Below are 57,671 nucleotides of genomic sequence, written 5' to 3'. Positions count from 1 at the left end.
TGCGGCTGCTGCGAATTGCCCTGCTCGATCGCGGCCGGACCGGAGGACGGGCCCCCCAGCTCGGCCTTCATCCGGGCCAGCTCCAGCTCGACGTCGGTGCCGCCGGCCACCCGCTCCAGCTCGGCCTCGATGTCGTCCTTGCGGCCGAGACCGCTGGAGTCGTCGAGCGCACCGGACGCCAGCAGCTCGTCGATCGCACCGGCCCGGGCCTGCATCTGGGCCGTCTTGTCCTCGGCCCGCTGGATGGCCAGGCCGACGTCGCCCATCTCCTCCGAGATCCCGGAGAAGGACTCGGCGATGCGGGTCTGCGCCTGAGCGGCGGTGTAGGTGGCCTTGATGGTCTCCTTCTTGGTGCGGAAGGCGTCCACCTTGGCCTGCAGCCGCTGGGAGGCGAGCGTGAGCTTCTCCTCCTCGCCCTGGAGGGCCTGGTACTGCGTCTCCAGGTCGGTGATCTGGGACTGCATGTTGGCCCGGCGGGTCAGCGCCTCGCGCGCGAGGTCCTCGCGGCCCAGGGACAGCGCCTTGCGGCCCTGGTCCTCGTACTTCGCCGACTGCTGCTGGAGCTGGGTCAGCTGGAGTTCCAGGCGCTTGCGCGAGGTCGCGACGTCCGCGACGCCACGCCGTACCTTCTGCAGCAGTTCGAGCTGCTTCTGGTAGGAGTAGTCGAGCGTCTCTCGGGGATCCTCCGCCCGGTCCAAGGCCTTGTTCGCCTTGGAGCGGAAGATCAACCCCATACGCTTCATGATTCCGTCGCTCATGGGCCTCGGGTGCCCCCTTCTCCGGCCTGCGGTCTCTATCTCGATACCAGACACGACGAGTGTATGTGCAGCGAGCCCGTCGCCGCAGTGCACCTGCCTGCTACAAGACTGCTACAGCGACCAGCGGAGTTCCTCCTCCCCCGGGTGGATCCGCCTCTCATCCCCTCCATAGTCCATCCGATTGATCCCCTACGGGAAGGGGCCGGGAAACCCCGGCGGGCGCCGACCTCGCGGATTGATACGCGTTTGGGTCCGAGGGGACCCCGAGAAGCCGCCCGGCACCCCGTACGCTGGTGGTGTGTTCCGACGCCGTTCAGATGATGCAGCCGCCTCCGCCACCGTGCTGGAGAAGCCGGACGAGACCCGCCACCCCCAGGCCAAGAAGGGTCGGCCAACGCCCAAGCGCAGTGAGGCCGAGGCCAACCGGCGCACCCGGGTGACGGTGCCCAAGGACCGCAAGGAGGCCGCCCGCCAGGCCCGCGAGCGGATGCGCTCCGAGCGCGAGAAGCAGCGCACCGCGCTGCTGGAGGGCGACGAGCGCCACCTGCCGGCCCGTGACAAGGGCCCGGTGCGCAAGTTCGCCCGCGACTACGTGGACGCCCGCTGGTCGCTCGCCGAGTTCTTCCTGCCCGCCGCCGTGGTCATCCTGGTGCTGAGCATCATCAAGGTGCCCGCCATCCAGCTGCTGTCCACGCTGCTGTTCCTGCTGTTCTTCGTGCTGGTGATCCTGGACTTCGTCCGCCTCGGCTTCGGTCTGCGCAAGCAGTTCGCCGAGCGCTTCGCCGGCCAGAACACCCGCGGCGCGGTCGCCTACGGCCTGATGCGCATCCTGCAGATGCGCCGGCTGCGACTGCCCAAGCCGCAGGTGCGGCGCGGGGAGAAGCCCTGACCGCCGAACCGGTGGACTCCGGCTGGGCCCCCCCTTCCTGGGAGGGGCCCGGCCTGTACGCGTTGCCGGGGCAGGGGGACGGCGGCCACGACCGGATCGGCCAGGAGCGGCGGCTGCCCTCGCGCAGCGGCTCCTTCGCCGGCGGTACCGGCGCCTGGCTGGACCGGCTCGGCGGACTGCGCGACTTCGTCCGCCAGGAGCTGGTCTCCCGGCAGCTCGCCGAGCAGCTGGCCGGCCGCACCGCGCAGCGCGTCCTCGACATCGGCTGCGGCCAGGGCACCCAGGCGCTGCGCCTGGCCCGGGCCGGCCACTACGTCACCGGCATCGACTCCGACCCGGTCGCGCTCGGCGTCGCCCAGGGGGCGCTCGCCGAGGAACCGCCGGAGGTTGCCGGCCGGCTGCAACTGCTCAGCGGCGACGCCCACCAGTGCGGGCGCTGGTTCGGCCCGCGCAGCTTCGACGTGGTGCTCTGCCACGGCGTCCTGATGTACCTGCCCGCCCCCGACCCGATGATCGCCTCGCTGGCCCGGCTGCTGGCCCCGGGCGGGCTGCTCTCGCTGCTGGTCCGCAACCGCGACGCGCTCGCCCTGCGGCCCGCCGCCGCCGGGGACTGGCGGGCCGCCCTGCACGCCTTCGAGAGCGACCGGTACTACAACCGTCTCGGGCTGGCCGCCCGCGCCGACCGCCTCGCCGACCTCACCGTCACCCTCTCCGAGGTGTCGGTGCCGCTGAAGCACTGGTACGGCGTACGGGTCTTCACCGACAACGCGCCCGACGACGCGACCCCGCCGGTGGACGGGCGGCAACTCGCCCAGCTGCTGGAGGCCGAGGACCGGGCCGGCCGCACCGACCCGTACCGGCGGGTCGCCGCGCTGCTGCACGTGGTCGGCGCCAAGTAGCGGCCCCGCGACGGCGGTTACGCCTCGTGCAGGCTCATCGAGTAGATCACCCGGTCGTCGTCCAGCAGGACCGCCGTGTCGATGCCGTCCTCGGCGAGCTGCTTCCAGGACTCCCCGATCCAGGTCTCGGCGTCCCCCTGACCGGCGAACTCCTCCTGAGCGCCCTCCGGCACCACCGCGGTGCCGTCCGCCTTCTCGTACCGCCACGTCCAGACCATGCCCGGCTCCTCCCACCGACGACGCTGCCTGCGTGCTGCGCACCTTAGCCTGCCCGGCCCGATCTTCCGTATGCCTGGCCGGACGGTCCGGATGACCGGTCGGGCAGGATGGGCGGCATGGCGATCCACCACCCGCTCCCCCGCACGTTGCTGCTCGGCGGCGCCCGCTCCGGCAAGTCCACCCGGGCCGAGCAGCTGCTCGCCGACCACCCGGACGTCCTGTACGTGGCCACCGGCGGCACCCGGGACGGCGACGCCGAGTGGGCCCAGCGGGTCGCGCTGCACCGCGAGCGGCGGCCGGCGAGCTGGCGCACCGCCGAGACCTGCGACCTGGAGGCCGTGCTGGCCGACCGGACCGACCCGGCGCCGGTGCTGGTCGACTGCCTGGCGCTGTGGCTGACCGCCGTGATGGACGAGTGCGGCGCCTGGGACGACGCGGTCTGGGCTGCGGGTGGGGAGGCCGCCGTCCAGCGGCGCTGCGAGGCCCTGGCGCGGGCCTGGGCGGCCACCGGGCGCACGGCCGTCGCGGTCAGCAACGAGGTCGGGATGGGCGTCGTCCCGGCGACCGCCGCCGGCCGGCGCTTCCGCGACACCCTGGGCCGGCTGAACATGGCCGTGGCGGACGCCTCCGAGCGTGTGCTGCTGGTCGTGGCCGGGCAGGTTCTGACCGTCAAGCCAGCCGCCGCCTGAACATCTGCGGCGTGTAGCCTTCCGGACGATGGACACGACCGTGGATCTCGATACGTTCTCCTCGCTCGTCGAGCGCCCCGACGAGAGCGCCCGACGGGCCGCCGAGGAACGCTGGCAGGAGGCCGGCCGGCCGCGCGGCGGGCTCGGCAAGCTGGAGGAGCTGGGCAGCTGGCTGTCGTCCGTACAGGGGCGATCCCCCGTGCGGCCGGTGTCGGCCCCCAAGGTGCTGCTGTTCGCCGCCGACCACGGCGTGGCCGCGCTCGGGGTGTCCCGGCTGCCCGCCAAGGGCGGCACCGCCGCGCGGGTGCGCGCCGTCCTGGACGGCACCGCGCCGGTCACCCGGCTGGCCCGGCGCTACGGCGCCGAGGTGCGGGTCGTCGACGTCGCGGTGGACGCCGACCCCGCCGACTTCCCGGACGACGTGGTCACCCACCGGATCCGGCGCGGCTCCGGCCGGATCGACGTCGAGGACGCGCTCACCCCCGAGGAGACCGCGCGGGCCTTCCGGGCCGGCATGGCCGTCGCCGACGAGGAGGCCGACGCCGGCACCGACCTGGTGCTGCTCGGCGACCTCGGCGTCGGCGCCACCACCGTCGCCGCCGTCCTGGTCGGCGCGCTGTGCGGAACGGACGCGGCCGCCGTCACCGGGCGCGGCTCCGGCGTCGACGACCGGGTCTGGATGGTCAAGTGCGCCACCATCCGCGACTCCCTGCGGCGGGCCCGGCCCGTCCTCGGCGACCAGCTGGCGCTGCTCGGCGCCACCGGCGGGGCCGACTTCGCGGCGATCACCGGCTTCCTGCTCCAGGCCGCGGTGCGACGGCTCCCGGTGGTGCTGGACGGCGTCGTCTCGGCGGCCTGCGCGCTGGTCGCGCAGCGGATCGCCTTCCGGGCGCCGGAGTGGTGGCGGGCCGGGCAGTCGAGCGGCGAGCCCGCCCAGGCCAAGGCCTACGACCGCCTCACCCTGACGCCGTTGCAGGACCAGGGGATCACCATGGGCGAGGGCCTCGGCGCGCTGCTGGCCCTGCCGCTGCTCCAGGCCGCGGGCGACGCGCTCGCGGACGAGGCCCCGCGGCCGTTCGTGCCGTCGGCGCCGAAGGAGCAGCCGAAGCTGCCGTCGGCGGCGGACCTGCTGCGGCGGCTGTAGGAACCCGCAGCAACCCGTGGCACCAGGATCATGGGCGCCCCGTCCGGCACATCGGACGGGGCGCTTCCGTTCGGAGGGAAACACGTCGTGCAGCGCGCCAGTTGGGCCGAGGGGCTCCGCTTCGGGTTCGGGACGCTGTCCGTGCTGCGGGTGCGGGTGGATCGGTGGGACCGGGCCGCGGCGGCGCGGGCGATGACGGCGGCCCCGGTGGTGGGGCTGGTGCTCGGCGCGGCGGGCGCCGGGGCGGGGGCGCTGGTGGCCTGGCGGGCCGGCGGGCTGCTCGGGGCGGTGGCGGCGGTGGGGGTGCTGGCCGCGCTCACCCGGGGGCTGCACCTGGACGGTCTGGCGGACGTGGCCGACGGCCTGGGCAGCGGGAAGCCGGCCGAGGACGCGCTGCGCATCATGAAGCAGTCCGACATCGGCCCGTTCGGCGTCCTGACCCTCGTTCTCGTGCTGCTGGCCCAGATCGCGGCGCTGGCCGGACAGTTCGCCGAGTCGACCACGCGCGGCGCGCTCGCGGTGCTGGCGTCGGCGGTGACCGCGCGGTGCGCGCTCGCCTGGGGCTGCCTGCGGTCGGTGCCGGCCGCCCGGCCGGGCGGCCTGGGCGCGATGGTGGCGGGCACCGTGGCACCCGCCGGAGCGGTCGCGGGGACGGCCGCCGCGGCGCTCGCCCTGGCCGCACTCGGACTGTTTGACGGATCGTCAATCCTCCGCCTCCCCCTGTCCGTTGCGCTCGGCATCGGCTGCGCCCAGCTCCTGCTCCGGCGCTGTGTACGGCGGTTCGACGGAATCACCGGGGACGTGCTCGGCGCGATGGCGGAAACCGCCGCGACCGCCTCGCTGTTCGCCCTGGCGTTGCTCGGCTGATACCGGGCGGCGCGTGATCCCACCATGCGGACTACCATGCGGGGAGCACCGCAGCCCTGCACCGTCGCAGGTCCTGCCCGCCCGGCGTGACCCGAGGAGCCGGGGCCTCTGGTGTGCGTGGCCGCGACCTGCGCGGGTGCGCGCGCCAGGGGGCCCGGACCCGGGTCACGCCGGGCGGTCCGGCCTGCGACGGCGGGTTGCGCCGGTGCGGCAGCCTCGCCGCAACCGGCCGTGGACCGCGAAAGAACAGGACGCATTACGTGACTGCATTGTCTGTGAGCACCTCCTCCGCCGCCTCGCTGCGCGCGGACGCCCTGGTGGTCGGTGTCGCCAAGGGCCCCAAGGGCATCGTGCTGGCCCCCGGCTCCGAGGCCGTGAACGAGGCGTTCGAGGGCAAGCTGACCGAGGTCCTCAGCACCCTGGGCGCGACCGGCGCCGAGGGCGAGGCCGTCAAGGTGCCCTCCCCCGCCGGCCTGAAGGCCGCGCTCGTGCTCGCGGTCGGCCTCGGCGAGGCCGCCGAGGCCGGCTACCAGCTGGAGGCGCTGCGCCGCGCCGCTGGTGTCGCCGCCCGCACCCTGGCCGGCGCCAAGAAGGCCGCGCTGGCCCTGCCGACCGAGTCCGCGGACGAGGTCGAGGCCGTCGCGCTGGGCGGCCTGCTCGGCTCGTACGCCTTCGGCACCTACAAGGCCGACGGCAGTGGCAAGGAGCCGGTCGGCGAGCTGGTCGTGCTGGCCCCCCGCAAGGGCAGCAAGGACTCCAAGGCGGCCGTGGAGCGCGCCGCCGCGGTCGGCGAGGAGATGAACCGGGCCCGTGACCTGGTCAACACCGCGCCGAACGACCTGAACCCGAAGAGCTTCGCCGCGATCGCCCAGGCGGCCGGCAAGGAGCACGGCCTCAAGGTCGAGGTGCTGGACGAGAAGGCGCTGCTCAAGGGCGGCTTCGGCGGCCTGCTGGGCGTCGGCAACGGCTCGGCCAACCCGCCGCGGCTGGTGAAGGTGGCCTACACCCACCCGAAGGCGAAGGCCACGCTGGCCTTCATCGGCAAGGGCATCACCTACGACTCGGGCGGCATCTCGCTGAAGCCGGCCGGCCACAACGAGACCATGAAGTGCGACATGGCCGGCGCCGCCGCCGTGTTCGCCGCCGTGGTGGCCGCCAAGCGCCTGGGCCTGGCCGTCAACGTGACCGGCTGGCTGGCGCTGGCCGAGAACATGCCGTCCGGCTCCGCCACCCGCCCCGGCGACGTGCTGCGCATGTACGGCGGCAAGACCGTCGAGGTGCTGAACACCGACGCCGAGGGCCGTCTGGTGCTGGCCGACGCGATCGTGCGCGCCGGCGAGGAGAACCCGGACGTCATCGTCGACGTGGCGACCCTGACCGGCGCCATGGTGCTGGCCCTGGGCAACCGCACCTTCGGTGTGATGTCCAACAACGACGAGCTGCGCGAGACCCTGCACACCGTCTCGGGCGAGGTCGGCGAGCAGTCCTGGCCGATGCCGCTGCCGGCCGAGCTGCGCAAGGGCATGACCGAGTCGACCATCGCCGACCTGGCGAACATGGGCGAGCGGATGGGCGGCGGTCTGGTGGCCGGCCTGTTCCTGAAGGAGTTCGTGGCCGAGGGCATCGACTGGGCGCACCTGGACATCGCCGGCCCGGCGTTCCACGAGAGCGCGCCGTTCGGCTACACCCCGAAGGGCGGCACCGCGAGCGCGGTGCGCACCCTGGTCCGGTTCGCCGAGCAGACCGCGGCGGGCAACAAGGCCTGATCAGGCACCGAGTCGACGGGGGTCCGGCGCGCGTGCGCCGGGCCCCCGTCGGCGTTCGCGCGCCGGCGCCGGTTACCCGCGAGTAGGCCGGGACCCCGCCCCGCACCCCTGTTCGCTGCGGGCGAAACTTTGTTCCACCCTGCGGAAGAGGTGGCGCCGCAGGGCCGCGCCGACGCCCGTCCGGCGGCTGTCAACCCCGCGTTGAGCTGCAATGATGCCCTTCCGTCGGGGGTATTCCCGCCCCGGTGACCGCTCTGTGGGACACCCCTGGGGTGGACCCGGACATCAGCCACCGCGAACAAGTGCGAAGATGTATTTCCGGCACGACTGGGCGCCTCACAAAGGCTTCCGACCCACCGGACCGCGACCGGCCCGGCGACCCACCCCATTGCATGGAGGACGTGACGTGGCGAACGACGCCAGCACCGTTTTCGACGTAGTCATTCTCGGAGGCGGAAGCGGCGGTTACGCCGCGGCGCTCCGCGCCGCTCAGCTGGGCCTGAGCGTCGCCCTGGTCGAGAAGGGGGAGCTGGGCGGCACCTGCCTGCACCGCGGCTGCATCCCGACCAAGGCTCTGCTGCACGCCGCCGAGATCGCGGACGAGACGAAGGAGGCCGCCGAGTTCGGCGTTCTGGCCACCTTCCAGGGCATCGACATCAACGGCGTCCACAAGTACAAGGACGACGTCATCGCCGGCCTGTACAAGGGCCTCCAGGGCCTGGTCGCCTCCCGCAAGGTCACCTTCATCCAGGGCGCGGGCAAGCTCTCCTCGCAGACCTCGGTGGACGTCAACGGCCAGCGCATCGAGGGCCGCCACATCGTCCTGGCCACCGGCTCCGTGCCGCGCTCGATCCCGGGCCTGGAGATCGACGGCAACCGCGTGATCTCCTCGGACCACGCCCTCAAGCTCGACCGCATCCCGAAGTCGGCCGTCATCCTCGGCGGCGGCGTGATCGGCGTCGAGTTCGCCTCGGTCTGGAAGTCCTTCGGCGTCGAGGTCACCATCGTCGAGGCGCTGCCGCACCTCGTCCCGCTGGAGGACGAGAACTCCTCCAAGCTGCTGGAGCGCGCGTTCCGCAAGCGCGGCATCAAGTTCGAGCTGAAGGCCCGCTTCTCGGGCGTCGAGTACACCGAGGCCGGTGTCCGCGTCTCCACCGAGAACGGCAAGCAGATCGACGCCGACCTGCTGCTCGTCGCCATCGGCCGCGGCCCGGTCTCGTCCGGCCTCGGCTACGAGGAGAACGGCGTCGCGATGGACCGCGGCTACGTCCTGGTCGACGAGTACATGCGCACCAACGTGCCCACCATCTCGGCCGTCGGCGACCTCGCCCCGACCCTGCAGCTGGCCCACGTCGGCTTCGCCGAGGGCATCCTGGTCGCCGAGCGCCTGGCCGGCCTCAAGCCGGTGCCGATCGACTACGACGGCGTCCCGCGCGTGACCTACTCCAACCCCGAGGTGGCCTCCGTCGGCATCTCCGAGGCCAAGGCCGTCGAGCTGTACGGCAAGGAGAAGGTCGTCACCCTCAAGTACAACCTGGCCGGCAACGGCAAGAGCAAGATCCTGAAGACCGCCGGCGAGATCAAGCTCGTCCAGGTCAAGGACGGCGCCGTGGTCGGCGTCCACATGGTCGGCGCCCGCATGGGCGAGCAGGTCGGCGAAGCTCAGCTGATCTACAACTGGGAGGCCCTGCCGGCCGAGGTCGCGCAGCTCATCCACGCGCACCCGACCCAGTCCGAGGCCCTGGGCGAGGCGCACCTGGCGCTGGCCGGCAAGCCGCTGCACGCGCACGACTGATCACGCCACCACCCCCCATTTCCAGTACGCAAGACTTGATAGGAGTCGCTGAAACCATGGCGGTCTCAGTAACACTGCCCGCGCTGGGCGAGAGCGTTTCCGAGGGCACCGTCACCCGTTGGCTGAAGGCCGAGGGTGAGCGTGTCGAGGTCGACGAGCCGCTGCTCGAGGTGTCGACCGACAAGGTCGACACCGAGATCCCGTCGCCGGCCTCCGGCATCCTGGCCTCGATCAAGGTCGGCGAGGACGAGACCGTCGACGTCGGCGCCGAGCTGGCGATCATCGACGACGGCTCCGGTGCCCCGGTCGCCGCTGCGGCCCCGGTCGCCGAGGCCGCGCCCGTCGCCGCCCCGGCCCCGGTCGTGGAGGCGCCCGCCGCCCCCGCCCCGGTCGCCGCTGCCGCCCCGGCGGCTCCGGCTGCCGCTCCGGCTGCCGACGCCACCCCGGTCCTGCTGCCCGCGCTGGGCGAGTCGGTCACCGAGGGCACCGTCACCCGTTGGCTGAAGGCCGAGGGCGAGACGGTCGAGGTCGACGAGCCGCTGCTCGAGGTCTCCACCGACAAGGTCGACACCGAGATCCCGTCGCCGATCGCCGGTGTCGTGGTGAAGATCCTGGTCGGCGAGGACGAGACCGCCGAGGTCGGCGCCCAGCTCGCGCTGATCGGTGCCGCGGGTGCCGTCGCCGGCGCCCCGGCCCCGGTCGCCGCCCCGGCCCCCGTGGCTGCCCCGGCTCCGGTCGCCGCTCCGGCTCCGGCTGCCCCGGCTCCGGCTGCCCCGGCCCCCGTCGCTCCGGCCGCGCCGGCTCCGGCCGCCGCCGCTCCGGCCCCGGTGGCCCCGGCCGCGCCCGCTCCGGTCGCCGCTCCGGCTCCCGTCGCCCCGGCCGCGCCGGCTGCCCCGGTGGCCGACGCCGGTGACGCCTACGTCACCCCGCTGGTGCGTAAGCTCGCCGCCGAGCACGGTGTCGAGCTGTCCTCCGTCGCCGGTACCGGCGTCGGCGGCCGCATCCGCAAGCAGGACGTCGTCGCCGCCGCGGAGGCCGCCAAGGCCGCCCCGGCCCCGGTCGCCGCCGCCGCTCCGGCCGCTGCGCCGAAGGCCGCCGCCGCGCCGTCCGCCCTGCGCGGCCAGACGGTCAAGATGACCCGCATGCGCAAGGTCATCGGCGACAACATGCTGAAGGCCCTGCACGAGCAGGCCCAGCTGACCAGCGTGGTCGAGGTGGACGTCACCAAGATCATGTCGCTGCGCGGCAAGGCCAAGGAGGGCTTCCTCGCCCGCGAGGGCGTCAAGCTGTCCCCGATGCCGTTCTTCGTCAAGGCCGCCGCCCAGGCGCTGAAGACCCACGCGGTCGTCAACGCCCGGATCAACGAGGCCGAGGGCACCATCACCTACTTCGACACCGAGAACATCGGTATCGCGGTGGACTCCGAGAAGGGTCTGATGACCCCGGTCATCAAGGGTGCGGGCGACCTCAACATCGCCGGCATCTCGAAGAAGACCGCCGAGCTGGCCGCCAAGGTCCGCGACAGCAAGATCACCCCGGACGAGCTGTCCGGCGCCACCTTCACCATCAGCAACACCGGCTCGCGCGGTGCGCTGTTCGACACCGTGATCGTGCCGCCGAACCAGGTCGCCATCCTGGGCATCGGTGCCACCGTCAAGCGCCCGGTGGTCATCGAGGCCGACGGCGGCACCGCCATCGGCATCCGTGACATGACCTACCTGTCGCTCTCCTACGACCACCGCCTGGTGGACGGCGCCGACGCCGCCCGCTACCTGGTCGCGGTCAAGGAGATCCTGGAGGCCGGCGAGTTCGAGGTCGAGCTCGGCCTGTAAGGCACTGCCGGTCCGCGGTTTCGGCTGCACGGAGCCCCGCGTCGTCCCTGGACGGCGCGGGGCTCCGCCGTTGCCCGGGCCCGCCTGCTGTCCGCCTGCTTCCGGCCGCGTCTGCTCGTCTCGCGCCGCGCCTGGCTGCGTCGAACATCACCAGCGTTTCGCCGGGCCATGGCATGCGCGGGGGCTGGCGAACGGGGATGCTGGAGCGGTGATGGACGAGACCGACTTCTGGCAGATGATCGACGAGACCCGGGAGGACGCCGACGGCGATCCGGACGAGCAGGCCGACCGGCTGGTGGAACGGCTGGTCCAGCTGACCCCGGACGACGTCATCGACTTCGCCCGGCTGTTCGAGGCCCGGTTCCAGCGGGCCTACCGCCACGACCTCTGGGGCGCCGCCTACCTGCTGCTGGACGGCGCCTCCGACGACACCTTCGACTACTTCCGCTGCTGGCTGATCGGCCAGGGCCGGGACGTCTTCGAGGGCGCCCTGTTCGAGCCGGACGACCTGGCGGACCTGCTGCCCGAGTTCGACGAGGAGGAGGACGGCGAGGCCGAGGACCTCGGCTACGCCGCCGACGAGGCGTACGAGCAGCTGACCGGACTTCCGCTGCCCGAGGTGGGCGGGCGGCAGTCCGGCCGACCGGCCGGGGCCGCGCTGGACTTCGACGACCCGGACGTCATGGCGAAACGGTTTCCCAAGCTCTGGGAGCGCTACGGGGATTAGGACGCGTCAGACACGCCCACGGCATGAGCGGGGCCGGACGCGTCAGGCGGTGCTGCCGCCGCCGGACGTTCCGTCCTGCTTGACGCCCTTGAGGATCTGGTCCAGCACGGACGCGTCCGGCGCGCTCGGGGTGTCGTCCACCCCGCCCTCGAACACCACGAAGCCGCCGCCCTTGGCCGGGACGGCCGCCAGCAGGACGTAGCCCTGGGTGCCGTCCGCGGTGCGGATGTGCCAGCGCACGGCGTAGCCTGACACGCCCGCGACGGTCGTGTAGCCGGAACCGGAGTCGGTGTGCGAGCTGATCCCGGTGAAGATCTGGCCGGCGTACGCGGGCATCGTGGCCTCGGCGGCCGTCTTGGCGGTGACGCCCTGGACGGTGTCCTTCTCGACCGAGAACTGGCCGCGGATGCAGGAGCTGCCGTCCGGGCAGGTGTAGCGGCCGGTGCCCAGGTAGACCGTGGAGTGCGGGGAGTTGGGCGCCACGTCCCAGCCGTCGAACACCGGGACGGTGATCGCGTGCTGGGCGTCCGGGACGGTGCTCCTGACGGTCGGCGCCGGCTTGGGCGCGGGCGTCGGGGCGGACGTGCCCACCGTGGGGCTCGGGGCGGGGCCGCTCCGGGTGATGGTGACCGTCGGGTTCGGGGCCGGGTCGGCCTGCGGGGAGCCGCCGCTGAGCACGATCCCGGCGACGATCCCGCCCACGGCGAGGACGGCGACCGCGATGCCGACGGCCAGGCCGGGCCTCATCCGGCGGGGCGCCGGCTGCTGCGGCGGGTAGCCCGGCGCCGGGTAACCGTAGCCCGCGCCCTGGGCGGGGTAGCCGTCCTGGGCCGGGTAGTAGCCGTCCTGGCCCGGGTAGCCGTAGCCCGGGGCGGGGGCGCTGCCCGGGTAGCCGTAGCCGGGGGCGTCCTGCGGACCGCCGTAGCCGTAGCCGGGCTGCCGGCCGGGGGGCTGCCAGCCCTGGGTGGGGGCGTCGGCGAGGTGGCCGACGCCGCCCTGGAGCGGGCGCAGCTCGCTGGTCCAGGCGTTGCCGTCCCACCAGCGCTCGTGACCGGGGGTGCCGTCCGCACCGGGGACCGGGTACCACCCGGGGGGCGTCGAGTTGCTCACGGCCGTACGGTACCCGGCGGGGTGCTGGTCCAGACAGAGCGGATCGGTCACGACTCTGCACCACCCGCCACATCTGACCACTCGTCAGATTTGGCGGCCGGCAAGGCCGGTCGGGCGGGTCAGTCCGCCAGGCGGCGGGCCATCCAGATGTCGTCCACGTAGGACCCGTCGATCAGGAACTCCTCCGCCAGCGAGCCCTCGACGACGAAGCCGCAGCCCTCGTAGAGGCGGCGGGCCGGGGCGTTCCAGCCGAGCACCCGCAGGGTCAGCTTGCGCGCGCCCGCGGCCCGGGCGGCCTCGCAGGCCGCCTCGACCAGGCGCCGGCCGACACCCCGGCCGCGGGCCGTGCCGTCGACGACCAGGCCCTGGATCTGCCGGACGTGCCGGTTGCTGGCCAGCGGGGTCGGCGGGACCTGGCGGACGTAGCCGACCACCCGGCCGTCCAGGAGGGCGACCAGGTACTGCTCCGGGGTGTGCCGTTCGTCGAAGACGCCGTCCTCCTCGGGCGGCTGCGGGGAGACGTCGGCCAGCGGGGACCAGGCGGCACGGTTGAGAACGGCGAGTTCGCCCTCGTCCTCGGGTTGAGCTGGGCGGATGATCAGATTGTCCTCGTGCATGCGCGTCATGCTAATGAGGCGCATGCCGACATGACAGGGCTTGGGGAACTGGGAGGATGGACGCATGCGCATCGCTGTCACGGGCTCCACGGGATTGATCGGTTCGGCTCTCGTCCGCTCCCTGCTGGCGGACGGCCACGAGGTGGTCCGGCTGGTCCGGCGCCGCTCCAGGACGGGCCCGCAGCCCGACGGCAGCACGGCCATCGGCTGGAACCCGCTGCTCGGCCAGGTCGAGCAGGACGGACTGGCCGGGGTCGAGGCGGTCGTGCACCTGGCCGGCGCCGGGGTCGGCGACCACCGCTGGACGGACGCCTACAAGCGGGAGATCCGGGAGAGCCGGGCACTCGGCACCGAGACGCTGGCCGTCGCGCTGGCCGCGCTCAAGGAGCCGCCCCGGGTACTGGTCAGCGCCTCCGCCGTCGGCTGGTACGGGCAGACCGGCGACCGGGTGATCGACGAGGACTCCCCCGCCGGCGACGACTTCCTGGCCGAGGTCTGCGTGGAGTGGGAGGCGGCCGCGCGGCCGGCCGAGCTGGCCGGCATCCGGGTCGTCCACCCGCGCACCGGGATGGTGCTGTCCGCGGCCGGCGGGGCCGGCGCGCGGCTGTTCCCGCTGTTCAAGCTGGGGCTGGGCGGGCGGCTCGGCGACGGACGGCAGTACTGGAGCTTCATCTCACTGGCCGACCAGGTCGCCGCGCTGCGGTTCCTGATCGACCGGGACGACCTCTCCGGCGCCGTCAACCTCACCGCGCCCGACCCCGTCACCAACGCCGAGCTGACGGCGGCGCTCGGGCGGGTGCTCCGGCGGCCGACCCCGTTCCCGGTGCCGGAGGCGGTGCTCAAGGTGGTGCTCGGCGAGCTGGCGGTCGAGGTGGTCGGCAGCCACCGGGTGGTGCCGCGGCGGCTGCTGGACGCGGGCTTCCGCTTCGCGCACCCGGACGTGGACGCGGCGGTGCGCGCGGCGCTGTGAGTGGCGCCGGGGTGGTGCGCACGGTGCTGTGAGTGACGCTGGGGGCGTCCGGCGTCGCGGAGCCCTGCGGTCCGCCGCGGGGCTCCGGCGCGGGCTCCGCCGCAGGGCTCCGGTACGTCCCGCTGCGTACGGTGGCTACGGCATTCGCCCTGGCCAGGGGCATATGCCGGGCGGAGATCGGGTGGGGGTCGGACGGGGCTCCGGGAGGGGGCGCATGGGAGCACACACCAGGCGCGTCGCACGCCCCCGGTGACCGTGCGCGCCCGCCGACCCCGGAACCCGGGCCCAACGGCGCACTGTCAGTGACCGCGCTCCCGCCCGGTGCCGCACGCCCCCTCTCGCCCCTTGGATCGGGCCCGATGCGCTTGTCTGATGCTCACACTGACTGGGCATCACACCGTCGGACCGTGTCCCGGCACCCCGCTGCCTGCGTCGGCCGGAGCCCCGGGACCAGGGAGGGAGCACGCCAGTGCCCACATACGACTTCACCCGCCGCGCCCGCCGCCCGTCCGACCCTGACGTCATCGTCATCGGCGCCGGACTCGCCGGCCTGGCCGCCGCACGCACGCTCACCGGCCGCGGCCTCACCGTGCAGATCCTTGAGGCCACGGACCGGATCGGCGGCCGGATGGCCACCCGCGAACTGGACGGATTCCGGCTCGACGACGGCAGCCACCTGCTGAACACCGCCTTCCCCGAACTCCGCCGCGTCCTCGACCTCGACCGCCTCGACCTGCGCCCGCTCGCCGCCGGAGTCCTCGTGCACAGCGGCGGCCGGCGCTACCGCACCGGGGACCCGCAGCTCACCACCGCCCGGCAGGCCGCCACCCGCGCCCCACTCGGCAGCCCGCTGGACAAGGCCCGGCTCGGCAGCTGGCTCGGCCGGCTCGCCACCACCCCCGCCAGCCGCCTCAAGGCCCGCCCGGAGACCACCACCGCCCGCGCGCTGGCCGGCCACGGGCTCGCCCCGCGCACCCTCGACGGCTTCCTACGGCCACTGCTCAGCGCGCTGCTCAGCGACCCCGCCCTCGGCACCAGCAGCCGGATCGCCGACCTGGTCCTGCGCTCCTACGCGCGCGGGCGGCTCTGTCTGCCCGCCGGCGGGATCGCGGCCGTGCCGGCCCAGCTGGCCACCACCCTGCCCGCCGGCACCGTACGCACCGGGGTTCAGGTCACCTCGATCGCCGCCGACGGCGTGGAGACCGCCACCCACGGGAGGATCGGCGCCCAGGCCGTCGTCCTCGCCACCGACGCCCGCTCCGCCGCCGAACTGCTGCCCGGGCTACGGCTGCCGGACTTCCACCCCGTCACCACCTTCTACCACGCGGCCGACCGCACCCCGCTGGGTGAGGCCGTCCTGCTGCTCGACGGCGACCGGCCCGGCGGGCAGCCGCCGCTGGTCTCGCACTCCCTGGTGCTCAGCGAACTGCACCCCTCGTACGCCCCTGCCGGGCAGGCACTGATCGCCACCACCGTGCTCGGGCGGCGCTCCTTCGACTCGGGTGGCCCGGCCGGGCTGGAACCGGCGGTCCGGGCCCGGCTCGCCGAGTTGTACGGCGCCTCGACCACCGGCTGGCAGTTCCTGAACGTGCGGCACGTCCCGGACGCGCTGCCCGCGATGCCGCCGCCGCACAACCCCCGGCGCCCGGTGCGGGTGCTGGCCGGGCTGTACGTCGCCGGGGACCACCGGGACACCAGCACCGTGCAGGGCGCGCTGGTCTCCGGGCGGCGGGCGGCGCAGGCGGTGCTGCGCGACCTCGGCGTCCCGACCAACGCCCGGGAGGCCGAGGCGGCGGCCTGAGCCTGGCGGGGTCGGCCTGCGGGCTCCCGGCCCGACTCCCGGTCCGGCTCCCGGTCCGGCGGGCTCCGGGTCCGGCTCCCGGTCCGGCAGGCTCCGGGTCCGGCTCCGGCTCCGGCTCCGGCTCCGGGGACACGCTGACGACCTGCCGGTGGGTGACGGAGCGGCGACATGCCAGGATGCCGACATGACCGCTCATCGGATGATTTACACCGTACGGCCGGTTGCGCGGTGAGCGCCGCCGTCCAGCCGGTGGCCCTGATCCTGGTCCCCGCCGCGGCCGTCGCCGCGCCGCTGCTCGCCGACCGCCTGCTGCGGTGGATCGCCGTCCCGACCGTCGTGTTCGAGATCCTGCTCGGCGTCCTGATCGGCCCCGACGTCCTGAACTGGGCGCACGTCGACGACCTGGTCAACGCGCTCTCCCAGTTCGGCCTGGCCATGCTGATGTTCCTGGCCGGGTACGAGATCGACTTCGCCAAGCTGCGCGGCGGCCCGCTGAAACGGGCGGGCACCGCGTGGCTGGTCACGCTCGTGGCGGCGCTCGGCGTGGGCGCGCTGGTCAACCGGGACCCGCTGAACGGCGCCTTCGCCGGGCTCGCGCTCACCACCACCGCCCTCGGAACCATCCTGCCGATCCTCCGCGACTCCGGCGAACTGCCCACCCCTTTCGGATCGTTGGTGATGGCCACCGGGGCGGTCGGCGAGTTCGGGCCGATCATCGCGATCGCCATCCTGCTCAGCGGCAACTCCCCGGTCCGGACGGCCGTCATCCTCGGCGCCTTCGCGGTGATCACCGCCGTCGCGGTCCTCGGCGCACGCCGCCCCCGGCCCGCCTGGGCCACCCGGCTCATCGAGCGCACCCTGCGTACCTCCGGGCAGTTCGCGGTCCGGGCGGTGATCCTGGTGCTCGCCGTCATGGTGGCCGCCGCGATCTGGCTCGACCTGGACATGCTGCTCGGCGCCTTCACCGCCGGGATCGTCTCCCGGCTGCTGCTCTCCGACATCCGCCGGGCCGAGGAGGAGGTGATCGAGGCCAAGCTGGAGAGCATCGGCTTCGGTTTCCTGGTGCCGGTGTTCTTCGTGGTCAGCGGGATGAACTTCGACCTGTCCGCCCTGCTGGACGACCCCGGCACGATACTGCTCGTCCCGGTGTTCCTGCTGCTGCTCCTGGCCGTGCGCGGGCTGCCCGCCGGGCTGCTCGCCCCGGCCGGACTCGGCCGGCGGGACCGCACGGCGCTCGGGCTCTACGGCGCGACGGCGCTGCCGCTGGTCGTGGTGATCACCACCATCGAGGTGGACGACGGCCACCTGCCGTCCTCGACGGCGGCCGCGCTGGTCGGCGCCGGCATGCTCTCGGTGCTGGTGTTCCCGCTGGTGGCGCAGCGGGTGCGCGGCGGCGTCCGGCCGCCCGCACCGGAGGCCGGGCAGCCGCGCGTCCGGGCCGAGAGCTGGTGAGCCGCTTCGCCCCCGCCCGTCGCCGAGGCGGTCCTACCCGCCGCCGGGGCACTCGGAGCCGGAGCCGGTGCCGGGCGGACGGGCCCTTCGGCCCGGGGCGGACCCGGGCCGGACGGGTTTCCAGGGCCGCCGGGGCTCGCCCGACCGGCCCCTCTTCGACAGGTCCTCAGATCACGCCGGCCTGGCGGGCCGTCTCCTCGAAGGCGCGGGCCACCGGGCTGCCCCGGTAGGGGGTGAGGCGGCGGTGGAAGTCCCGGACGTACTCCAGCGAGCGGGCCGAGCGCATCTCCCCCGCCGCCCGCAGCGCGTCGGTGGCCATGGTGCAGGCCTCGTCGAGGTCCCCCATGCCGAGCCGGGCGGTGGCCAGCACCAGCCGGCAGAAGATCCGGCTGCGCGCGTAGGCGGGCGAGCGCAGCCGCAGCGACTTCTCGGCGTGCTGCGCGGAGGTGCGCCACTGCTGGAGGTCGCGGTAGCAGTGGGCGAACTCGTCGGAGAGCTGGGCCTCGTCGAAGTACCGCGCCCAGGAGGGCAGTTCGTCGCCGACCCGGGCCGCGGCCAGCGCCCGCTCGGAGCGCACCAGGGCAGTGGTGCAGGCCCGGACGTCGCCCAGCAGGCCGTGCCCGCGCGCCTCGGCGGCGTGCATCAGCGACTGGACCACCGGCGGCACGGCGGTGCCCACGCCCTGCTGGGCGACCCTGGCCAGTTGGACGGCCTCCCGGCCGTGGCCCAGGTGGACGGCCTGCTGGCTCATCGTCACCAGGACGTACCCGCCGAGCGCGCGGTCCCCGGCGGCCTGGGACAGGCGCAGCGCCTGGACGAAGTAGCGCTGGGCGAGGCCGTGCGCGGCGATGTCGAAGGACGTCCAGCCGGCCAGCCTGGTCAGGTCGGCGACGGCGCCGAACAGCGCCCGGCCGATCTGCTCGCCGTAGCGGCCGCGCAGCATCGGCTCGGCCTCGCTCTCCAGGTAGCGGACCAGCGCCTGCCGGGCGTGCCCGCCGCCGTAGGCGTGATCGAGCGCCCGGAAGAGGTCGCCGACGGCGCGGATGGCGGCGATGTCGCCGCGGCCGACCCGCAGGGCGGGGCGCGACTCGCGGGCCGGTTCGGTGTACGGCGGCTCGACGGCGGTCGGCGGGCGCCGGCTCTGGGTGGGCACCCGGCCGATGGTGGGCCCGGCGGGGCCGGCCGCGCCCGGCACGGGGCGCATGCCGGGGGCCCCGTGGTGGGCCTGGCCGCGCGCCGGGCTCGGAGGGGGAGCGCCGGGCGCGGGGGGCACGCTCTGGGCGGGCGCGGCGGATGCTGCGGATGCTGCCGTCACGGCGGATGCCGCGGTGCCGGTGGTACCGACAGTGGCGGCGGGCGGACCGGTGGGCGGACCGGTGGCGACGTCGGGGCGGGCCATCGTCGAGCCGTCCCGGGCGACGCGCTCGTCCGTGCGGCCGATCAGCCAGTCCCGGCTGGGGACGACCAGGCCCGCCGGGGTGAAGGCGATCCGGCGCAGTTCGGACTGCGGGCCGTTGTCCTTGCGCCACATGCTCGCCACGATGTCCACCGCCTCCTGCGGGGTCTCGGCGAACTCCAGGCCCGCGTACACCGGGGCGCAGGCGTCCAGGCCGAGGTCCTGGGCGGTGAGGCGGCGGCCGAGGCGGCGGGTGAAGACCTCGGCGATCAGCGCGGGGGTGGCGCCGCGGGGCTGCTGGCCGCGCAGCCAGCGGGTGACCGAGGTCTTGTCGTAGCGCAGGTCGAGGCCGTGTTCCAGGCCGAGCTGGTCGACCCGGCGGGCCAGGCCCGCGTGCGAGAAGCCGGCTTCCTCGATGAGCGCGGCGAGTTGGCCGTTCTGCGGGGCCGGGCCGGAGTGCCCGGAGTGGCCGCCGACCGGCCCGGGGGCGGGGACGGCGGGTTCGTGCCGGTCGGTTGTGGCCTGCGCGGGCAGCCGCAGTTCGTCGGCGGTCGGGGCGTCGGCGGTCAGGGCGTCGGGGGCGTCCGGCAGGGTCCGGCCGACCGGGCCTCGGTGGTGGCCGAGCGGGTCGAGCGGTCCGTACGCCGGGCTGTCGGTTGCAGGCCGTTGGGGCATGTCAGTCAACACCTCTCGGACGTCGCACCGGGCTCTACCAGCACTTCGGCTGCCTGGGGCGGCGCCCCCTGTCGGGAATCGGCGTGAATGTAGCGAGCATTCGGGCGCTATGGGTGGATCTGACCGAGCAATCCTCCGAACGGGTGAAGCAACCGCGCCCATTGTGGGGAAGCGCGGTCGGCGCGGGTTTGGCCTTCCGCGGTCGAACCGTCGATCGGCCGTCGTGGCGGTGAACACCACAGCCCACCGGGCTGCTGTGGTGGACCACCACATGGGAGCCGGGCCCCCGGATTTCCTAGCGTTCTCGGCCATGGACACCACTACAGCCCGCCCGCTCGACGGCCGGACGGCCCTGGTCACCGGGGCCGCCTCGGGCATCGGCCGGGCCTGCGCCGAGGCCCTCGCCGAGGCCGGCGCCCGGGTCTACGTCGTCGACCTCGCGGCCGGACCGGCCCGGGAGCTCGCCGAGCGGATCGGCGGCCGCGCCGTCGTCGCGGACCTCGCCGACCCGGAGGCCGTGGAGGCCCTGCCGGCCGACGCCGACATCGTGGTCAACAACGCCGGTCTCCAACACGTCGCGCCCGTCCACGAGTTCCCGCCCGACCGCTTCACCCTCATCCAACGCGTCATGGTCGAGGCGCCGTTCCGCATCCTGCGCCGCACTCTCCCGCACATGTACGAGCAGGAGTGGGGCCGGGTGGTCAACATCTCCTCCGTCCACGGCCTGCGGGCCAGCGCCTTCAAGTCCGCCTACGTCACCGCCAAGCACGCGCTGGAGGGCCTCAGCAAGACCGTCGCCCTGGAGGGCGCCCCCTACGGCGTCACCAGCAACTGCATCAACCCGGGCTACGTCCGAACTCCCCTGGTGGAGAAGCAGATCGCGAGCCAGGCGCTCGCCCACGGCATCCGCGAGGACGAGGTCGTCGAGCAGATCATGCTCGAACGCACGGCCGTCAAGCGCCTCATCGAGCCCGAGGAGATCGCCCAACTCGCCCTCTGGCTCTGCTCCCCGCCCGCCTCCTACATCACCGGCGCCAGCCTCCCCGTCGACGGCGGCTGGACGGCGCACTGAGCGGCGGCACCTGGCCGTCCTCCCCAGACCGACCCCCGGGACTATGTGGGCGGCCCACATAGTCCCGGGGAACACGCCTCCCTACCTTGTGGCGACGTCCCTTGGGGCGGCGCCCCTCGGGACGACACTCCTCGGGGCGACGTCCCTGGGGCCGACATCCTCCCCCGGCCCGGAAGTGGTGACCATGAACGCCTCCGCACCAGCCACGGCAGCCACCCGCTCACTCCCTCGGGTCGTGGCCGCCAGTCTCATCGGGACCACCATCGAGTGGTACGACTACTTCTTGTACGGAACAGCGGCCGCGCTGGTGTTCAACAAGCTGTTCTTCCCGAACACCGATCCGCTGACGGGGACGCTGCTGTCCTTCCTCACCTACGCGATCGGGTTCGCCGCGCGACCGATCGGGGCGCTGGTGTTCGGGCACTTCGGGGACCGGGTCGGGCGGAAGAAGCTGCTCGTCGTCAGCCTGCTGCTGATGGGCGGGTCGACCACGCTGATCGGCGTGCTGCCCACCTACAGCTCCATCGGGGCGGCGGCGCCGGTGCTGTTGACGGTGCTGCGCCTGGTGCAGGGCTTCGCGCTCGGCGGGGAGTGGGGCGGGGCGGTGCTGCTGGTGTCGGAGCACGGGGACCAGCGGCGGCGCGGGTTCTGGGCGTCGTGGCCGCAGGGCGGGGCGCCGGCCGGGAACCTGCTGGCGGCAGGGGTGCTGTCGCTGCTGACGGCGGTGCTGTCGGAGGACGCGTTCCTGTCGTGGGGGTGGCGGGTGCCGTTCCTGCTGTCGGCGGTGCTGGTCGGGGTCGGGCTGTGGATCCGGCTGGCGGTGGACGAGTCGCCGCTGTTCAAGCAGGCGCTGGCGGCCCAGCAGCAGCGGAGGACCGCCGAACAGCCGCCACTGGTGGCGGTGTTGCGCAACCACTGGCGGGAGGTGCTGGTGGCGATGGGCGCGCGGATGGCGGAGAACATCTCGTACTACGTGATGACCACCTTTGTGCTGACGTACGCCGTCACCCACGCGCACTTCTCCAAGCAGACCGCGCTGAACGCCGTACTGATCGGCTCCGCGATCCAGTTCGCGCTGATCCCGCTGTTCGGAGCACTGTCCGACCGGGTCGGACGCAAGCCGGTGTACCTGGTGGGCGCGGTCGGGGTGGGCGTCTGGGCGTTCGTCTTCTTCGGGCTGGTGGACACCAGGTCGTTCGGACAGCTGGTGGTCGCGGTGACGGTCGGGCTGGTCTTCCACAGCGCGATGTACGCACCGCAGGCGGCGTTCTTCTCCGAGCTGTTCGCCACCCGGATGCGCTACTCGGGCGCCTCGATCGGGGCCCAGTTCGCCTCGGTGGCCGCCGGCGCGCCCGCGCCGCTGATCGCGACCGCGCTGCTCAAGGACTACGGCAACGCCACCCCGATCTCGGTGTACGTGGCGATCGCGGCGGCGATCACCGTGCTGGCGGTGCTGTGCGGGCGGGAGACCAGGGGCAGCGACCTGGCGGACGTCGAGGCGGCGGTGGAGGCGGAGGCCGCCGCCGTGGCGGCCAAGCCCGCCACCGCCTGACGGCGGAGCCGCTACGATCGCGCTTCCGCCGGACCCGACGCCGATTGGCGGCACGCACCATGAACCACCCTCACGAAAGCGCCGCGCCCGCGCTGCGGCGGCTGCTCGACCTGCTCGCCTCCGGCGCCGCCACCGAGGACTTCGCCGACGTGCTGGCCGACGCCCGCCGCCGCGGGGCGCCGGCCGCCGTCCTCGCCGAGATCGACGACGCCACCTGGCAGGCCCTGCGGGTGCACCGCACGCTGCGTCAACACCGGCGCCGGGAGGCGGAGTTGACCGCACTGTTCGACACCGCCGGGGACCTCGCCGCCTCCCGGGAGCTGGACACCGTGCTCCAGGCGATCGTCCGCCGCGCCCGGATGCTGCTCGGCACCGACACCGCGTACCTGACCCTGCCGGACGAGGCCGCGGGCGACACCTACATGCGGGTCACCGACGGCTCGGTCTCCGTCCTGTTCCAGACCCTGCGGCTCAGTCTCGGCCACGGCCTGGGCGGCCTGGTCGCGCAGACCGCCCGCCCGTACGCCACCCCCGACTACCGCACCGACGAACGGTTCCACCACACCGGCACGATCGACGCGGGCGTGCTCGACGAGGGCCTGGTGGCGATCATCGGGGTGCCGCTGCTGCTCGGCGGCGAGGTCATCGGGGTACTGTTCGCCGCCGACCGCTCGCCCCGCGCCTTCTCCCCCGACGAGGTGGCGCTGCTGTGCACACTGGCCGCGCACGCCGCGATCGCCCTGGACACCGCCAAGTCGCTGGCCGACACCCGGGCCGCGCTCGCCGAACTGAACAGCGCCAACGAACTGGTCCGCGCCCACTCGGCCGCCGTCCAGCGCGCCGAGCAGGCCCACGACCGGCTCACCGACCTGGTGCTGCGCGGCGCCGAGGTGCCGGACGTCGCCGCCGCCGTCGCGGCCCTGCTGGGCGGCGAGATAGCGGTCCTCGACGCCGAGGGCGAGCCGCTGGCCGGGCGGTCCGCACCCGCCGGCGAACTGGCGGAGGCGGTCGCCGCGTCCCGGGCCGAGGGGCGGTCCGTCCGGCACGGCGAGCTGTGGGTGTGCGCGGTGCTGGCCGGGCACGACGCCCTCGGCACCCTGGTACTGCGCGGACGCCCCGGCCTCGACGACGCGGACCGGCGCCTGTTCGAACGGGCCAGCGTGGTGACCGCGCTGCTCCTGCTGCTGCGCCGCTCGGTGGCCGAGACCGAGAACAGGGTCCGCGGCGAACTGCTCACCGACCTGCTGACCGCCCCCGACCGCGATCCGGCCGGGCTCACCGCGCGCGGCCGCCGGCTCGGCGTCGACCTCGCCCGCCCGCACCTGGTCCTGGTCGCCGAACCGGCCGAACCCGCCGGGCCCCCCGTCCCCGACCGCGGCCGGCTGGCAGGCGCCGCCCGGCGGTACCTGTTCGGCTCCCGGGGCGTCAGCGCCGAGCACGGCGAGGCGGTGGTGCTGCTGGTGCCGGAGGCCGGCGACCCGGAGGAGGCCGCGCGGCAGGCCGCCGAGCGGCTGGCCCGGCTGGCCGGGTTCCCGGTCACCGTGGGCGCCGGCCGTCCGGCCGCCGGCCCGCCCGCGCTGGCCGCCTCGTACGCCGAGGGTCTGCGCTGCGTCCGGGCGCTGCGGGTGCTCGGCCGCGCCGGGGAGGGCGCCTCGGCCCGCGCGCTGGGCTTCCTCGGGGTGCTGCTCGGCGACGGGCACGACGTGGACGGCTTCGTCGGCTCGGCGCTCGGCCCGCTGCTCGCCTACGACGCCCGGCGCGGCACCGAACTGGTCCGCACCCTGCGCGCCTACTTCGACTGCGGCGGCAGCCTCACCCGCGCCAAGGACGAACTGCACGTCCACGTGAACACCGTCGTCCAGCGGCTGGACCGGGTCGAGGCGCTGCTCGGCCCGGACTGGAACCACCCCGAGCGCTCGCTCGAACTCCAGCTGGCGCTGCGGCTGCAACTGCTCGCGGGGGGCTGAGCGGTCCTCGCGGAGGGCTGAGCGGCCCTTGCGGAGGGGCTGATCGACCCTTGCGGGCGCGGCCCGTGCGGGTGCCCGAACGTCCCGTACGGGCGGCTGAACCGTCCGTACGGGCGTGGGCGTACAGTGGCGAGGTTGGTCTCGAACGCCTGGCAAGGAGCGGCAGCGGTGAGCGAGAACGTGCGTTTCGTTCGAATGGGGACAGGCGAGGGCGCCATCGCCTACCAGGAGGCCTGGGAGGAGCAGCAGCGCCTGCACGCGCTGCGAGTCGCGGACGAGATCCCCGACACCGTGCTGCTGCTGGAGCACCAGCCCGTCTACACGATGGGCAAGCGCACCAACCCCGCCGACCTGCCGCTGGACGGCACCCCGGTGGTCGAGGTCAACCGGGGCGGAGAGATCACCTGGCACGGCCCCGGCCAGCTGGTCGGCTACCCCATCGTCAAGCTGCCCGACCCGATCGACGTGGTCGCCTACGTCCGCCGGCTGGAGGAGGCGCTGATCCGCGCCTGCGCCGGGTTCGGCGTCGGAACCACCCGGGTCGAGGGCCGCAGCGGCGTCTGGGTGCTGGGCGATTCCATCCCGGACGCCGTGGTGGACCCGGCGCAGGTGGTGGACATCGGCAAGCTGACCCTGCGGATGGGCCTGCCGCTGGGCATCGACCCGCGGCTGGCCGGCCCCGAGTACGCGCCGTCCAACGCCGGCCAGCGCGGCGACGACCGCAAGCTCGCCGCGATCGGCGTCCGGGTCGCCCGCGGGGTCACCATGCACGGCTTCGCGCTCAACTGCGACCCCGACATGACCTGGTTCGACCGGATCGTGCCGTGCGGCATCCGGGACGCCGGCGTCGCCTCGCTCGCCGGTGAGCTGGGGCGCGACTTCACCGTCGGCGAGGCGCTGCCGATGGTCGAGCGGCACCTGGCGGACGTGTTCGCGGAGCTGCCCGAACCCGCGCTCACCCGCTGACCCGGGCCCGGGTCCTCACCCGGGTCCTCACCCGAGTCCGCCCTCGGGCCCGTCCTCGGGTCCTGCTCCGGATTCTTCCCCGTGTCCTGTTCCGGGTTCTCCCCCGGGAATCTACCGGCCAGTAGCTCTGTTGCCCTGCGATTGCGGGGCAACAGGCCGCGCAAAGGCCTTACAACCACAGGCGTACCCTGGGGGTACCCCGTCTAGTTCTAGGAGTCGCACGTGTCCGCTGTCGCGCCCGACGGCAGGAAGCTGCTCCGCCTGGAGGTCCGCAACAGCGAGACCCCCATCGAGCGGAAGCCCGAGTGGATCAAGACCCGCGCGAAGATGGGGCCGGAGTACAACGCCCTCCAGTCGCTGGTGAAGAAGGAGGGGCTGCACACCGTCTGCCAGGAAGCCGGCTGCCCCAACATCTTCGAGTGCTGGGAGGACCGCGAGGCGACCTTCCTCATCGGCGGCGACCAGTGCACCCGCCGCTGCGACTTCTGCCAGATCGACACCGGCAAGCCCGCCGAGTTCGACCGGGACGAGCCGCGCCGGGTCGCCGAGTCCATCGTCACGATGGACCTCAACTACGCCACCATCACCGGCGTCGCCCGCGACGACCTGCCGGACGGCGGCGCCTGGCTGTACGCCGAGACCGTGCGCCAGGTGCACGCGCTGACCGCCGACCGCGAGAGCGGCCGCACCGGCGTCGAGCTGCTGATCCCCGACTTCAACGCGGTGCCCGAGCAGCTGGCCGAGGTCTTCTCCTCCCGCCCCGAGGTGCTCGCGCACAACGTCGAGACGGTGCCGCGGATCTTCAAGCGGATCCGCCCGGCCTTCCGCTACGAGCGCTCGCTCGACGTCATCACCCAGGCCCGCGCGGCCGGGCTGGTCACCAAGTCCAACCTGATCCTCGGCATGGGCGAGACCCGCGAGGAGGTCAGCCAGGCGCTGGCCGACCTCGTCGGCGCCGGCTGCGAGCTGATCACCATCACCCAGTACCTGCGCCCCTCGCTGCGCCACCACCCGGTGGAGCGCTGGGTCAAGCCGCACGAGTTCGTCGAGCTCCAGCAGGAGGCCGAGGAGCTGGGCTTCGCCGGGGTCATGTCGGGCCCGCTGGTGCGCTCCTCCTACCGGGCCGGGCGACTGTACCGGCAGGCGCTGGAGCGGCGCGCGCAGGCCGCGGTCTGATCCGGCTGGGCCGGTTGGGGCAGCGGGGTCGGCTGATCCCGCCGATCCTGCTGATCCGGTGCTTTTGAGCCACCCGCATGCGGACGAAGGGCGGAGCCTCGGCTCCGCCCTTTTGGTTTTCACCGCGCTTTGACTGCCTGGTCACCGCCTGGTAACACGGGATGGTGACGATGGACTCGTTGCGATCGTTCGATTCTTCTCAGCCACGAGGGGAGCTGTTCGGCATGCGGATGCGCATCCGGTCGGTGGGGGTCGCGCTGCGGCTCGCCGAGAGCGTCCTGCTGGCGGGTGGCCAGCAGCAGGCCCGGCGCAACGCCTGGGCGGCGGTCTGCGAGAACCGCCAGTACGCGGCGGACCGCCGCCACGACGCGCGGGCGGCGACGACGTCACCGCCACGACGGTGAGGTCCCCGACGGTTCTCTACAGTTCTCCACGGTTCTCGACGGTGACGTTCTCGACGCGACCGCGCCGGGGGCCGTTCGCCGTAGCCGACGGTCGCTGTGTGCGACGGCACAGGGCACACGAGTCACGGATCGAGGCGAACGGGTACCCGGGCTTGGTTATCCCGTACCCGTGCCACGTACCATGAGCGTTATGGCGAGGGAAACATCCGAGAACCCCGGGCGACTGAAGCAGATCCGCCTGGCGTACACCATGACCAAGAAGGTCGACACCAAGATCGGCCTGATCATCGCCGGCGTCGGCCTGCTGACCTTCGGCGTGTTCCTCGCCATCGGCTTCGCAATCGACCACCCGATCTACCTGGGCATCCTGGGCTTCATCGTGGCCTTCCTGGCCATGGCGATCGTCTTCGGGCGCCGGGCCGAACGCGCGGCGTTCGGACAGATGGAAGGGCAGCCGGGCGCCGTTGCGGCGGTGCTGAACAACATCCGACGCGGCTGGAGTTCCAACTCCACCCCGGTCGCGGTCACCCGCAACCAGGACGCGGTCTACCGTGCGGTGGGCCGGGCCGGAATCGCGCTGATCGGCGAAGGCAACCCGAACCGGGTGCGCCAGCTGCTGGCCTCCGAGAAGAAGAAGATGGCCCGGGTCGTCGGCGACGTGCCGGTGCACGACATCGTGGTGGGTACCGGCGAGGGCGAGATCCCGCTCAAGAAGCTGCAGATCCACCTGATGCGACTGCCCCGCGCCATCACCGCGTCCCAGGTCACCGAGACCAACGACCGTCTGCGCGCCCTGGGCGACCTGCTCTCCAAGGCGCCGATCCCCAAGGGCCCGATGCCCAAGGGTGCCCGGATGCCCAAGGGCGGCCAGGCCCGCTGACGCTCCCCCGACCACAACACTGAACGGCCCCGCCGCGGAGATCCCGCAGCGGGGCCGTTCAGTGTTGTGCGGCAAGGTCGTCCGGCCCTGGATCCGGACCGGGTCAGGGCCTCGACAGATCCCGACTAGATCCGGACCTCGACGGTGCCGACCGCCTTGTCGTGCAGACCGCGGGTGTCACGGTCCCAGACCAGCGGCGGCACCACCAGGCAGAGCAGCAAGGTGCGCAGCAGCACCTGCGGGATGGTCGCGCGGCCGCCGTCCAGGCGGATCACCCGGAGGCCGAACAGCCGCTTGCCGACGGTCGTCCCGGTGGTGGCGAGCAGCACCGCCGCGACCAGGAAGTAGAGCGGGCTGGTCCACAGGTTCGCCTCGGCCGGGCTGCCCTTGCCGATCAGCCCGTAGGCGATCAGCGCGACCAGCCAGCCGTCCACGAACAGGGCGCCGATCCGGCGGCCGGGGCCCGCGATCGAGCCGGGGCCCTCCTTGGGCAGGCCGAGGCGCTCGCCGCGGAAGCCGAAGTCGGCTCCCATCTTCTCGGCGGCCGCCTTCGGGCCGTCGATCCACGATCCCAACGCTTCTCTGGTGTCCACGAATCCACACTAACCGGGCGACCCGTCCGGACCGCCACCGGCTCCCCCGAACGCCACGGGCGGGTGAATCGTGCCGCCGGAGCTTTCCAAGTGGTCCAGACCACTTGTGGAGAGCCGAGCCTGACGGCGGTACGTTTTGCCCCGTCCCGTACATCTTTGCCACCCGATCGGCGGGCGTGGTTAACATTTATGAAACGACCGGGTCACCGGCCGGAAACGGCCCGTTCCTAGGGTGAGCCCCATTCGCACGCCGAGGAGGATGGATGTTCAACAACGCCGCCGAAGTGAAGCAGTTCATTCAGGACAACGACGTGAAGTTCGTCGATGTCCGCTTCTGCGATCTGCCTGGCGTCATGCAGCACTTCTCCGTACCTGCGGCGACCTTCGACCCGTCCGAGATCCTGATGTTCGACGGCTCGTCGATCCGCGGCTTCCAGGCCATCCACGAGTCCGACATGGCCCTGGTCCCGGACCTCGCCACGGCTCGGCTCGACCCCTTCCGGGTCGAGAAGCACCTCAACATCAACTTCTTCATCCAGGACCCGGTCACCGGCGAGGCCTACAGCCGCGACCCGCGCAACGTCGCCAAGAAGGCCGAGGCCTACCTCGCCTCCTCCGGCATCGCCGACACCGCGTTCTTCGGGCCCGAGGCCGAGTTCTACGTCTTCGACTCGGTCCGCTTCGAGACCAGCGCCAACGCGTCCTTCTACCACATCGACTCGGAGGCCGGCGCCTGGAACTCCGGCGCCGCCGAGGGCGACGTCCGCGGCTACAAGGTCAAGTACAAGGGCGGCTACTTCCCCACCCCGCCGGTGGACCACTTCGCCGACCTGCGGGCCGAGATGTCGCTCGAACTGGCCAAGTCCGGCCTCGAGGTCGAGCGCCAGCACCACGAGGTCGGCACGGCCGGCCAGGCCGAGATCAACTACAAGTTCAACACCCTGCTGCACGCCGCCGACGACCTGATGCTGTTCAAGTACATCATCAAGAACGTCGCCTGGCGCAACGGCAAGACGGCCACCTTCATGCCCAAGCCGATCTTCGGCGACAACGGCTCGGGCATGCACGTCCACCAGTCGCTGTGGACCGAGGGCTCGCCGCTCTTCTACGACGAGCAGGGCTACGCCGGCCTCTCCGACACCGCCCGCTACTACATCGGCGGCCTGCTCCGGCACGCCCCCTCGCTGCTGGCCTTCACCAACCCGTCGGTGAACTCCTACCACCGCCTGGTCCCGGGCTTCGAGGCGCCGGTCAACCTCGTCTACTCCCAGCGCAACCGCTCGGCCGCGATCCGCATCCCGATCACCGGCTCCAACGCCAAGGCCAAGCGCATCGAGTTCCGCGCGCCCGACCCCTCCTCCAACCCGTACCTGGCCTTCGCCGCCATGCTGATGGCCGGCCTCGACGGCATCCGCAACAAGATCGAGCCGCTGGAGCCCGTCGACAAGGACCTCTACGAGCTGGCCCCCGAGGAGCACGCCAACGTCCCGCAGGTGCCCGCCTCCCTCCCGGCCGTCCTCGACGCCCTGGAAGCCGACCACGAGTACCTGCTCGCCGGCAACGTCTTCACCCCGGACCTGATCGAGACCTGGATCGACTTCAAGCGCACCAACGAGATCGCCCCCATCGCCCTCCGCCCCCACCCGCACGAGTTCGAGCTGTACTACGACCTCTAATCGCGGTTGCCGGTGCGGGCACGAAGCCTGTTCAGGGCCCCGTCGCGCTCTTCTCGAGCGCGGCGGGGCCCTCTCGGTGAGTGGGGCCGATCGGGTGAAAGTGTGGGGTTGTGCGTTGCGTCGGGGGAGGGACGGTCGGACGGTCGGATGAACTTCCGAGATGCGCATTCACTTCCGGACCGGGCGGATCGCCTCGGTGCTGGCCCTGCTGGCCGGTTCGCTGCTCGGCAGCAGCGTGCTGGCGCCACCGGCCCAGGCCGCGATCTCTTTCACCAAATCCGTCGACAAGGCGACCGTCTCCCCGGGGGAGAACGTCACCTACACCCTCCGGTACACCTGCTCCATCACCGAGTGCACCGATGGGCGGATCACCGACACCCTGCCGTCGAACATGCAGTTCGTCGGCTGGACGCCCGACCCCTCCTCGGTGGACCAGGCCGCCTCCACGGTGCCCGCCGCGGGCGCGATGGGCGGCACCATGGACATCAGGCTCAAGGACCTCAGCCCGGGCACCACCGCCACCATCACGGTGACGATGAAGTACCCGAACTTCACCACCCCCGACGGGGCGGCCTCCACCAACTCGGCCACCATGACGGCCACCGGTGAGCCCAGCCAGACCGCCACCGCCGACACCAAGGCCCAGGTGCAGCCGCAGTACACGGTGACCAAGGGCATCCAGACCTCCAGCAGCGACGGGCGCACCGTCACCTACCAGTTCAGCGCCTGCGCCACCGACCTGGTGCCCAACGTCGACCTGGACACCAGCCGGCTGCTGGACACCCTGCCGCCCGGCGCCGTGGTGGACACCGGCCGCTCGCCCGGCTGGAGCCAGGTCGCGCCCGGCCCCAACACCTGGGGCTACGACATCGGGGAGTTCCGCTCCGGCAACGGCCGCGGCGGTTGCCAACTGCCGGGTGTGCTGGTCGTCAACTACCCGGAGGCCGACTTCCCGGACGGGACGACCTCCGACAACACCGTGGACCTGTACGGCGACCCGATCGGCCCGGACGCCGAGCGCGAGCTCGACACCGCCAGTACCACCACCGGTCAGTTCCGGCCCCCGGCCACCGGTGTGATGGTGACCGCCAGCAAGGTGTGGCGCGACAGCGTCGTCTCCGGCGACCTCGACTCCTTCAGCCTGTCGGCCACCAACACCTCCGGCCCGGCCACCAGCCTGACCATGACCGACCCCGGCGCCGGCACCACCGACGGCCTGTACAACTGGCTCTTCCCGCAGTCCCTCCAGCTGGAGCCGTGGAACCCGACCAGCATCGGGCTCACCCTGCAGTACCGCCTCGACGGCGACCCGACCTGGCTGACCTTCAGCCCGTCCAGCCCGCTGGACGGGTCCAGCGCCCGCCGGATCACCTTCGTCCAGGGCGCCGGCGACCCGACCCGCGACGAGCTGGGCATCCCGGCCGGCCGCCGGCTCGACGGCCTCAGGTTCACCTGGGACGGCCCCATCCCGACCGGCTGGAGCCCGGGCAACTCGGTGCAGGTGATCACCCAGGTCGTCACCCCCGGCCACGACGGGCGCCCGGCCCCCAGCCCGCTGACCAACTGTCTGGACACCACCGCCGGCGACGGCACCAGCACCTCCGCCGCCAACGCCTGCGCCTCGACCACCGTCACCGCCGCGACCAACCTGGGCGCGGCCAAGACCACCGTCGCCGGCGAGCTCTCCGCACCCGGCGGCATGGCGACCTTCCAGGTGATCCCGTACAACCGCAGCGGCCGCGACCTGACCCGCCCGCTCGTGCTGTACGACGTGCTCCCGGCCGGTGTCGTCTACGTCGAGGGCTCCGCCCGCCCGGACCCGAACTACCCGGACGCCAAGGCCCCACAGTCGATCACCGTCACCCCCGGCCCGGACGGCCGCCAGATCGTCCGGATGGAATGGCCGCCCGGCGCGCCCGACATGACGTACCTGCACGACGCGCTGGCCTACCGGATGCTCTTCGACGTCCAGGTGGCCAGCAGCATCCGCTCCGGCGAGCTGACCAACGACATCTACGTCACCGTCGACCAGCCGACCGCGCCGGTCTCCTGCATGTTCTCCGGCTCCGACAGCGGCAGCACGCCGGACGTGCTGGACCTCAACGGCAACGGCGACACCTCCGAGCTCATGTGCCACGCCTCCTCCCGGATCCAGGTGGACGTGCCGAGCGTGCTGCGCTCGTACAAGGAGGTCATGGGCGACCTGGACGCCGACTACGTCAGCATCGGCAGCGCCACCCCCGGCGGCCGGATCTCCTACCGGATGACCGTCCGCAACGACTCACCCGACCCGGTCACCGACTTCATCGCCTACGACAAGCTCCCCACCCCGGGCGACAACTACGTCCTCACCCAGGACGCTCCGCGCGGCAGCGCCTGGACCCCGTCGCTGAGCCAGCCGATCACCACCAGCGACCCGACCGTGGGGATCGAGTACACCACCGACCCCAACCCGTGCGTCGACGCCGCCCTGGTCAACCGGACCGGCTGCAACAGCGGCGCCACCTGGAGCAGCACCTTCCCCGGCCCGGGAACGGCCACCTGGTTCCGGGTCCGCCGCCCCGGCAGCCTGGCCTCCGGCGAGGCCTTCACCCTGACCTGGCCCATGGTCGCCTCGGTGGACGCCCCCGACGGGGAGTACGCCTGGAACAGCTTCGCCTTCACCGCCACCGACGCCAGCGGCCGCCAGCTGCTGCCCGCCGAGCCGGCCAAGGTCGGCGTCGCCGTCAAGCAGACCAAGCCCTCCGACAACGCGCTCGGCGACTTCGTCTGGCAGGACGTGGACGGCTCCGGCATCCAGAAGCCCGGCGACCCTGGCATCGCCGGCGTCACGGTGAAGCTGCTCGACGGCAACGGCCAGCCCGTCCGCGACAAGAACGGCAAGCCGGTCACCACGGTGACCGACCGGAACGGCCACTACCTCTTCGACCACCTGCCCGACGGCAGCTACGCGGTGCAGTTCGACCTGTCCACCCTGCCCGACGGCGCCGTCGTCACCAAGCGGGGCGTCGGCACCGATCCGGCCAAGGACTCGGACGCCGACCCGGCCACCGGCATCACCCAGACCGTCACGCTCAGCGGAGGGCAGCGCGACCTCGACCTCGACATGGGCGTGATCCTGCCGACCACCCCCACCGGGTCGCCGTCCCCGTCGCCGTCCCCGTCCCCGACCTCCTCGCCTTCCCCGACGTCGTCCCCGTCGCCGACGTCCTCGCCGACGCCGTCGACGTCCCCCTCGCCGACCGCGACCCGGTCCGGCAGTACGACCCCGACCGCCGGCCCGACCCACAGCGCGAGTCCGTCGGCGAGCGGCGGGACGCTGCCCAACACCGGCGGCTCGGCGCCCGACGCGCTGATCGCCGCCCTCGGCGCCCTCGCCGTCCTGGGCGGTGTGGCGCTGTGCGCGGTGGTCTACCGGCGGCCCGGACGACACAGCTGACACCGACGACGGACAACTGAACACCGATCGACACCAGTGGCGCCGCCCCCAGCGGCGCCACTGGCGCGTTGTCGGAGGCGGGCAGGCAGGCGGGCGAGCAGGCGGGCAGGCGAGCAGGCGAGCAGGCGGGCAGGCGGGCAGGCGGGCAGGCGGGCAGGCGAGCAGACGGGCAGGCGGGCAGGCGGGCAGGCGGGCAGGGCTGGAACCGGGGGCTCGGGCTGCGGGAGTTCACCCGGGGAAGGCCTACGGGCGCTCCGGAGTCAGCGCCAGGACGGCGAGGTCGTCGGCGAGCAGGCCGGCGTACTCGTGGACGTCCTGGGCCAGGAAGGAGACCAGCCGGTCGGGCGAGGTGGTGCCGAGGGCGGCCAGGCGGGGGGCCAGCGGGTAGAAGGCGCCGGTGGCGTCCCGGGCCTCGCTCACACCGTCGGTGTAGAGCAGGACGGTGTGGCCCGGGGGCAGCGCGACGGCGGTCGGCTTGCCGCGTTCGTCGGGGGGCCCGAGGTGGGCCAGGCCGAGCGGGAGTTCGTCCGCGCAGGACACCGGGGTGATGGTGTGCTCGGTGAGCAGCAGCGGGGTGATGTGGCCCCGGTTGACGATCTCCACGCAGTCGGAGCCCGGCCGGTACTGCAGCAGGACGGCGGTGACGAACAGCTCGTCGTCGCCCCGGTCGGCGGCGTCGCGCAGGACGGCACGGTCCAGCTGGTCGGCGAGGTCGACCAGGTCGGGGGTGTCGTGCGCGGTCGCCCGGAAGGCGCCGAGCACGTCGGCCACCGTACGGACGGCGCCGAGGCCCTTGCCTCGGACGTCGCCGAGCAGCACCCGGACGCCGAAGCGGGTGTCGCACACCTCGTACAGGTCCCCGCCGACCAGGACCTCGGCCTGGGCCGGGCGGTAGAGGCCGGCCACCCGCAGACCGCCCGCCCGCTCGGGCACCGGGCGCAGCACGGTGCGCTGCAGGGTCTCGGCGACGGTACGGGCGTGCAGCAGGGTGCGGTTCTGCCGGGTCCGCTGCCAGGACAGGGCGGTGCCCATCACCCCGGAGAGCAGCGTGGCGATGTAGACCCAGACGTGGTGCTGCTCGTCGATGTGGCCCGCCCGCACGGCCAGCACCAGTTGCAGCGCCAGGGCGCCGACCGTGGTGGTGGCGGTGAGCACCGGGCCGTAGCTGAACGCCGCCACCACGGGCAGCGCGGTCAGCAGGAAGCCGGCCGCGACGGCGTCCGGGACGACCGCCTCGGCGGCCAGGTCGAGCAGCAGGAGGAGCACCGGCAGCCAGGGCACCCAGCGCGGTGCCCGGGGTTCCACGGCCGCCGGATGCTCCGGGCGGGGTGCTACGGGCACGGTGGGGTCCTCCTGGCCGACCGGTCGGTATGACCGGTTCGTCCCTCCATGCTCTCCTACGGAGGACCCGGCCACGAACGGCCGAACGTCCCGGTTTCCGGGGCCGGCCGGGCCCGGAAGCGGGGCGTCAGGGCCGGTCGGCGGACGGTGACCGACCCGGCCCCGGCCGGCGGACGGGTCGGCGGGCGCGCCGACAACCGGGCCGGGTGGGCGGTCAGCGGCGAGACGGTCATCAGCGGACGATCACCGGCAGGGTCTCGAAGCCGCGCAGGACCAGGCGGTCCCGCCGGGCCGGCACGCCGCCCGGGGCCAGCCGGGGGAAGCGGTCGAGCAGGGCGGGCACCGCGACCTCGGCCTCCAGTCGGGCCAGCTGGGCGCCCAGGCAGTAGTGCGGGCCGCCGCCGAAGCTCAGCGGCTGGCTGTCCCGGCGGGTCGGGTCGAACACCTCCGGGCGGTCGTACCGGGCCGGATCGTGGTTGGCCGCGCCGAGCAGCAGGAGCGCCACGTTGCCGACCGGCACGGGCAGCCCGTCGACGGCCAGCCCCTCGGCCAGCGCCACCCGGGAGGTGAGCTGGACCGGGGAGTCGAAGCGCAGCACCTCGTCGGTGAAGCCGGCCGGGGTGATCGCGCCGCTGCGCAGCCCGGCGGCGGCCTCCGGGTGGCGGAACAGCAGGGCCAGGCCGTTGCCGAGCAGGTTGGTGGTGGTCTCGAAGCCGGCCACCAGCAGCAGCACCAGGTTGGCCAGCAGTTCCCGGGCGGGCAGCCGCTCAGGGTCGTCGACGGCGATCCGGGCCAGGTCGGTGACCAGGTCGTCCTGCGGGCGGGCGAGGCGCTCGGCGGCCAGCTCGGTGAAGTAGCCGGCCAGTTCGTCGGCGGCCTCGTCCGCCTCGGTGAGCTCGGAGCGGTCGTCGATGAACTCCAGGGCGACGGTGAGGTCGGAGGCGAGGTCGCGGAAGCGGTAGCGGTCCCGCTCGGGGACGCCGAGCAGTTCGCAGATCACCCCGACCGGCAGCCGGAAGGCGAAGGCGTCCATGAAGTCCACCGGCGAGCCGTCGGCGCCCTGCTCGGCCATCCCGTCCAGCAGCCCGGCGACCGCCTCCTCCACCGCCGGGCGCAGCGCGGCCACCCGGCGGGCGGTGAAGACCGAGGCGATCAGCGAGCGGACCCGGGGGTGGTCGGGCGCGTTGCGCTGCAGGATCGAGCGGCCGAACAGCGCCAGCGACGGGTGCTCGGCGAACTCCGGGGTCAGCTCCGCCATCATGTCGGCGGTCGCGACGGCGAAGGCGGGGGTGCGCAGCACCTTGTCGGCCGCGGCGTGGCCGGCCACCAGGAAGGTGTCCGGCCCGGCGGGCACCGCCGCGCCCAGCGCGTGTGCCCGCGCGTACAGCGGGTACGGGTCGGCCCGGCCCTCGCTGGTCAGCAGTTCCTCGATGATCGCCGCGCCGTCCATCCGGTGCTCCCCTCCCAGAGGCCACGTTCCTGCTGCGTGAACCACCGGAGGGTGCAGCGGAGTTCCCGTCCGGCGGGGGCGCCGGGCCGGACCGGGGGCTCGACCGGCGGAGGCCCGGGTGCGCGTCCGGCGGGGGCGCCGGGCCGGGCGGGTTGGCGCCCGGCCGTCGGGCGGCTCGGTAGGGTTGCCGGTATGGAGATCTGGATCAACCCGCGCTGCGGCAAGTGTCGGTCGGCGCTCGGCGAGCTGGAGGCCGTCGGGGCCGAGTACACCGTGCGGCGCTACCTGGAGGATCCGCCGACCGCGGCCGAGCTGGAGCAGGTGCTGGAGCGGCTGGGCCTGGAGCCGTGGGACATCACCCGCATCGACGAGCAGGTCGCCAAGGACCTGGGGATGCGGAAGTGGTCCCGGGAGCCGGCGGACCGGGACCGCTGGATCGCGGCGATGGCGGAGCACCCGATCCTGATCCAGCGCCCGATCATCACCGCGGACGACGGCCACGCCGTCGTGGCCCGCACCCCCGAGGCGGTCAAGTCCGTCCTGCCGTAGCAGCGGCGCGTCCGGAGTCTCCGAGGTGTCCGGAGCCTCCGAGGTGTCCGGGGCCGGTCAGTGCAGCTGGATCCGCTGCACCGGCCGGCCCGGGTGCCAGTTGAGGATCCACAGGTGGCCCTCCCCCACGGCGGTGTGCACCACCTGCTCCAGGTCCAGCCGGAAGGCGTGGAAGGCGGTCGGCGGCGGCTCGGGCAGATCGGCCGCGTAGGCGGACAGTTCGGCCTCGTCGGTGATCTCGACCGCGCGGCCGGAGACCTTGGAGTCCCCGCCGGCCATCGTCTCGTCCCCCGGGTGGGCGTGCAGCGCGAAGCGGCCGTCCCGTTGGAGGTCGCGAGCCTTGGCCGAGCCGTACATCGACCCGAGCATCAGGTCGGCGCCGACGAAGTCGACCTCCGTACCGCTCACCCGGGGCGACCCGTCCTTGCGCAGCGTCGCCAGGACGTGGTGCTTCTCGGCTTCGAACCGGGCCCGCACGAGGGGGGCCAGCTCGGGTGCCTGCTGCTCGAAATCCTGCCAGGTGGCCATGGCGCCAGTCTGGCACCGGGCACCGACAACCGCCGGGTGTCAGGGGTCGGTGGCAGACTGTCGGAGTGACCACCACGACCACGTACATCGCGTTCCTGCGGGCGATCAACGTCGGCGGCCGGACGGTGCGGATGGAGCGACTGCGGGCGCTCTTCGCCGAGTTGGGGCTCGGGGGCGTGCGCTCCTACATCCAGAGCGGCAACGTCTTCTTCACCACCGACGAGCCGGACCGCGCCGCCCTCACCCGGCGCATCGAGGAACACCTGGAACGCTCCCTCGGCTACCCGGTGCCCACGCTGCTGCGGACGGTCGACGAGGTGGCCGCGCTGCTGGCCGCCGAGCCGTTCAGGGGCGTCGAGGTGACGCCCGACGTCCGGCTGGTGGTGGCCTTCCTCTCCGAGCCGCTGCCCGCCGACCTCGCCCTCCCCCGCCTCTCGCCGAAGGGCGACCACGAGGTGGTCGGCGCCGACCCGGGCGCCGCGTACGTGGTGGTCCACCTGCGGGACGGCAAGTGGGTCACCGGGGAACTGTTCGGCAAGGCCTACCGAGGTGCGGTCACCTCCCGGTTCCTGCACACCACCGAGAAGATCCTGGCGGCCGCCAGGAAGGGCTGACCCCCTGACATCCGCGCACCGGCCACCCCGGCACCCAACCGCCAGGCAACCCGGCCACCCGGCCACCCGGCCGCCCGGAACCGCGGTGGCGCACCGGGCGTCTGGAGTGCAGTGACGTACTCACCGCGCGCCGGCACCCGGCGTGATCTGGACAGTCCGAGCCGGCCGAGCCGACAATCGGGCCATGACGTCTCCTGAGTTCCGCACCGGCGCCGTCCGGCCCTCCGGCGCGGTCCGCCCCTCGGACGCCGAACGGGACCAGGCGCTCGGGGTGCTCAAGGACGGAGCGGGCAGCGGACGGCTGTCGCACGACACCTTCCTCGGCCGGATGGAGATCGTCCTGCACGCCACCAGCCGGGGCGAGTTGGACGAGGCGATGACCGGGCTGCCGACCGGGAGCCCGGTCGAGCGCTTCCTGCTGCGGACGGTCGGCCGGGTCTCCGCGTTCGGGGACCGGCTGCGCCGGGCCTGGCGCACCGAACGGCTGCCCGGGCTGAGCCTGCCGGAGACCGGGGCGGGGCAGTTGACGATCGGTCGGTTCCCCGGCTCGGGGCTGCGGCTGCACGACGCCTCGGTGTCCCGACGGCACGCCGAACTGCGGCGCGAGGGCGGCGGCTGGGTGCTGTACGACCTGGGCTCGACCAACGGCACGCATGTGAACGGGCGCCGGATCGCGGGCGGGGTACGGGTCCGGCCGGGCGACCAGGTCCGGTTCGGGAACCTGGAGTTCCGGCTCGCCTCGGACTGAGTCGCACCCCCGGCCGGTCGGTACGGACCCGAGCGGGCACCGGGGAGGCGTCGGGTGGGCGTCCATGCGTGCGGACGGTGAACGTGCGGGCGTGCGGGCGTGCGGGCGTGCGGGCGTGCGGGCGTGCGGGCGGTGAACGTCAGCCGCGGGTGACGTGCAGTTCGGCGTAGCGGTCGCCCTTGTCCGCCTTGCGCAGGGTGACCTTCGCCGTGCCGACGGCGGCCTCGGCGCCCTTGCCGACGGTCTTCCGTTCGTCCCCGACCACGACCTCGACCGTGCTGTCGGTGATGTGGCTGACGGTCATCTTCACGGTGCGGTCGCCGCCGAAGACCTGGAGGGTCTTGGAGGCCTCGGCGTCATCGGTGCGCACGACGACGTCGCAGCTGTCGTCGTCGAGGCAGAGCGCGACACCGCCGTCGCAGGCGGTCAGTCCGGCGCCGAGGGTGAGGACGGCGCCGGCGGCGAGGAGCGCCGGGCGGCGGACGGCGGGCCCGAAACGGCGCCGGGCAGGGGTTCGGTGGGAGTTCGGGGTGCTCGCTGTGGTCATGGCGTCGACGGTAGGCGCCCGCACGCGCCCCGCCATCGGCCGTCGGCGGTACGCAGCCCCTGGCCGGCCCCGGAGCGCCCGAACGATCGCGACCCCGAGGGCGATGGGTCGAATCCCCTAGGGGACGAGGGGAGTTGGAACTGCTGGATCGGATTCCGGAAAGGCTCGGCATATGCCTCAGAGGTATGCCACGCGCGTAGATCGACGGGCCGCGAAAAGGACCGGCGGTCAGTCGGCGACACCGCCCAGGTCGCTGCCCCGCGCACCGGCCGGGCCCCACAGCGGCGCCATGCAGCGCTGGTAGGTGGCCTGCCAGTGCGGCCAGTTGCGGGCCACGTCGTCGTCGCACTCGGCCAACAGCCGCTCCACCAGCGCCGGTTCCACACCCTCCAGCAGCCAGGCCAGCGCGTCCGCCGTCCCCGGGCCGTCCGCCGAGCGCAGCAGGTCCATCAGCTCGCCCAGGCCGCCGAGCCGGGAGCCCTCCGGGACCACCCGCTCCATCCGGGGCAGCAACTGGCGCTCCTCGATCCGCAGGTGCGTCTCCAGCCGGGCTGCCAGGTCCTCCATCGCGTACGCCACCGGCCAGGCGCTGCCGGTGTCCCGGCTGGCGATCCGCACCAGCGTGGTGACCCGGGTGAACGAGTGGTCGAGGTTGTGGTGGTCCGCCTCCAGCCAGTTGAGCAGCAGCCGCAGCTCGGGGGCGAAGCGGCGCACGATCGGCCAGATCCGGCTGTCCTGCTGCTCGTGGTGGCAGGTCAGCATCGCGGTCACGAAGCTCCAGTGCCGCAGCAGCGCCTCGCCGGCGTCGTCCTCGCCGGGCTGGAGCAGCCGCAGGGCGTTGGGCAGCCGGGCGAGGTCCCGGCGCAGCGCGGCGTGCACCAGCCGCAGTCCGGCGAAGCGGGCCGTCGCCGGCTCCTCGCCGACGGCCCGCACGGGCACGGCCGCGCCCCGGGTGTCGACCCCGGACCCCGCCTGCTCGGGCACGGAGGGGGACGGCTGGGGCAGTAGATGGATCGGCATGGCACTCTCTTCACGACGTCGTGGGGCGGGCGGGGCCAGCCGGTGGAGCGGCCCCATCCAAGGTGCTCACAGTCGATCAAAAGTGAATCAATGTCCGATTGACGCGCAGGTCACAGGCATGTGCGCGGGGGAAGCCGCGCTGCGCGGGTGCCGCCCCGCGATCGCCCGCCCCGGCCTCCGGACGCTGCCGGAACGCCGTGGGCCCGGGGCACCTGGGTGCCCCGGGCCCACGGCCTGCGGGTCGTCGTACGGCGCGTCGTGCGGACGGCCGCGCGGGTCGTCGTACGGCTGGGATCAGTCGGCCTCCGGGCCCGCCAGGTTCTTGGTGAGCCACTGCAGCGTGTCCGGGATCATCTTCTTGAAGTCCGAGGTCAGGTGCTTGCCACCGGGCTGCTCGTAGTACTCCAGCGACACCGGCGGGGCGGCCTTGGCGACCCAGCCCTTGACCAGCTTGGTCTCGTACGGGTTGGCGCCGCCCGCGGTGACCAGCATCTTCACGTCGGCCTTGCCCTGGGCGACCAGCACGTCGGGGTTGTTGGCCTGCCGCTCGGCGTCGTGGCCCTTCCACAGCCCCGAGTCGGGAACGTAGTAGCCGTCGATCGGGACGGCGGCCTTGTAGACGTCCGGGTGCTGGAGGGCGAGCTTGGCGCTGCAGAAGCCGCCGGTGGAGGCGCCCATCACGCCCCAGCCGTCGCGGCCCTTCACGGTGCGGAAGTTGGCGCGGACGAAGTCCGGGAGGTCCTGGGACATCCAGGTGCCCATCTTGGGCTGGCCCGGGATGTCGGAGCAGTCCAGCGCGTTGTGCTCGTCGCTGTTGAAGTTCTGCACCGGCATGATCATGATGAACGGGTGGGACTTGCCCGCCTTGACCAGCTGCTCGTTCTCCTCCTGGATCGGCAGCTGGTTGTCGGTCCAGGTGTTGTAGCCGTTGCTCTGGCCGCCCGCGAAGAGGGTGAGCACCGGGAAACCGGTCTTGGCGAACTTGGGGTCGTTGTACTCGGGCGGCAGCCAGACCCAGACCTTGCCGGAGACGCCGGACTTCGCGCCGGTCACCGTGGTCACCATGATCGGACCGGCGGACGTGTCCCGGGCCTTGCTCAGGGTGGCGGCCGGACCGGTGGGCATCAGCACCTTCCCGGTGGCGGCCGCGGGCTCCGCGGTGGTGGGCGCGGGCGTACCGCCGCCACCGGCGCTGGGCGAACCCCCCGTGGCGCCGGTACCGGTCGCACCCGGGGTGCCGGCCGCCTTGGCGCTGTCCCCCTTCCCGCCACCGGAACTCCCACAGGCCGCCAGCGAGGCGGCCAGGGCGAGCACGGCGGCGCCGGTCAGGACGGCGCGGGAACGGGACGACTGCCTAAGCACGGTGAGGACTCTCCGACCGATGACACGCCCGGTCCGTCTGACCGGGCTGTGGCCCCCCGGTGGGGCCGGACAGGCCGGGGGCGCGGCGCTGGTGCGGTCCCCGGGGTGGCGGCGCGTCCTCCCTCGCGGTGGCGCGCCTTCCTGCGATCTTATGACGTGGACCGGGGTGGCCCGGTTGCGCGGTGGCCACCGGAAATCCAATGTTTGTTCGCGATCAGGTAAAGGCCTTCACCGCTCCCCCCGGTCGGCGGGGGCCGGACGGCGGGGAGCACGGTCCGAGACCTGTCCGGGGGTGCGAATTTTGGGGCCTTCGACCAGTGACGGCGGCCGCCGCATCCGCAACGATCGGCTCACGCCCCGACCGACCCGCGCCCAGCCTAAGCCGAAGCCGAAGCCGAAGCCCACCAGACCCGAGCAGACCCGAGCAGACCCAGGAGAACGCCATGCCCCAGCAGATCGCCGTCGTCACCGGAGCCGGGAGCGGAGTCGGCCGGGCCGTGGCGGCCGAACTGGCCGCGGCCGGCTGGCGGCTGGTGCTGGCCGGCCGGCGGGCCGAGCCGCTGCGGGAGACCGCCCGCCTGGGCGGCACCCCGACCGCGGTGGTGCCGACCGACGTCACCGACCCGGCGGCGGTGGACGCGCTGTTCGCCGGAGCCGTCGAGCGCTTCGGCCGGGTGGACCTGCTGTTCAACAACGCCGGCACCTTCGGCGCGGCCGTGCCGGTGGAGAACCTGGAGGTCGAGGCCTGGCGGGCGGTGGTCGACCTCAACCTGACCGGGGCGTTCCTCTGCGCCCGGGCCGCGTTCCGGCAGATGAAGGCGCAGGCCCCGCAGGGCGGCCGGATCATCAACAACGGCTCGATCTCGGCGCACGTCCCGCGCCCGCACTCGATCGCCTACACCGCGACCAAGCACGCGGTCACGGGGCTGACCAAGTCGCTGTCGCTGGACGGCCGCCCGTACCGGATCGCCTGTGGGCAGATCGACATCGGCAACGCGGCGACCGACATGACCGCCGCGATGAACACCGGGGTGCGGCAGGCGGACGGGCGGATCGCGGTCGAGCCGACCATGGACGTGGCCGACGTGGCCCGCACCGTCCGACACATGGCCGAACTGCCGCTGGAGGCCAACGTGCAGTTCGCCACCGTGATGGCGACCGCCATGCCGTACGTCGGGCGGGGCTAGGGCCCTGTCCCCGGGCTGCCCGCCGGAGGTCCGCCGTCGGCCTCCCGCCGTCAGTCCGCCACGGACTCGCGCAGTCGCTTCTTGTCCGGCTTGCCCACCGCCGTCAGCGGGATCGCGGCCACGACGCGCAGGGCCTCCGGCGCGTAGATCCGCCCCTTGTGGGCCGTGACGAACGCGCGGACCTCCTCCAGGTCCGGCCGCTGCCCCGACGCGGCGACGACGGCGACGTGGACGTGCTCCGCCTCCTGCGCGTCGCGCACCCCGAAGACCGCGCACTGCGCGATCGCCGGGTGGGTGAGCAGCAGGTCCTCGACCTCGGACGGGTAGACGTGCCCGCCGACCACGATGATCTTGTCCTTGAGCCGGTCGGCCAGGTAGAGGTAGCCGTCCGCGTCGAAGTAGCCGATGTCGCCGGTGTTCAGCCAGCCGTCGCGCAGCACCTCGGCGGTCAGGTCGGGCCGCTTCCAGTACCCGGCCATGACGGTGTCCGAGCGGACGTGGATCTCGCCCTGCTCCCCCGTGGGCAGCTCGGCGCCGTCGGCGGACCGGATCACCACCTCGATGCCCGGGAGGGGTCGGCCGACCGCGATCTGGCCGCCGTGCCCGACCCGGTCGTGCTCGTGCGGGGCGAGCATGCAGATGTTCTGCGCCTCCGACTGCCCGTAGCCGCTCCACAGGACCGGCCCGAACACCTTGAGCGCCTCGCGCACCCGGGTGGGCGAGGCCGCGCAGCCGCCGTACGAGACCCGGCGCAGGCTGGACAGGTCGGTGCGGCCGATCGCCGGGTGGTCGAGCAGCTGGTAGAGCAGCGGCGGCAGCACCCACAGGTCGGTGATGCGTTCGCGCTCGATCGCGGCCAGCACCGCGCCGGGGTCGAACGAGCGCTGGAGGACGACCGCACCGCCGTGGTGGAGCGTCAGGTCGGAGAAGAGCCCGGCGAGGTGGGCGAGCGAGGTGGCGGCGAGGAAGCGGGGCGCGTCGCTCGCCATGCGGCCGGGGGCGTCGAAGACCTTTCGGTAGGCGCCGTGCAGGCTCCGGATGCCCTTCGGGATTCCGGTGGTCCCGCCGGTGTGCCGGATGCCCCAGTCGTCGTCCGGGCCGACCCGGACGGCCGGCGGCTCGGCGGGCCGGTGGGCGGAGGCGGCGATCACGTCCTCGCCGATCGCGTCCGGTCCGGGGCCGAGACGCAGGACGGCCGGCACGTCGATCAGGGGCAGCAACTCGGCGGCCACCGGGTACCGTTCGGCGTCGACGAGCAGGACGGCGGTGTCGACGCTCGTCGCGATCTCGGCCAGGGTCGAGGCGCTCATGCCGTCGTAGAGGTTCACCACCCGCGCACCCGCGAGGCCTGCCGCGTAACGGGCGCTCAGCGCCTCGGCGGTGTTGCCGGCGAGCAGGGTCACGGTGTCGCCGCGCACCACGCCCCGGGCGACGAGCTCGTGGGCGAGGCGGTAGGTGGCGGCGGCGAAGTCGCCGGCGGTGAGTTCGACGCCGTCGGCGGTGGTGATGGCCCGTCGGTCGGGGTCGGCGGCGAGGGACTGAAGAATCAGGGCGGGAGCGCTGACGAACTCCGGTTCGTTCACGGCCACTTCTTCCTTGCAGTTCGCAACCATGTCCCCACCCTAACCCAACCCCTTTTCCAGGGCCGGGAGTTATACCCGATGGTGATCACTCGTCGTGCGAGTGGCGGTAGCGGAGCGAGCCGGCGCGGTCGCCGTCCAGCCGGTAGACGCTGGTGGTCGGCCAGTACTCGCCGCTCTCCGCGGCGGGCAGGCGGGCCCGGAGCAGCATCCGCAGTGCGGGCGGCGGGGCGGCGGCGTTGACGCGCTTGCGGTGGCCGTCCCAGCGGCCGCCGCACAGTTCGAGGTCGAGGACGAGGGGGGTGGTTCTCATCCCGCGATCGTGTCAGCGCCGCTTCGTCGGCCGAGGTTTGAACCGGCACGGCCACTCGCACGAGGGACCCCCGTCAGGCCAGGCTGACGGGGGTCCAGGGGCGGCCCGAGGGCGGCCCGGAGGTGTCACGGAGGTGTCACGGGCGCGCCGCCCGGGGCCCTACGGCCGCCAGGTGTCGTTCAGGGTGACCAGGCCCGAGGCCGGCGCGGTCGCCGTCCGGTTGGCCCCGGACTCCCAGGTCACCGCGCCGCTCGCGTCCTTGCGGACGTACTTGTACTGGAAGGCCGTGCCGGCCGGCAGCGCGAGCGACAGCGACCAGACCGGGTAGCCGGCCGAGGAGAGCGGCAGCGCCTTGGCCGGGTCCCAGCCGCCGAGCGCGGCGATGTCGCCGACCACGTAGACGTTCTGGCCGTTGACGGTGGTCGCGTTGACGTTGAACGAGGCGCCGGAGGCGTTCGCCGACCCGCCCGGGACGTACAGCGCGATCGCGTCGCCCGCGCCGACCGTCGCGGTGAACTGCCCGTTGGCGCCCACCTGGTAGGTCGGGCCGGTGCAGCCGCCGCCCGGCTGCGGGTCGCCGTGCTGGACGTCGCAGTAGGTGCCGGCCGCGAGCCCGGTCTGGAAGGTCCGGGTGATCGGGCCGCTCTCGTGGTTGAGCGCGACGTAGCCCTTGTTGCCGCGGCCGAAGGCGATCGCGTTGTTGCCGTTGGACCACCAGTTGGTCACGCCGGTGCCCGCGACGGCGTTGCGGAAGCCGACCATGTTGGCGATCTGCCGCCAGGCGTGGGTGCAGTTCCAGCCGTCCTGGTAGCAGGCGTTGACGGTGCCGCCGTTGGGCGGGCCGGCGTCGTTGTTGGTGAAGGCGTAGCCGGAGTAGACGTTGGGCGCGCCGTACGGCGAGGCGAGCAGGAAGACGTTGGCCAGCGTGTAGGTGTTGCCGTAGGTGTAGTTGAGGGTGGAGCCGTTGCGCTCGGTGTCCCAGTTGTCGATGAAGGAGCGCGCCTGCCCGCTCGGCAGGTACCCCCAGGAGGCGCCCCAGCCGGACAGGTTGGCGAGCTTGTCGCTGGTGAACATCCGCTTGAGGTCGGTGCCGACGCGGAACTCGTCGACGTCGCCGGTGCCGGTGTACTCGGTGGGCTGGACCGGTTCGCCGGCGCCGTAGATGACCTCCTGCACCCAGTAGGCCTTGGGGTTGGCCGTCTTCGCCTTGATCGCGGCGAGGTCGCCGGCGGCGATGTGCTTGGCGGCGTCGATCCGGTAGCCGTCGACGCCGAGGGAGCCCAGGTCGTCCAGGTAGCGGGCGATGGTCTGCTGGACGTACGCGCTGCCGGTGTCCAGGTCCGCGAGGTTGACCAGCTCGCAGTTCTGCACGTTTGAGCGGTCCTGGTAGTTGGTGATCGGCTGGCGGCAGGTGTGGAAGTCCTGGTCCTGGTAGGTGCCGGGGTAGGTGTACTTGGTGTACGCGGTGCCGCCGGTGCCGGTGCCGGAGCCGGCCGTCATGTGGTTGACGACGGCGTCGGCGATGACCTTGACCCCGGCGGCGTGGCAGGTGTCGACCATGTTCTTGAAGGACGTCCGGTCGCCGAGCCGCCCGGCGATCCGGTAGCTGACGGGCTGGTAGGAGGTCCACCACTGCGGGCCCTGGATGTGCTCCTGGGGCGGCGAGACCTCGACGAAGCCGTAGCCCTTCGGGCCGAGCGTCGAGGTGCAGGCCTGGGCGACCGAGTCGAAGCGCCACTCGAAGAGGGTGGCGGTGACGTCCTTGCCGTTGTCGGCGGGTGGGGCGGCCTGGGCGGCGGGGGCGCCGAGGGAGGTGGCGAGCGAGAGCGCGAGGGCCGCCGAGGCGGCGAGGGCGCCGGCCGCGCGGGCGGTCCGGCGGGTGGGGGCGGTGGTGACCACGTCGTCTCCTGGGGGTGGCTGGGGTGGGGGCAGCCGGGGGTGAGCCGTGCGGGAAGAGCTATGCAGGAAGTTTCTGTAACTTGCCGGAAACTTGCAGCGCTGAACCTAGGGCCGCCGGGAGAGAGCGTCAAGGGCTCGGGAGGAACGTTTCTGCACCGCCTGGGCCCGGACGCACGACAAGGGCCCGGCAGCCGTAGCCGCCGGGCCCCTCACCTGTCCTGGTTCACCGGGCCCGCGGGGGCCCGGTCCGGACTCAGCCGGTCTGGATGGAGGTGTCGTCGATCACGAAGCTCGTCTGCAGCGAGGCGTCCTCGGTGCCGGTGAACTTCAGGGTGACCGTCTGGCCCGCGTAGGACGAGAGGTCGAAGGTCCGCTGCTGGTAGCCCGCCGCGGCGTCCGCGTTGGAGTACGTCTTCAGCGTGGTGCCGTTCACCGACACGGCCAGCTTGTCGTACGCGGTGCTGCCCGACTCAGCCGTGTCGATGTGCAGCCAGAAGCTCAGCGTCGCCTTGCAGCCCGCCGGGATCGTCACCGTCTGCGCCAGCGTGTCGGTGTGCGAGGAACCGTAGCCGTTCAGCCACGACTTCCACGAACCACCGTGCGCCGCCTGCGAGGAACTGTTGTCCACCACGCCGGAGCTGGTCGTCCACGGCGCCGCCGAGCCCGTCTCGAAGCCCGCGTTGCCCAGCAGCTGCGCCGGCGTGCAGGTGCCGCCACCGCCACCGGTCACCGTCCACGTGAAGCTCGCCGTACCGGACTTGCCCGCCGAGTCCTTCACCGTCACCGTCACGTTCGACGAACCCGCCGTGGTGGCGGTACCGGTGATCGCACCCGTGGAGGCGTTGATCGCCAGCCCGGCCGGCAGGCCCGTGGCGCTGTACGACAGCGGCGCGGTACCACCGGAGGCCTTGATCTGGAGGTTCACCGCACCGCCGACCGCGGTCGACTGGTTGCCCGGGCTGGTGACGGTGATGCCGCCGGGGTTGGGCAGCGAGCCGACGTTGACGGCGGCCCAGGCCGTGGCGACCGCGTTGTACTCGGCGCTGTTCGCGCCGTACAGGTCGGTGGCCGCGTTCAGGGTCGCGGTGCGGGCGGCGGCGTAGTTGGTGGTGGAGGTCATGTACGCGGTCAGCGCCTTGTACCAGACCTGCTGGGCCTTGTCCCGGCCGATGCCGCCGACGGTGATGTTGTTGACCGTCGGGCTGTTGTAGCTGACGCCGTTGATCACCTTGGCGCCGCTGCCCTCGGCCAGCAGGTAGAAGAAGTGGTTGGCGACACCGGACGAGTAGTGCACGTCCAGGTTGCCGACGCCCGAGTACCAGGAGTCGGCGGAGGTGCCGTCCTTGGAGGGCTTGTCCATGTAGCGCAGCGGCGTGCCGTTGCCGTTGATGTCGATCAGCTCGCCGATCAGGTAGTCCGGGTTGTCGGCGGGCAGGTTGGCGTAGAACTCGACCATCGAGCCGAAGATGTCCGAGGTGGCCTCGTTGAGGCCGCCGGACTCGCCCGAGTAGTTCAGGTTGGCGGTGGCCGAGGTGACGCCGTGGCTCATCTCGTGGCCGGAGACGTCGAGTTCGGTGAGCGGGTGGGTGTCGCCCGAGCCGTCGCCGTAGGTCATGCAGAAGCAGCTGTCGTCCCAGAACGCGTTGACGTAGCCGGTGTCGTAGTGGGCCCGGCTCATCGCGCCGACGCCGTCGTTGCGGATGCCGTTGCGACCGAAGGTGTTCTTGTAGAAGTCCCAGGTGGCGGCCGCGCCGAACTGGGCGTCCACGGCGGCGGACTCGCGGTTGCTGGCCTGGCCGTTGCCCCAGGTGTCGCTCGACTTGCTGAACAGCGTGCCGTTGCCGGAGGTGCCGTTCTTCATGTCGGTGGTGTATTGGCCGCCGCGGGTGGCGTCCTTCAGCGAGTACGTCGAGCCGCTCTGGGTGGTGGTCAGCGGCACGTTGCCGACGAACACGCCGTTGCCGGAGCCGCGCTTGATGCCGTCGGCCTTGCTGAGCACGTCGCCGGTCGCGGCGTCGGTGACCACGTGCAGCTTGCTCGGGGTGCCGTCGGACTCGCGGCCGGAGACGACGGTCTCCCAGGCGAGCTTCGGGGTGCCGTCGGCGGCCCAGACGACCAGGCGCGGCGCGGTGTCGACGGCGGCGCCCTGCTCGGCGGCGAGCGCGGCGGCCTGGGCCTTCGGGGCGGCCTGGGCCGGCGTGGTGCTGACGCCGCTGAGGTCGGCCTCGCTGGCCTTGGTCACGCTCTTGGTGGCGCCCGCGGCGTCCTGGTGGACGATCAGGTCGCCGCCGAGCACCGGCAGGCCGGCGTAGGTGCGCTCGTAGCGCAGGTGACGGCCGCCGTTGGTGTCCTGGACGACGTCCTTGGTGACCAGCTTCTCCTGGCTGCTCAGGCCCAGGGCCTGGGCGAAGGACGCGGACTGCTGGTTCGCGGAGGCGATCAGCGCGGCCCGGTCCGACTGCTGGGCGGCGACGGCGGACGGGGCGTCGGGCGTCGCGGCCTGCGCGATGACCGGTATGCCGGTCACCAGCAGCGCGGTGGTTGCGGCCATGACAACCGCGGCCTTCCGGGCGTGAGCGTAACGGGACATGCGGACTCCTTTTCCGACCGGCGCGGGGTTCGCGCCGGTGGAGAGAAACCTGGGCCGCAGGGTTGCGGCGCAGTGGGGGCCCCCGCCCGGGGTGTGCGACGGGGGTGCGATTGCGGTGCTCACAAGTCGTGGCAGGTTTGGGACGCGCTGCACCTGAACTGGTCAGCCGCACCGGGGGGTGGGGCCCCCTCGTCTGCAGCCGCAGGAATCGTGGCAGCAAACGAGTCGTTAATGACAGATGCATGCCACGGAATGGCCGATTCATTACCGAAACCGTATGCATGACTGTTCATCAGTTGTGTTACCCCTTTGAGAACTCATGAACACGGTTTTCATGATCCGGGGAATGTTCGATCACTTCCGGAAGTCACTGACCAGCGCTCAGGGCCCCCGCCCGCACCACCCGGTGGCCGACGGCGCCGGGCGGACGCGGCACATCACGCTTCCGGCCGTGCCATCGGTGCTTTCCGGCCACCGGGCGGCCAAAACGAAACGGGTCCCGCACCGCCACAACGGCGGTGCGGGACCCGGGGGTTCCGGCGTTCGTCGATCAGCCCTGGACGAACACCGCCACGGTGCGGCCCGGCACGGTGAAGGTGCCGGTCACGGCGTCGAAGCCGGACTGCTTCACCACCGCGTCCGCGCCGCCCGCCTGGACCGGGTGCAGGGCCTGGCCCGTCCCCTTCAGGGCCGCCACGGTCTGCGCCTGCGCGGTGGGCGTGGCGTTGAACACCACGGTGACGCCCTTCTCGGCGCCCTTCAGCCCGGTGCCGTCCAGGTGCAGGGTGATCACCCCGGGCGTCTCACCGGGCGTGCCGGAGAGCGGGTAGGACAGCCGCTGCTGGACGGCGGCCAGGGTGGGCAGCGAGAACAGCGGCGAGGAGCGCTTGATCCGCAGGAACTCCTGGTACTGCGCGGAGGTCGCGCGGATCTCGGCCGCCCCCACGGTCAGCCGCGGGTTCGCCAGCAGGGACTGCGCGGTCGGCCACATCTCCTTGTTGTCGGCCGCCGGCGGCAGGCCGCGGCCCCAGCCGTTGCCCTGCGACGGGTCCCAGTGGATGGCGTTGAACCAGTCGCCCGAGTCGTAGGAGTTGGCGTCCAGCGACTTGGAGCGCAGCAGGTCGCTGCCGGCCTGGGCGAAGCCCGCGCCCTGGGTGAGCGCGGTGAGCGAGAGCCCGAGCGCCTGCATCCGGGCCCGGTCGGCGGGCGCGGTGCCGGTCGGCAGCTTGTACGCGAGCGCGTCGAACAGGTCGGTGTTGTCGTGGGCGTCCACGTACTCCACCGCCTCGCCCGGCTTGGCCGCGTACCCGGTCGGGGCTCCGTTGTAGTCGACCTGCGCGCCGGTGACGGCCCGGCCCGAGCTGTCGGTGAAGGAGTAGCCGGCCAGGTTGCCGGTCAGTCCGACCTTCAGCTGGTCCATCTGGTGCAGCAGCCGGTCCTTCTGCTCCTGCGGGGTGCCGTTGGCGGGCGAGCCGTTGGGGTCGGTGTACAGGCCCGAGGCGAAGCCCTGCTGCGGGGCGGAGTTGAGCATGAAGTTGCCGCCGCGGGCGGCGTCGCGGAGCCGGTCGTCGAAGGTGGCGATGCCGGTGCCGGCCAGGTTGAGCTGGGTGGCCTGCTCGAACCGGGCGTTGTTCGCGACGACGCCGAAGTTCCAGCCCTCGCCGTAGAGGAAGACGTTCTTCCCGTCGACGCCGTCCGAGGCGGGCGTCATCTTCCGCAGCGCGGCCTGCACGTCCAGCATGGTGGACTTCGGATCCAGGCCCATCAGGTCGAAGCGGAAGCCGTCGACCTTGTACTCGCGGGCCCAGGTGGTCACCGAGTCGACCACGAGCCGGTTCATCATGGCGTGCTCGGGCGCGGTGTCGGCGCAGCAGCTGTCCGCGGTGACCTTGCCGTTGTCGTCCAGCCGCTGGTAGTAGCCGGGGACGACCTTGTCCAGCACCGAGTGCTCGGCCTGGCCGCTGGCGGCGGTGTGGTTGTAGACCACGTCCAGCACCACCCGCAGCCCGGCCTCGTGCATCGCCTGCACCATCCGCCGGAATTCGACGGTGCGCGCCACCCCGGTCGGCTCAGTGGCGTACGACCCCTCCGGCACGGTGTAGTGCAACGGGTCGTAGCCCCAGTTGTACGCGTCGTCGGCGGCGACGGCCGCCACGCATTCCTGCTGCTTCGGGCCGTCCGGGGGCAGGGACTTGAGGTCGCAGGCCGGCAGCTTCTGATCGGCCCGGTTCTCCCGGATGGTGGCGATGTCGAAGGTCGGCAGCAGGTGGACGGTGGTCACCCCGGCCTGGGCGAGTTCCCGCAGGTGCCGCATGCCGGCCGACTGCGACTCGGTGAACGCCAGGTAGGTGCCGCGCTCGGCGGCCGGGACGGTGGTGTCCTCCACCGAGAAGTCCCGGACGTGCAGTTCCTGGATCTGCTGCCGCGCCGGCGGGACGGCCTCGGGGACGTTCTGCTCCTCCCAGCCCGCGGGCTTGAGCTCCTTGGCGGCGAGGTCGGCGACCAGGCTGCGCCTGGAGTCGGTGGACAGCGCGACCGAGTACGGGTCGGTGACGGTGTTGACCACCACCTGCTGGACGGAGGGCGCCCAGACCTTCACCTGGTACAGGTAGTACTTGCCGTCCAACTCGCCCTTGTCGCGGACGACTTCCCAGACGCCGGTCTCGTCGTCCAGCTTCAGCGGCAGCGTCTTCGGGGTGCCGCCGGTCGCGCCGTCGAAGACCTGGACGGACACCTCCTGCGCGGTCGGCGCCCACACCGACAGCGCCACCTTGCCGTTGTAGTAGGCCGGGCCGAAGTCCACCCGGCCGGTGCGGCGCGCGTAGAGGTCGTCCAGCACGCCGGGGGTCTGCACGCCGGTGGCGGCCAGCACGGCGCCGCTGGGCAGGTGTTCGGTGAACAGCAGCTGGCTGCGCAGCGCGGCCGGGACGCGCGCGGTGTCCCGGGCGTCCACGGTGAAGGCCCGGTAGCCCGCCAGGTGCGGGAACGCGGCCTTCTGCGCCGCGGTCAGGCCGCCCTGGGCGGCGTTGAGCCGGATCCACCGGCCGGGCTTGGTCAGCACGCCCTTGTCGGCGCGGATGCCGCCCTCGGGGTCGTACACCAGCTGGGCGCTGGTGCCGCCGGCCAGGGCGGCGTCGCCCGCGCCGTAGGCCGCCGGGACGACGACGGTCCTGGCGTCGATCCACTGGGCCTTGGCGGTGCCGAGGTCCACCTGCGCGGAGGCGGCGGCGTTCTGCGGCAGCAGGTGGCCCTCGCGGCCGCCGAGCAGCCACACCTCGCGGCCGTCGACGGCGAGGTCCAGGGACTGGTCGGTGGGCAGGTCCTTGTCGTTGCCCTTGTGCAGGATGTAGCTGAGGCTGGTCGCGCCGGGGGCCAGCGGCACCTCGAAGACGGCGCCGAAGGCGTCGCGGCGCACCGGCATCAGCGGCTTGCCCCAGTCGGTGGGGGTGGCGGCGCCGGTCCAGTCGTGCAGGCCCCAGCCGTCGTAGTCGCCGTCGGCCCGGTTGTAGTGGAGGACGGCGGTGTTGGCGGGCGGAGTGTTCACCGGGCCCGGGTCGGCGGTGCGCACGGCCGGGTCGCCCTGCCGGAGCCAGACCTCGCCGGTGGCGCCGACGTCGACGTGGCGGTCGGCGTCGACGTCCTTGACGCCGTTCTTCTCGACGACGAACCCGACGTCCGAGGCGCCGGGCTTGAGCTTCACGTAGGCGAAGGCGCCGTACGCGTCCCGGCCGGTGAAGGCGTGCCCGGCGGGCCACGGGGTGGCCTCGCCGTCGGCGAGGTCGCCCCAGGCGTAGAGGTTCCAGCCGTCGTAGTCGCCGTCCGGACGGTTGTAGTGCACGACGGCGTACGGGCGGGCGCCGGCGGTGGGCACCGGCTTGGGCGCGGGGGCGCCGGTGGTGAAGCTCGCGGTGGCGGAGCGCAGCCGGCCGCTGGAGTCCTGGACGACGGCCTTGTAGCGGACGACCGTGCCGGGGGCGGTGGCGCTCAGGTCCTGGGTGACCAGGTTCCGCCCGGTGTCGGCGGTGCCCAGGGTCTGCCAGGGCCCGGTGCCGATCTGGGCGGCGAAGGTGACGCGGTTGAAGCCGCCGCCGGTCGTGGCGCCGACGGTGACGGTGCCGCTCGAACCGTCGGCCGGGGGCTGCACGGAGAGCTGCGGCGCCGCCGTGGTGGGTGCGAGGCCTGCGCCCGCCTTGAACACCACCGAGGAGAGCGCCGGCACGGTCACGGTGACCTTGCGGTCGGCGCCGGAGGTCGCTTTCCCGCCCGGTGCCGGGTAGATCCGGTCGAAGCCCATCCCGGCGGAGAAGGTGTCCAGGGTGACGGTCTTCGCCTCGGCGGCGTTGTTGACCGCCACCAGGTACTCGGTCCGCTGCCCGGCGTCGATCCGGGAGAAGGCGTACACGCCCGCGCCGTCGGCGGCGTAGCGCTCGATCTGGGCGCCGTCGGCGAGCGCCGGGTTGTCGCGGCGCAGCTTGGCCAGCGCGGCGACGTCCTGGTAGAGCGCGCCGCCCTGCCCGTACCGGTCGGCCGGGCCGGAGGGGCCGCCGAGCACCCGGTCGCCGTTGTAGGAGGGCGTCTTCGAGGCGAACATGTCCTGCCGGGCGTCCTGGTCGCCGCCCGCGCCGGTGAAGCCCTGCTCGTCGCCGTAGTAGACGACGGGCTGGCCGCGGGTGAGGAACTGGAGCTCGTTGCCGAGCCGGTCCTTCTTCAGCAGGGTGGCCTCGTCGGCGCCCGGGTTGTCGGCGAGCAGGAAGGAGCCGAACCGGCCCATGTCGTGGTTGCCGAGGAAGGTCGGCAGCTCGTACGCGTCGGTGTCGGCGGTGGTGTAGCGGTAGTCCTGGCCGTAGACGTCGGCGAGGTTCTTCGCCGAGCCGCCCTGGGAGACGTAGCTGCGGGCGGCGCCCTGGAACGGGAAGTCCAGGGTGGCCTGGAGCTTGCCCTTGGTGACGTACGGCGAGGTGATCGCCGGGTCGCCGGAGTAGACCTCGCCGAACATGAAGAACTTCTTGTTGCCCTGCTTGGCGGCGAAGTCCTTGAGCGCGGGCGCCCACTGCTGCCAGAACGCCATGTTGACGTGCTTGACGGTGTCGATCCGGAAGCCGTCCACGCCGGCGTCCTTGACCCACTGCTGGTAGACCTTCTCGAAGCCCTTCACCACCCGGGGGTTCTGGGTGTCGAGGTCGTCCAGGCCGCTGAAGTCGCCCTCGGTGGCGGACTCGCCGACGAAGGTCGAGTCACCGCGGTTGTGGTAGAGCGCGGGGTCGTTGAGCCAGGACGGGGTCTTGGCCGTGGCGTCGGCGGGCTTGCGGAAGACCGGGGTGTAGGGGAAGGAGTCCTTGGTGAGCCGCGGCCAGGGCGCGCCCGCGTCGGCGATCGCGGTCTCGTCGACGGGGTTGCCGTCGGCGTCGAGGGTCGGGTAGGCGCCGACGGAGCGGTAGCCGTGCTGCTGTTCGGCGTCGTCGATGACGTCGGCGGTGTGGTTGGTGATGACGTCGAAGAAGACCTTGATGCCGCGGGCGTGGGCCTTGGCTATCAGGTCCTTGAGCTGGTCGTTGGTGCCGAAGTGCGGGTCGACCTGGGTGAAGTCGGTGATCCAGTAGCCGTGGTAGCCGGCCGAGGCCTGGTCGCCGCTGCCCTGGACCGGCTTGTTCTTGAAGATCGGGGCCATCCAGATCGCGGTGGTGCCGAGGTTCTGGATGTAGTCGAGCCGCTGGATCAGGCCGGCCAGGTCGCCGCCGTGGTAGAAGCCCTTGTCGGCCGGGTCGAAGCCGTGGTCCAGCCGGCCGCCGGTGATGCCCCCCGTGTCGTTGGCGGGGTCGCCGTCGGCGAAGCGGTCGGGCAGGACGAAGTAGAACTGCTCGCGGGTGAGGTCGTGCCGCCCTGCGGTGGCCGCCAGGGCGGCGTCCGAGGGCGGGGCCGGCGGGGCGGCGGCGAGGGCCGCGGGCGCGCTGCCGAGGGTGGCGGCGGTCAGTGCGGCGGCCAGCAGGACGGCCGTGCGGCCGGGTCTGCGTCGGGGGGTGCTCCGCCGGGGGCGGAGCCGGACATCGGCCACTGAGGGTCTCCCTTAGGGGAAGGGGTGAGCGAGTTCCCTGGAAGCTAGCGGCCTGCAATATGTTTCAGCAAGATGCAGAAACCGTTTCGTTCCGGGAAACTCCAGGCCAGGACCGTTGCCGCCACCCCGATTACGCCCTTCGAGCGGTCGGCGTAACAATGGGACGTATGCCTGTCCCGCCGGTAAGCACCAGACCCGACCGCACCCCCTACCCCGGTGGGAGCCGCCCCCTAGCCCTCAAGGGGGACAGCCGGTGAAGAATCCACTGCCAGGGGATGATCGGACGGCGACGGGACGTCTGGCAGACTTCTCGTCCATGGGGGAACCGACCAAGATCCAGCACGGCCGCGAACAGCGCGCCGAAGCGGCGCGTGGTGACGGTTCCGGAGCACGGCCGGCCTCCTCGGGACGCCTGCCCGACGGAGCCGCCCGCGCCACTCAGTCCCGTATCGCCGCACTGCGCGGCCGCATCCGCGACCAGCGGCGCTCACCGGCCCGGCCGAAGATCTGGTTCGAACTGGCCCTGATCGGGATCAGCTACTGGATCTACTCGATCATCCGCAACGCCGTCCCGGAACAGGCCTCGATAGCCCAGAAGCACGCGCGCTGGATCTGGGACCTGGAGCAGTCGCTGGGCATCGCCGTCGAGCGTTCGATCAACCACGCCGCGAACAGCGTCGGGTGGCTCATCACCGGGATGAACTACTACTACGCGACGCTGCACTTCGTCGTGACGATCGGCGTGCTGGTCTGGCTCTACCGCCGCCACCCCGGCCGCTACGTCGCCGCCCGCACCGTGCTGTTCGCCACCACCGCGATCGCCCTGATCGGCTTCTTCTTCTTCCCGCTCGCACCGCCCCGGCTGATGACCGACGGCGGCTTCATCGACACCGTGAAGGTGCACGGCACCTGGGGCTCGATGGCCTCCGGGCCCGCCGCGCACGTGTCCAACCAGTACGCGGCGATGCCCTCGATGCACATCGGCTGGTCGATGTGGTGCGGGCTGGCCATCTTCTACCTGGCCCGCCGGACGTGGGTCCGGGTGCTCGGCCTGCTCTACCCGCTGGCCACCCTGGCGGTGATCGTCTCGACCGCCAACCACTTCTGGATGGACGCCGTCGGCGGCGAGCTCTGCCTGGCCGTGGGCTTCCTCACCGCCCGCTGGCTGTACCACTCCTGGGTCTACAAACTGCCCCAGGTGCCCGCCCGGGAGGCGGCGGAGGAGCCGATCACCGTCCCCGAGCAGTGGAGCGAACCCGCGGCGACCGGCGCCCGCCGGTAGAGCTGCCGGACCCGGACGAACCGAAGGGGCCCCCACCCGGGGCCCCTTTCGCGTGCCCGGACCTCGGCCGCCGGCCTCAGCCGCCGTAGAACAGCCGCTCCACCACCGCCCGGGCCCGCCGGGTGGTCCGCCGGTAGTCGTCCACCAGCTCGCCGCTGTGCCCGGCGCCGTACCCGAGGTAGCGGGCCACCCCGGCCAGCTCCCGGGCCTCCCCGGGGAAGCTGTCGCCGGGCCGCCCGCGCACCAGCATCACCGCCGAGCGCACCCGGGAGGCCAGCACCCAGGCCGCGTCCAGCACCTGCGCGTCCGAGCGCCCGACCAGCCCGGCTCCGGCGGCGGCCGCCAGCGCGGCCCTGGTCCGGGTGGTGCGCAGGGCCGGCAGCTCGTGCCCGTGCTGGAGCTGGAGCAGTTGCACCGTCCACTCCACGTCGGCCAGCCCGCCGCGGCCGATCTTGGTGTGCGTGGTCGGGTCGGCGCCGCGCGGCAGCCGCTCGGCCTCGATCCGCGCCTTGATCCGGCGGATCTCCACCAGGTCCCGCTCCGGCACCCCGACACCGGGGTAGCGCAACGGGTCGATCAGCTGCCGGAACCGCGCGCCCAGCTCCTCGTCCCCGGCCACCGGCTCGGCCCGCAGCAGCGCCTGGCTCTCCCAGGCGTGCGACCAGCGCCGGTAGTACGCCGCGTACGAGGCGAGGGTGCGCACCAGCGGGCCGCTGCGCCCCTCCGGCCGCAGGTCGGCGTCGACCAGCAGCGGCGGCTCGGTGGACGGCGCGCCGAGCAGGGTCCGCAGCTCGTTGCAGACCGCCTGGGCGGCCCGGGCGGCGTCCTGCTCCAGCGAGCCGAGCAGCGGCTCGTGGACGAAGAGCACGTCGGCGTCCGAGCCGTAGCCCAGCTCGTGGCCGCCGAACCGGCCCATCGCGATCACCGCGATCCGGGTCGGCAGGTCGCCGTGCTCGGCCTCCCAGCCGGCCGTGCAGGCGCGCAGCGCGCCCTGGAGGGTGGCGGCGTTGATCGCGGTCAGCGCCTCCCCCGCGGTGTCCAGCGCCTCGGCCGGGTCATCGCCGAGGCGGCCGAGGACGTCCGCGGCGGCGGTCCGGAACAGCTCCCGGCGGCGCACCGAGCGGGCGGCGGCGACGGCCGCGGCGGTGGATCCGGCCCGGCCGACGGCGGCCAGTATCTCCTGCTCCAGGGCGGCCCGGCCGCGCGGCGCCAGGCCCTGCGGGTCGCCCAGCATGGCGACCGCCTCGGGGGCGCGCAGCAGCAGGTCGGGGGCGAGCC

43 protein-coding genes and 1 pseudogene (2 of these 44 running past the window's edge) are annotated in these 57,671 nt (G+C 73.0%); 26 read left to right on the top strand and 18 right to left on the bottom strand.

Translation table 11 applies throughout. The features are described 5' to 3' along the window. Window positions 1-758: the 5' portion of a PspA/IM30 family protein gene (locus tag ACIO9K_RS26500; RefSeq protein WP_363580962.1), read on the bottom strand. The gene continues 46 nt to the left of window position 1, outside the view; the window shows 758 of its 804 coding nt (coding positions 1-758); it begins with the start codon at window positions 756-758; its stop codon lies off the left edge, out of view. A gap of 340 nt (window positions 759-1,098) precedes the next feature. Between ACIO9K_RS26500 and ACIO9K_RS26495 the strand changes: the two genes are divergently transcribed. After that, on the top strand, window positions 1,099-1,647 hold the full coding sequence (locus ACIO9K_RS26495) for a DUF3043 domain-containing protein (protein ID WP_400333615.1): 549 nt from the start codon (window positions 1,099-1,101) through the stop codon (window positions 1,645-1,647). Window positions 1,648-1,805: 158 nt separating this feature from the next. Continuing rightward, window positions 1,806-2,546 (top strand): methyltransferase domain-containing protein, encoded by a 741-nt coding sequence (locus ACIO9K_RS26490; RefSeq protein ID WP_363622504.1) that lies wholly within the window; start codon window positions 1,806-1,808, stop codon window positions 2,544-2,546. A 17-nt stretch (window positions 2,547-2,563) separates the two neighbouring features. Here the strand turns inward: ACIO9K_RS26490 and ACIO9K_RS26485 are convergent, their stop codons facing one another. After that, on the bottom strand, window positions 2,564-2,764 hold the full coding sequence (locus ACIO9K_RS26485; protein ID WP_350886321.1) for a hypothetical protein: 201 nt from the start codon (window positions 2,762-2,764) through the stop codon (window positions 2,564-2,566). 132 nt (window positions 2,765-2,896) lie between these two features. On the opposite strand from ACIO9K_RS26485, the pseudogene cobU reads away from it, so the two are divergent. The 7 genes and pseudogenes from cobU to ACIO9K_RS26450 form a co-directional block, all read left to right on the top strand. Then, window positions 2,897-3,454 (top strand): annotated as a pseudogene (gene cobU / locus ACIO9K_RS26480) (bifunctional adenosylcobinamide kinase/adenosylcobinamide-phosphate guanylyltransferase); the annotation flags it as partial. 28 nt (window positions 3,455-3,482) lie between these two features. Then, window positions 3,483-4,598: a nicotinate-nucleotide--dimethylbenzimidazole phosphoribosyltransferase gene (locus ACIO9K_RS26475; protein ID WP_063347305.1), complete on the top strand. Its 1,116-nt coding sequence runs from the start codon at window positions 3,483-3,485 to the stop codon at window positions 4,596-4,598. An 87-nt stretch (window positions 4,599-4,685) separates the two neighbouring features. Next, window positions 4,686-5,465, top strand: a complete 780-nt coding sequence (locus ACIO9K_RS26470; RefSeq protein ID WP_400333611.1) for an adenosylcobinamide-GDP ribazoletransferase — start codon at window positions 4,686-4,688, stop codon at window positions 5,463-5,465. Window positions 5,466-5,725: 260 nt separating this feature from the next. Next, window positions 5,726-7,231, top strand: a complete 1,506-nt coding sequence (locus ACIO9K_RS26465; protein WP_363622267.1) for a leucyl aminopeptidase — start codon at window positions 5,726-5,728, stop codon at window positions 7,229-7,231. Between the two features lie 406 nt (window positions 7,232-7,637). Then, a complete protein-coding gene (lpdA, locus tag ACIO9K_RS26460; RefSeq protein WP_363580954.1) occupies window positions 7,638-9,026 on the top strand; it encodes a dihydrolipoyl dehydrogenase in 1,389 nt (462 codons plus the stop codon). Between the two features lie 56 nt (window positions 9,027-9,082). Continuing rightward, the gene (gene sucB, locus ACIO9K_RS26455; RefSeq protein WP_400333607.1) at window positions 9,083-10,858 is read left to right on the top strand and encodes a 2-oxoglutarate dehydrogenase, E2 component, dihydrolipoamide succinyltransferase; all 1,776 of its coding nucleotides are present in this window, start codon (window positions 9,083-9,085) and stop codon (window positions 10,856-10,858) included. 211 nt (window positions 10,859-11,069) lie between these two features. Further along, window positions 11,070-11,585 carry a DUF4240 domain-containing protein gene (locus ACIO9K_RS26450; RefSeq protein ID WP_350885237.1) on the top strand — a complete coding sequence of 172 codons (516 nt, stop codon included), beginning with the start codon at window positions 11,070-11,072 and terminating at the stop codon, window positions 11,583-11,585. Window positions 11,586-11,627: 42 nt separating this feature from the next. On the opposite strand, the gene ACIO9K_RS26445 is transcribed toward ACIO9K_RS26450, so the two are convergent. Both ACIO9K_RS26445 and ACIO9K_RS26440 read right to left on the bottom strand, forming a co-directional pair. Continuing rightward, entirely contained in the window at window positions 11,628-12,695 is a 1,068-nt protein-coding gene (locus tag ACIO9K_RS26445; RefSeq protein ID WP_400333603.1) for a DUF2510 domain-containing protein, read from the bottom strand. Between the two features lie 119 nt (window positions 12,696-12,814). Further along, window positions 12,815-13,312, bottom strand: a complete 498-nt coding sequence (locus ACIO9K_RS26440) for a GNAT family N-acetyltransferase (protein WP_363580948.1) — start codon at window positions 13,310-13,312, stop codon at window positions 12,815-12,817. Between the two features lie 64 nt (window positions 13,313-13,376). On the opposite strand from ACIO9K_RS26440, the gene ACIO9K_RS26435 reads away from it, so the two are divergent. From ACIO9K_RS26435 to ACIO9K_RS26425, 3 genes are all read left to right on the top strand, one after another. Next, complete coding sequence (locus tag ACIO9K_RS26435; RefSeq protein ID WP_363372099.1) at window positions 13,377-14,282, top strand: TIGR01777 family oxidoreductase; 906 nt, start codon at window positions 13,377-13,379, stop codon at window positions 14,280-14,282. Between the two features lie 469 nt (window positions 14,283-14,751). Further along, window positions 14,752-16,083, top strand: a complete 1,332-nt coding sequence (locus ACIO9K_RS26430; RefSeq protein WP_363622274.1) for an NAD(P)/FAD-dependent oxidoreductase — start codon at window positions 14,752-14,754, stop codon at window positions 16,081-16,083. A gap of 228 nt (window positions 16,084-16,311) precedes the next feature. Next, window positions 16,312-17,535 carry a cation:proton antiporter gene (locus ACIO9K_RS26425; RefSeq protein ID WP_400333598.1) on the top strand — a complete coding sequence of 408 codons (1,224 nt, stop codon included), beginning with the start codon at window positions 16,312-16,314 and terminating at the stop codon, window positions 17,533-17,535. Between the two features lie 166 nt (window positions 17,536-17,701). On the opposite strand, the gene ACIO9K_RS26420 is transcribed toward ACIO9K_RS26425, so the two are convergent. After that, window positions 17,702-19,606, bottom strand: coding sequence for a regulator (locus tag ACIO9K_RS26420; protein WP_363622277.1), 1,905 nt, complete (start codon window positions 19,604-19,606; stop codon window positions 17,702-17,704). Window positions 19,607-19,916: 310 nt separating this feature from the next. Here ACIO9K_RS26420 and ACIO9K_RS26415 point away from each other — a divergent pair, with 310 nt between their 5' ends. From ACIO9K_RS26415 to ACIO9K_RS26385, 7 genes are all read left to right on the top strand, one after another. Continuing rightward, complete coding sequence (locus ACIO9K_RS26415) at window positions 19,917-20,678, top strand: 3-hydroxybutyrate dehydrogenase (RefSeq protein ID WP_363622278.1); 762 nt, start codon at window positions 19,917-19,919, stop codon at window positions 20,676-20,678. Between the two features lie 184 nt (window positions 20,679-20,862). Next, window positions 20,863-22,230, top strand: coding sequence for an MFS transporter (locus ACIO9K_RS26410; protein ID WP_363628811.1), 1,368 nt, complete (start codon window positions 20,863-20,865; stop codon window positions 22,228-22,230). 59 nt (window positions 22,231-22,289) lie between these two features. Beyond that, window positions 22,290-24,197: a GAF domain-containing protein gene (locus tag ACIO9K_RS26405; protein ID WP_363622279.1), complete on the top strand. Its 1,908-nt coding sequence runs from the start codon at window positions 22,290-22,292 to the stop codon at window positions 24,195-24,197. Window positions 24,198-24,392: 195 nt separating this feature from the next. After that, window positions 24,393-25,163 (top strand): lipoyl(octanoyl) transferase LipB, encoded by a 771-nt coding sequence (lipB, locus tag ACIO9K_RS26400; protein WP_371516727.1) that lies wholly within the window; start codon window positions 24,393-24,395, stop codon window positions 25,161-25,163. Between the two features lie 222 nt (window positions 25,164-25,385). Then, window positions 25,386-26,339, top strand: a complete 954-nt coding sequence (gene lipA / locus ACIO9K_RS26395) for a lipoyl synthase (protein ID WP_063347320.1) — start codon at window positions 25,386-25,388, stop codon at window positions 26,337-26,339. 224 nt (window positions 26,340-26,563) lie between these two features. Continuing rightward, window positions 26,564-26,743, top strand: coding sequence for a hypothetical protein (locus tag ACIO9K_RS26390; RefSeq protein ID WP_363580931.1), 180 nt, complete (start codon window positions 26,564-26,566; stop codon window positions 26,741-26,743). Between the two features lie 190 nt (window positions 26,744-26,933). Continuing rightward, entirely contained in the window at window positions 26,934-27,623 is a 690-nt protein-coding gene (locus ACIO9K_RS26385; protein ID WP_063347321.1) for a DUF4191 domain-containing protein, read from the top strand. A 125-nt stretch (window positions 27,624-27,748) separates the two neighbouring features. Here ACIO9K_RS26385 and ACIO9K_RS26380 read toward each other — a convergent pair whose 3' ends face one another. Then, window positions 27,749-28,216: an RDD family protein gene (locus ACIO9K_RS26380; protein ID WP_350885262.1), complete on the bottom strand. Its 468-nt coding sequence runs from the start codon at window positions 28,214-28,216 to the stop codon at window positions 27,749-27,751. A 263-nt stretch (window positions 28,217-28,479) separates the two neighbouring features. Between ACIO9K_RS26380 and glnA the strand changes: the two genes are divergently transcribed. Together glnA and ACIO9K_RS26370 are read left to right on the top strand one after the other, a co-directional pair. Further along, window positions 28,480-29,892: a type I glutamate--ammonia ligase gene (gene glnA / locus ACIO9K_RS26375; protein WP_063347323.1), complete on the top strand. Its 1,413-nt coding sequence runs from the start codon at window positions 28,480-28,482 to the stop codon at window positions 29,890-29,892. 160 nt (window positions 29,893-30,052) lie between these two features. Beyond that, window positions 30,053-33,331: an SdrD B-like domain-containing protein gene (locus ACIO9K_RS26370; RefSeq protein WP_400333589.1), complete on the top strand. Its 3,279-nt coding sequence runs from the start codon at window positions 30,053-30,055 to the stop codon at window positions 33,329-33,331. A gap of 243 nt (window positions 33,332-33,574) precedes the next feature. On the opposite strand, the gene ACIO9K_RS26365 is transcribed toward ACIO9K_RS26370, so the two are convergent. Next, complete coding sequence (locus ACIO9K_RS26365) at window positions 33,575-34,672, bottom strand: PP2C family protein-serine/threonine phosphatase (RefSeq protein ID WP_400333586.1); 1,098 nt, start codon at window positions 34,670-34,672, stop codon at window positions 33,575-33,577. A gap of 232 nt (window positions 34,673-34,904) precedes the next feature. Beyond that, complete coding sequence (locus ACIO9K_RS26360) at window positions 34,905-36,122, bottom strand: cytochrome P450 (protein ID WP_363580908.1); 1,218 nt, start codon at window positions 36,120-36,122, stop codon at window positions 34,905-34,907. Window positions 36,123-36,314: 192 nt separating this feature from the next. Between ACIO9K_RS26360 and ACIO9K_RS26355 the strand changes: the two genes are divergently transcribed. Next, a complete protein-coding gene (locus tag ACIO9K_RS26355; RefSeq protein ID WP_363580907.1) occupies window positions 36,315-36,671 on the top strand; it encodes an arsenate reductase family protein in 357 nt (118 codons plus the stop codon). Window positions 36,672-36,728: 57 nt separating this feature from the next. Here the strand turns inward: ACIO9K_RS26355 and ACIO9K_RS26350 are convergent, their stop codons facing one another. Next, on the bottom strand, window positions 36,729-37,199 hold the full coding sequence (locus ACIO9K_RS26350; protein ID WP_363622285.1) for a pyridoxamine 5'-phosphate oxidase family protein: 471 nt from the start codon (window positions 37,197-37,199) through the stop codon (window positions 36,729-36,731). Between the two features lie 65 nt (window positions 37,200-37,264). Here ACIO9K_RS26350 and ACIO9K_RS26345 point away from each other — a divergent pair, with 65 nt between their 5' ends. Beyond that, complete coding sequence (locus ACIO9K_RS26345) at window positions 37,265-37,813, top strand: DUF1697 domain-containing protein (protein ID WP_363622287.1); 549 nt, start codon at window positions 37,265-37,267, stop codon at window positions 37,811-37,813. Between the two features lie 184 nt (window positions 37,814-37,997). Then, window positions 37,998-38,561 carry a DUF1707 and FHA domain-containing protein gene (locus ACIO9K_RS26340; RefSeq protein ID WP_063347333.1) on the top strand — a complete coding sequence of 188 codons (564 nt, stop codon included), beginning with the start codon at window positions 37,998-38,000 and terminating at the stop codon, window positions 38,559-38,561. 139 nt (window positions 38,562-38,700) lie between these two features. On the opposite strand, the gene ACIO9K_RS26335 is transcribed toward ACIO9K_RS26340, so the two are convergent. From ACIO9K_RS26335 to ACIO9K_RS26325, 3 genes are all read right to left on the bottom strand, one after another. After that, window positions 38,701-39,108, bottom strand: coding sequence for a hypothetical protein (locus ACIO9K_RS26335; RefSeq protein WP_371516733.1), 408 nt, complete (start codon window positions 39,106-39,108; stop codon window positions 38,701-38,703). 228 nt (window positions 39,109-39,336) lie between these two features. Further along, window positions 39,337-40,128 (bottom strand): hemerythrin domain-containing protein, encoded by a 792-nt coding sequence (locus ACIO9K_RS26330; protein WP_363580900.1) that lies wholly within the window; start codon window positions 40,126-40,128, stop codon window positions 39,337-39,339. 294 nt (window positions 40,129-40,422) lie between these two features. Then, on the bottom strand, window positions 40,423-41,490 hold the full coding sequence (locus ACIO9K_RS26325) for an alpha/beta hydrolase (RefSeq protein WP_371516734.1): 1,068 nt from the start codon (window positions 41,488-41,490) through the stop codon (window positions 40,423-40,425). 443 nt (window positions 41,491-41,933) lie between these two features. Between ACIO9K_RS26325 and ACIO9K_RS26320 the strand changes: the two genes are divergently transcribed. Then, window positions 41,934-42,677, top strand: a complete 744-nt coding sequence (locus tag ACIO9K_RS26320) for an SDR family oxidoreductase (protein ID WP_363622291.1) — start codon at window positions 41,934-41,936, stop codon at window positions 42,675-42,677. A 50-nt stretch (window positions 42,678-42,727) separates the two neighbouring features. Here the strand turns inward: ACIO9K_RS26320 and ACIO9K_RS26315 are convergent, their stop codons facing one another. The 5 genes from ACIO9K_RS26315 to pulA form a co-directional block, all read right to left on the bottom strand. Then, window positions 42,728-44,260, bottom strand: coding sequence for an AMP-binding protein (locus ACIO9K_RS26315; RefSeq protein ID WP_400333578.1), 1,533 nt, complete (start codon window positions 44,258-44,260; stop codon window positions 42,728-42,730). A gap of 85 nt (window positions 44,261-44,345) precedes the next feature. Next, entirely contained in the window at window positions 44,346-44,570 is a 225-nt protein-coding gene (locus tag ACIO9K_RS26310; protein WP_363580892.1) for a hypothetical protein, read from the bottom strand. Window positions 44,571-44,729: 159 nt separating this feature from the next. Beyond that, a complete protein-coding gene (locus tag ACIO9K_RS26305; RefSeq protein WP_363622295.1) occupies window positions 44,730-46,469 on the bottom strand; it encodes a carbohydrate-binding module family 20 domain-containing protein in 1,740 nt (579 codons plus the stop codon). A 253-nt stretch (window positions 46,470-46,722) separates the two neighbouring features. Beyond that, window positions 46,723-49,059, bottom strand: a complete 2,337-nt coding sequence (locus ACIO9K_RS26300; RefSeq protein WP_400333574.1) for a M4 family metallopeptidase — start codon at window positions 49,057-49,059, stop codon at window positions 46,723-46,725. A 550-nt stretch (window positions 49,060-49,609) separates the two neighbouring features. Further along, a complete protein-coding gene (pulA, locus tag ACIO9K_RS26295) occupies window positions 49,610-55,111 on the bottom strand; it encodes a pullulanase-type alpha-1,6-glucosidase (protein ID WP_400333571.1) in 5,502 nt (1,833 codons plus the stop codon). Window positions 55,112-55,427: 316 nt separating this feature from the next. Between pulA and ACIO9K_RS26290 the strand changes: the two genes are divergently transcribed. Continuing rightward, window positions 55,428-56,393 carry a phosphatase PAP2 family protein gene (locus tag ACIO9K_RS26290; RefSeq protein ID WP_363580884.1) on the top strand — a complete coding sequence of 322 codons (966 nt, stop codon included), beginning with the start codon at window positions 55,428-55,430 and terminating at the stop codon, window positions 56,391-56,393. 76 nt (window positions 56,394-56,469) lie between these two features. On the opposite strand, the gene ACIO9K_RS26285 is transcribed toward ACIO9K_RS26290, so the two are convergent. After that, window positions 56,470-57,671, bottom strand: partial view of a bifunctional [glutamine synthetase] adenylyltransferase/[glutamine synthetase]-adenylyl-L-tyrosine phosphorylase gene (locus tag ACIO9K_RS26285; protein ID WP_371516738.1) — the end only. It continues 1,831 nt past the right edge of the window; only the last 1,202 of its 3,033 coding nucleotides appear in the window; its start codon lies off the right edge, out of view — the gene reads right to left on this strand; its stop codon occupies window positions 56,470-56,472.

The sequence above is a fragment of the Kitasatospora sp. NPDC087271 genome, from assembly GCF_044744605.1.
GTDB lineage: Bacteria > Actinomycetota > Actinomycetes > Streptomycetales > Streptomycetaceae > Kitasatospora.
Note: the sequence above shows the minus strand (reverse complement) of the source record. Positions and strands in the feature narration are given on the sequence as shown.

Excerpts from the sequence above, each read along its gene's own strand:
- ACIO9K_RS26390 (WP_363580931.1), top strand. The coding sequence starts at position 26,564 with ATGCGGATGCGCATCCGGTCGGTGGGGGTCGCGCTGCGGCTCGCCGAG.
- sucB (WP_400333607.1), top strand. The coding sequence starts at position 9,083 with ATGGCGGTCTCAGTAACACTGCCCGCGCTGGGCGAGAGCGTTTCCGAG.
- ACIO9K_RS26415 (WP_363622278.1), top strand. The coding sequence starts at position 19,917 with ATGGACACCACTACAGCCCGCCCGCTCGACGGCCGGACGGCCCTGGTC.
- ACIO9K_RS26410 (WP_363628811.1), top strand. The coding sequence starts at position 20,863 with ATGAACGCCTCCGCACCAGCCACGGCAGCCACCCGCTCACTCCCTCGG.
- ACIO9K_RS26405 (WP_363622279.1), top strand. The coding sequence starts at position 22,290 with ATGAACCACCCTCACGAAAGCGCCGCGCCCGCGCTGCGGCGGCTGCTC.
- ACIO9K_RS26370 (WP_400333589.1), top strand. The coding sequence starts at position 30,053 with ATGCGCATTCACTTCCGGACCGGGCGGATCGCCTCGGTGCTGGCCCTG.
- ACIO9K_RS26335 (WP_371516733.1), bottom strand. The coding sequence starts at position 39,108 with ATGACCACAGCGAGCACCCCGAACTCCCACCGAACCCCTGCCCGGCGC.
- glnA (WP_063347323.1), top strand. The coding sequence starts at position 28,480 with ATGTTCAACAACGCCGCCGAAGTGAAGCAGTTCATTCAGGACAACGAC.
- ACIO9K_RS26485 (WP_350886321.1), bottom strand. The coding sequence starts at position 2,764 with ATGGTCTGGACGTGGCGGTACGAGAAGGCGGACGGCACCGCGGTGGTG.
- ACIO9K_RS26420 (WP_363622277.1), bottom strand. The coding sequence starts at position 19,606 with ATGCCCCAACGGCCTGCAACCGACAGCCCGGCGTACGGACCGCTCGAC.
- ACIO9K_RS26385 (WP_063347321.1), top strand. The coding sequence starts at position 26,934 with ATGGCGAGGGAAACATCCGAGAACCCCGGGCGACTGAAGCAGATCCGC.
- ACIO9K_RS26440 (WP_363580948.1), bottom strand. The coding sequence starts at position 13,312 with ATGCACGAGGACAATCTGATCATCCGCCCAGCTCAACCCGAGGACGAG.
- ACIO9K_RS26450 (WP_350885237.1), top strand. The coding sequence starts at position 11,070 with ATGGACGAGACCGACTTCTGGCAGATGATCGACGAGACCCGGGAGGAC.
- ACIO9K_RS26475 (WP_063347305.1), top strand. The coding sequence starts at position 3,483 with ATGGACACGACCGTGGATCTCGATACGTTCTCCTCGCTCGTCGAGCGC.
- lipB (WP_371516727.1), top strand. The coding sequence starts at position 24,393 with ATGGGGACAGGCGAGGGCGCCATCGCCTACCAGGAGGCCTGGGAGGAG.
- ACIO9K_RS26290 (WP_363580884.1), top strand. The coding sequence starts at position 55,428 with ATGGGGGAACCGACCAAGATCCAGCACGGCCGCGAACAGCGCGCCGAA.
- ACIO9K_RS26355 (WP_363580907.1), top strand. The coding sequence starts at position 36,315 with ATGGAGATCTGGATCAACCCGCGCTGCGGCAAGTGTCGGTCGGCGCTC.
- ACIO9K_RS26350 (WP_363622285.1), bottom strand. The coding sequence starts at position 37,199 with ATGGCCACCTGGCAGGATTTCGAGCAGCAGGCACCCGAGCTGGCCCCC.
- ACIO9K_RS26330 (WP_363580900.1), bottom strand. The coding sequence starts at position 40,128 with ATGCCGATCCATCTACTGCCCCAGCCGTCCCCCTCCGTGCCCGAGCAG.
- ACIO9K_RS26320 (WP_363622291.1), top strand. The coding sequence starts at position 41,934 with ATGCCCCAGCAGATCGCCGTCGTCACCGGAGCCGGGAGCGGAGTCGGC.
- ACIO9K_RS26435 (WP_363372099.1), top strand. The coding sequence starts at position 13,377 with ATGCGCATCGCTGTCACGGGCTCCACGGGATTGATCGGTTCGGCTCTC.
- ACIO9K_RS26340 (WP_063347333.1), top strand. The coding sequence starts at position 37,998 with ATGACGTCTCCTGAGTTCCGCACCGGCGCCGTCCGGCCCTCCGGCGCG.
- ACIO9K_RS26310 (WP_363580892.1), bottom strand. The coding sequence starts at position 44,570 with ATGAGAACCACCCCCCTCGTCCTCGACCTCGAACTGTGCGGCGGCCGC.
- ACIO9K_RS26360 (WP_363580908.1), bottom strand. The coding sequence starts at position 36,122 with ATGGACGGCGCGGCGATCATCGAGGAACTGCTGACCAGCGAGGGCCGG.
- ACIO9K_RS26300 (WP_400333574.1), bottom strand. The coding sequence starts at position 49,059 with ATGTCCCGTTACGCTCACGCCCGGAAGGCCGCGGTTGTCATGGCCGCA.